Source organism: Brevundimonas sp. SS2672 (assembly GCF_059579685.1).
This window is the reverse complement of the sequence record NZ_CM184201.1, coordinates 389,437-447,107: the sequence shown is the minus strand read 5'-3', so window position 1 is coordinate 447,107 and position 57,671 is coordinate 389,437. Positions and strand designations below refer to the sequence as shown.

Sequence of the window (57,671 nt, the reverse complement as noted above, 5' to 3'; positions counted from 1 at the left end):
CGATCAAGCGCACCTATGGCGCCGTCTCGACAAAATGCGGTCGATTAAATCGCTGTCATGTTTCGATAGCTACCTTGCACGGCAAGATACCTTGCGATACCCCTTGGATACCCGAACGAGGGACGACCGAGAGGGATTTCATGCCCGACACCATCGACATCCAACTGAAGAAAGGCGTGCTGGGATTATGCGTCCTGGCCCTGCTCGCCCGGCGAGACAGCTACGCCTATGAGATCGCCAGCCGCCTGTCCGACGCCATCGGCATGGGGGAAGGCACCATCTATCCGCTGATGCGGCGGATGCAGACCGACGGCCTGGTCGAGACCTATCTGGTCGAATCATCCAGCGGCCCGTCGCGCAAATACTATCGCCTGACCGCCGCGGGCCGCCGCGCCCTGGACGGCCAGACCGGCGAGTGGCGGGCGTTCGCCCGCGCCGTCGAGGCCCTGATAGCAGGCGATGACGACGAAAGCGTCATTGTCGCCGAAGCCCCGGCCGAAACGCCCGCCCTGCTCGATCAGAGCGCCAAGACCGAATCGACCGCCCACGCTGACAGGGGAGAGGACCAATGAACCGCGCGGAATTCCTGGCGCGCCTGCGCCGCGGCCTGGTGGGCCTGCCCGCAACGACCGCCAATGAGATCGTGGCCGACTATGAAGCCCACTTCGCCGACGGCGCCGCCGCCGGGCGCAGCGAGGCCGAGGTGGCCGAGGCCCTGGGCGATCCCGATCGCCTCGCCCGCGAACTGAAGGCCGAGGCCGGCGCCCAGCGCTGGCGTCAGGAGCCGTCAGCCTCATCCGCCGCCGGGGCCGTGTTCGGCATCCTGGGCCTGGGCGCGATCGACATCCTGATCCTCCTGCCCATCGCCCTGCCCGTCTTCGGCACGGTTCTGTCTCTGCTGCTGGGCGGGGTCGGCGTCTTCATCGCCGGCGGCTTCGTCATGGTGGCGGGCGCCTTCATGGGCCTGCCGGGCGGGGCGCTGGCCGCCGCGCTTCTGGGCGTCGGCCTGATGGGCATGGGCATCTTCATGATCGGGACCATGGCCCTGCTGACCAAGTGGCTGATCGACGCCACCGTCTGGTACGCCCGCCTGCATTACCGCGTCATCAAGCCCGCCCTGGAACCCCAGGCCTAAAGCCAGAGAGAGGAGAACACAGTCATGATCCGCAATCTGCTCATCATCTCCGGCGCAGGGCTCATCCTGGCCATCGTCGGCATCGGCGGCGCCTTCGCCGTGGGGGGCCGCGACCTGGCCCGCCACGACTGGACCTGGGTCATCACCGACGACGAGGCCGGCGACAACGGCTTCACCGTCGAGCGCGGTCAGGTTTCACCCGACGCCACGCGCACCATCGAATGGACGGGCGACGAGCGCCTGGCGATCAACATCCCCGCCGACGTCGTCTACGACCAGCATGCTGAGACGCCAGGCATCACCGTCTCGGGCGCCCAGAGCGTGGTTGATCGGGTGCGCTTCTCCAACGGCCGCCTGACGCTGGACGAGGCCCCGCGGGGCGACCGCAGCTATGTCCGCTGGACGCGCACCGGCATTCGCGGCTGGAGCGAGACGGACGCCCTGAAGATCATCATCAAGGCCCCCTCGGTGAAGGCCTTCGATCTGTCGGGTCCGACCGAGCTGAAGATCCGCGGCTACGACCAGCCGTCGCTGGACCTGACGCTGACCGGCTCGTCCGACGTGCGGGTCCAGGGCCGCGCCGAGACCGTGACGGTCGACGTCTCCGGCGCCGGAGACGCCCGCATGGACGAACTGATCGTCGATGACGCCAAGGTGCGCGTCAGCGGCTCGGGCGACGTCCGCGTCGGCCCCAGCGGCAAGGCCGAGGTCGACGTCTCGGGCAGCGGCGAGGTCCGCCTGACCCGCCGCCCCGCCGAACTGCGCCAGTCGGTCAGCGGCTCGGGCGAGGTGTCACAGGACTGATCCACGCCGACCAACTGAACGCCGGATCGGCCCCTTTCGCACGACGAGAGGGGCCGATTGCTTTTGCGGGCCGTGACGGCGGCCCCCGCAACCCCTATCTAGCGTCCATGAGCACCGTCGCCTCCCCCTCCCCCATCCTCGACGCCGCGGGCGTAGCCCCGGACGAGGCCCTGTCGATCCTGCATACCGCGCTGTCGGGCGCCGACGACGGGGAGCTGTTCCTCGAAAAGACAGAGAGCGAATCCCTGGTCTTCGACGACGGGCGGCTGAAGGGCGCCTCCTACGATGCTGTTGAAGGTTTTGGCCTGCGCGTCGTGGCGGGCGAGACGGCCGGTTACGCCCACGCCAATGAAATCTCCGCCGCCGCCATCCGCCGCGCCGCCGACAGCGCCGCCCTGGCCAAGCGCGGCTATGACGGAACCGCCGCCGAGGCGCCGCGCGACACCAACCAGCGCCTCTATGATCCAGTCGATCCGCTTCTGGCCCCGGCCTTCTCGGACAAGATCGCCCTGCTGGCCGAGATCGACGCCTGGGCCCGCGCCCGCGATCCGCGTGTGGTGCAGGTCTCGGCCTCACTGGTCGGCGAGCGCCGCGCCATCGACATCCTGCGCGGGGACGGGCGGCTGCTCAGCGACCTGCGCCCTCTGGTCCGGCTGAACGTCTCCGTCACCGTCGAGAAAGACGGCAAGCGCGAAAGCGCCTCGTCCGGCGCCGGCGGCCGCGCGGGCTTTGAACAATGGGTCGCCCCCGAACGCTGGCAGGCCCAGGTGGACGAGGCCCTGCGCCAGGCCCTGGTCAATCTGGAGGCCGTCGACTGCCCGGCGGGCGAGATGGACGTGGTGTTGGGCGCGGGCTGGCCCGGCGTCCTCCTTCACGAAGCGGTCGGCCACGGCTTCGAAGGCGACTTCCACCGCAAGGGCTCGTCGGTCTTCACCGGCATGATGGGCAAGCGCGTGGCCGCGCCGGGCGTGACGGTCGTGGACGACGGCTCCATCGCTGGGCGTCGCGGCTCGCTGTCGTTCGACGACGAAGGCACCCCGACCTCGCGCACCGTGCTGATCGAGGACGGCATCATGGTCGGTCTGATGCACGACCGGCTGTCGGCGCGTCAGCTGGGGGCCAGGGCCACCGGCAACGGCCGCCGCCAGTCCTTCGCCCACACGCCCATGCCGCGCATGACCAACACCTTCATGGAAGGCGGCAAGGATTCGCAGGCCGAGATGATCGCCTCGACCAGGCGCGGCCTCTACGCCGCCAACTTCGGCGGCGGTCAGGTGGACATCACCAACGGCAAGTTCGTCTTCCAGTGCACCGAGGCCTATCTGATCGAGGACGGCAAGATCACCGCCCCCGTGCGCGGCGCCACCCTGATCGGCGACGGGGCCACGGCCCTGACCCAGATCCAGATGATCGGCGACGACTTCGCCTTCGACCCCGGCGTCGGCACCTGCGGCAAGGCCGGTCAGGGCGTCCCCGTCGGCATCGGCCAACCCAGCCTCAAGATCGGCGGTCTGACGGTCGGCGGCACGGCGGTCTAGTCCACCCTCTCCCGGCGGGAGAGGGCTTGAGCGCACGAGAGCGTCAGCGATCGTTCTTGCGCGAAAGGGTGAGGGGCTTGTCCCGTCAGTCGGCGAAGCCGTGGCGCGACGGCGTGCGCCGACTTATGCCGAGAACCCTCACCCTTTCGCCTTGCCAATCGCTTCGCTCTTGGAGGCTCAAGCCCTCTCCCATTGGGAGAGGGAAGCCGCAATTGCTTCCGCAGCACGGTCCAGATCAGCCTCCGCGCCGCCGTCCATCGTGATCTCGCCCAGATCGCGCGACCCTGCCGAGGCTCGACGATAGGCCGGGTCGTAGTGGTCGCGCATCAGGGCCGTCGCCAGGGCGCGCAGGTCGCCCGCCTGGGACAGGGCGCGCCACTGCGCGATCCGCTCGCGGCTGTGGTGGCTGGGCATCCGCGCCAGCAGAGCGTCGCGCACGGCCGCATCCTCAGTCGTCGCCTGATAGTCGCGCAGCACCCGCTCGACCCGAGCCTCGAACGGGGCCGACAGGCGCAAGGCGGGCGCCGCCTTCATCGCCGCCCACAGCGCGGGCGGCACCGTCAGGCGGCCGATGCGGCTGGCCTCGGCCTCGACCACCACGGGGCGGCTGAGGTCCAGAGCGGACAGGGCGGCGTAGATACGGCTCTCGAACAGCTTCTGCGACGGCTGCTCCGCCTCGGTGCGTCCGAACAGGGAGCCGCGATGCGCCGCCAGCCCCTCCAGGTCCAGGCTCTGGGCGCCGTGGTCGGCCAGCCGGGCCAGCACCTCGGTCTTGCCGCTGCCGGTCAGACCATCCAGCAGGACCAGCTTCAGCGCTGGCGCCGTCTCCAGATCATGCAGGGCGGCGGCCACCGTCCGCCGCCAGGTCTGATAGCCGCCCTCCAGCCGCGTGACGGGCCAGCCGACCTGATCCATCACCGTGGTCATGGCCGTCGAGCGCTGCCCCCCGCGCCAGCAATAGACCAGGGGCTGGAAGCTTCCGTCGCGGTCGCCCAGCGCCCCTTCCAGATGCGCGGCGATATTGCGCGCCACCAGGGCCGCGCCCAGACGGCGGGCCAGGAATTTCGAGTTCTGGACGTAGAGGGTTCCCACCTCGGCCCGCTGGGCGTCGTCCAGCACCGGCAGATTGATCGCGCCGGGCAGATGATCCTCGGCGAACTCGCCGGGGCTGCGCACGTCGATGACGGCGTCGTAGCGGGCCAGGGCCGCAAGCGACACATCCGCCGTCAGCCGCGCCATCAGGCCCCCGCCTTCACGACCACAGCCGGCTCGCCCTCGCGCACCCGGCCGACGCGGCGCGCCGAGGCGAAGCCCATGTCCTGAACCAGCGCCATCACCGCTTCGGCCGCCTTGGGCGCGACGGCGATCAGCAGGCCGCCCGAGGTCTGGGGATCGGTCAGCAGGTCGCGCCGCCATTCCGGCAGGTCGGCGCCCAGCGTCACCGCCCCGCCATAGGCCGCCCAGTTGCGCACCGAAGCGCCGGTCCGCACCCCCGCCTGGGCCAGGGCGGGCGCCCCGTCGAGGAAGACGGGCGCGTCGGCGTCGATCTCGACCGTCATCCCCGCGCCGCGCGCCATCTCCAGCGCGTGGCCCAGCAGGCCGAAGCCGGTCACGTCCGTCACGGCGTGGACGCCGTCCGTCGCCGCCAGCTTCGGTCCCGGCGTGTTCAGCCTGGTGGTCGAGCCGATCAGGGCTTCATAGCCGCCCGTCTCCAGCCGCCCCTGCTTATAAGCGGCGCTCAGCACGCCGACGCCCAGCGCCTTGGTCAGGATCAGCACGTCGCCCGCCCGCGCCCCGCGATTGGTCAACACCCGGTCGGGATGCGTCAGGCCCAGGGCGACCAGACCGTAGATCGGCTCCAGGCTGTCGATGGAGTGACCGCCCGCCACGAGCACGCCCGCCTCGGCGCAGACCGCCGCCCCGCCTTCCAGCACCCGGCCGATGGTCTGGGGCGACAGCTTGCCGACCGGCATGCCGACGATGGCCAGGGCGAAGATCGGCGTCGCCCCCATGGCGTAGACGTCGGACAGGGCGTTGGCCGCCGCGATCCGGCCGAAGTCGAACGGATCGTCCACCATCGGCATGAAGAAGTCGGTCGTCGCCACCAGGGCCTGCCGGTCGTTCAGCCGCCAGACCGCCGCGTCGTCCGAGGTCTCGGTCCCCACCATCAGATCGGCGAAGGCCGCCGTGCGCGGCGTCGAGGCCAGGATGGATTGCAGGACGTCAGGCGCGATCTTGCAGCCGCAGCCGCCGCCATGGGCCAGGGACGTGAGTCTGGGTTCGGTCTCGCTCATGCCCCCGGCGTCGGCCTTCGCACGCCGGACGTCAACCGCCTTCGTGCGTGGCGGAGGCGGCCGCGCGCCATTCCGGGCCGTCCACCTCGAAGCCCTGGGCCTCCAGCGCATCCAGCACGCCGTCCGGCTCGGCCAGGCGGCGCAGCGGCGCGACCGCCATGGTCAGGCCGGGCTGGGTCAGCGCCTCGGCGACCGCCTCGGTCCATTCCGTGCGCAACTGCCGCCCGATCTGCGGATCGCCCCACGGCCAGCAGCGGTCCACCGCCTGATCCACCGGCGAGGCCAGCACCTCGGCCACCCGCAGCCCGCGCCACGCCTCGGCCCGCAGACGCACGGCGTCCGGTCCCAGCTCAGCCGCGGACAGGGCCGCGCGCAGGCATTCCCGGTGCGTCTCGGGCGGGGCCGTGATCAGGCTTTCCACCAGGTCGGCGCCGCGCACCACCCCGATGGAGCGGACCGGCACGCGCGCCTTGCGGGCGGCGCGACGCACGGCGTCGTCGGCGCCGACCGGCCGCGATCCCTTTTCGCCCGCCCTGTCCTGAATCAGGCCGATGGCGAGCAGCAGCAGGCTTTCGCGCCTCCACTGATCGTTCTTCTCGGTCGCCATCACGGCTTCCAGCCGCGCTTGGTCCTCAGGCGAGAGATAGTCGGCGGTCGTCGCGCCTTCCGGCAGCCAGCCGATCGTGCGGATGCGCCACATCAGGCGCAGGACGTCTGCGGGCGAGGCGCGGCCGCGCTGCGGGAACAGGATGCGGTCGGAACGCGCGGCGGCCTCCTCCAGCGCCTGCGCCCGCCATTCGAAGCCGCGCGGCGCCTCCTCGATGGCGCCGACCAGGATCATCACCCCCTCGCCGTCGCGCCGCACCGTCCACATGGGCGCGCCCGCCCGTCGCGCGCTGACGACCACCTCGTCCACCCGCGTCGCCGCATCCGTCTGGGCCTGGCCGGCGCGGGCCGCGATCGGAACCGCGGACACGGCCAGAAGAGCGGCCAGCAGAGCGGGAAGGGCGATCGGCGCGAGGCGAGCTTTCATGCCCCTATACTAAGGTCTCGCCAATCCGCCGCACGTGACTATTCCGTAATGCTGTCAGCGATTTAATCCACCTGTCCCGCTTGTAACTGGAGATCGGGCGTCGCCGCCGTCACACCTCTGCCGACACCGAGGGAGAGGAAAGATGAACACCAAGAGCGCCCTGCTGGCGACCACCGCCCTGCTGCTGGCTGCAGCTCCCGCCGCGGCCCTGGCCGCCGAGAAGACGGACGCGCCCGCCCGCCAGACGGCCGTGCCCAGCGATCAGGCCGTCCTGATCTTCACCCCCGACTTCTTCGCCGACGCCCGTCCCAACACCGCGCTGGACATGGTCAACCGGGTGCCCGGCTTCTCGGTCAACGACGGCGACGGCGCGCGCGGCTTCGAAGGCGCGGTCGGCAACGTCCTGATCAACGGCTCGCGCCCGGCGTCGAAGAACGACACCGGTTCCAACGTCCTGGGCCGCACCGTCGCCGCCCAGGTCGAACGCATCGAACTGATCCGCGGCGGCGCGCCGGGCATCGAGATGCAGGGCTATTCCGTCGTCGCCAACGTCATCCTGAAGAACACCGTCAGCCGCGAGCACATCCTGACCGGCAACGCCTTCCTGTTCGAGGGTGGCCAGGACCTGTTCGGCGGCTCCTATCAGTTCACCGAGCGCAAGGGCGACCGCACCTGGGGGGTGACCTTGAGCGACGGCATCTCCAACAGCGACTCCAACGGCGCCGGTCCCCTGCGCCGCGTCGGCCCGAACGGCGAACTGCTGCGCGCCGAGGACTACTACAACGACGGCTACGGCGGCGGGAACTCGATCCGGGGCACCTACGCCGGCCCGCTGATGGGCGGCAGGATCGACCTGACGGCGCGTTACGGCATCAACGACTGGCACGGCGTCTATCGCCAGACCGCGCCGGACGTGCTGCGCGAAAGCCTGTCCGACGAAGACTCCAAGAGCGGCGAGGTCGGCGTCGTCTACACCCGCCCCCTGTCGGAGCGGCTGAAGCTGGAGACGCGCTTCATCCACGAGTTCGAGGAATTCGACAACGTCGCCACCGCCCTGAACCGCGAAGCCGGGGTCGAAGAGCCGATCGAACGGTTCGCCGCCAACGGCGACTCCTCCGAGACCATCCTGCGCGGCCTGCTGCGCTTCGAGCGGTCCGCCGCCCTGGAGTTCGAAGGCGGCGGCGAGATCGCCTACAACATGCTGGAGATCGATCAGACCTATTCGGTCGGCGGGGTGAACAAGCCCCTGCCCTCGGCCTCGGTCAAGGTCGAGGAGACGCGCGGCGAACTGTTCGGCAAGGCCACTTGGCGCATCAATCCCAAATGGACGCTCGAGGGCGGCCTGCGGCTGGAATCCTCGACCATCAGCCAGTCGGGCGACGCCGAGCAGGAGAAGAGCTTCTTCTACGCCAAGCCCCGCCTGCTGACGACCTGGACGCCGACGGCCTCCACCCAGGTGCGCCTGCGCATCGAGCGCACGGTCGGCCAGCTCGACTTCGGCGACTTCGCCGCCTCGGCCGATCTGGAGGACGAGAATGTCTTCGGCGGCAACGTCAATCTGGAGCCCGAATCCCGCTGGGTCGGCGAGCTGACCTTCGAGAAGCGCTTCTGGGGCGAAGGGATCGTCAGCGTCGGTCTGCGCCACGACGAAATCTCGAACGCCATCGACGTCATCCCCCTGGAGGGCGGCTACGCCGCCGTGGGCAACATCGGCGACGGCACGCTGGATCAGTTGGTGCTGAACGTCACCGTCCCGACCGACAAGCTCGGCCTCTCGGGCGGCAAGTTCGGCTTCAGAAACACCTGGAACCACACCGAGGTCACCGACCCGACGACCGGCGAGATCCGCCCCATCTCGGGCATCCGTCCCAGCCAGGCGACCATCACCTTCCAGCAGGACATCACCAGCTGGAAGCTGCAATGGGGCGGCGCCTGGATCCCGCTGCTGGGCCAGAAGACCTTCCGTCCCGACGAAATCAACGGCTGGCGCGGCCACGACTATTACGAGCTGTGGGCCGAATACAAGCCGACCCCGACCCTGTCGATCCGCGGCCAGGTCAACCTCTGGGACGACTTCAACGTCGAGCGGACCGTCTTCGGCGACCGCGAGACCCGGCCGATCGCCTTCGTCGAGAACCGCTTCATCGATCCGCGGACCTTCTATCAGATCCGCCTGCGCAAGACGTTCTGAGCCACAAGAAGAGGACCCGTCGGCGTCGCTTCGTCTCCCCAACGCGAAGCGGCCCAGGCGGGCGACCCGCACCAACTGAAAAGGGCGGCGCCTCCTGCGAGACGCCGCCCCTTCCTTGTCGCAAACCGATCAGGCGATCAGTGAACGCCCGCCATGCCCTTCTTGAGAAGAGGCGACAGGGCCAGCAGCACGACGCCGACGCCCACGCCGGTCCAGCCGATGGTCCCGAAGATGGAGCCATAGGTCTGCAACGCCAGCTGCGGGTTGGTGACGACGCCGGCCACGGTGTCCGTGGCGGTGGCGGCCGCGATCCAGCCGGCGACGATGTGGGCCACCGACGACGACAGGAACCACACGCCCATCATCAGGCCGACCACGCGCGCCACCGACAGCTTGGTGATCATCGACAGGCCGACCGGCGACAGGCACAGCTCGCCGATGGTGTGGAAGGCGTAGGTCAGGAACAGGATCATCAACGGCACGCGGAAGGATTCGTTGAAGTTGTTCGCCGCCGCCCACGACAGCAGCAGGAAGCCCGCGCCGACCAGGACCAGGGCGACCGAGAACTTGACCGGGGTCGAAGGTTCGCGGTTGCGCTTGCCCAGCCAGACCCACAGGGCCGCCATGATCGGCCCGCCGATGACGATGATGCCGGGGTTGAACATCTGGGTGTAGCCGGCGTTGAACCAGCTCGGCATCTGGGTCGACTGGTCGGCGAACAGGGTCAGGGACGAACCCGCCTGTTCGAACAGGGCCCAGAACAGCACCGAGAAGAAGATCAACACCTGGGCGACCAGCATCCGTGACCGCTCGGCGCCCTTCAGGCGGAAGACGGTGTAGCCGACCACCGAGACGAAGGTGATCAGGGCGATGGGGATCAGGATCGTCTGCACGATCTCGTGACGCTGCATCAGCATCCAGACCGGGAAGACGGCGACGATGCCCGCGATCCAGAAGAAGGCCTCGACCGGCACCCCGAAGATGGAGCGCCCCTTCAGCGGGACCGGCGGTCCGCCGCGGCCTTCCAGCCAGGGCGCGCCGATCAGGAAGGTCAGCAGCCCCAACAGCATGCCGAAGCCCGCCAGACCGAAGCCGTAGGCCCAGCCGTAGGTGAAGCCCAGGTAGGAGCAGGCGGCCGTGGCCAGCAGGGACCCCAGGTTGATGCCGACGTAGAAGATGGTGAAGCCGCCGTCGCGACGCGGATCGTTCTCTTCATAGAGGGCGCCCACCACGGTCGAGATGTTGGCCTTCAGGAAGCCCACCCCCATGATGATCAGCGACAGGGCCAGGAACAGGACCGGCTCGCCGAAGGCGGTGTCGCGCTTGGTCTCGACCTTGTAGCCGCCTGCGGGCGTGAAGGCGGGGAAGCCCTCGCTGACCGCCACGACCGCCGCAGCGTCGGCGGCCTGGGCCGCCGCCGGCTCGGCGCCGACCTTGGACACGCCTTCCGGGGTGATGGAGATCTGGACCCGCTCGTCGCCGCTGACGGCGAACATGGTGCGGTTCTGATCGCGGCCGACGACCTCGATCTGATAGGCGCGCTCGCCGATGGTCAGGCTTTCCTTACCGCCCGAGCCTTCGAACGCCATGGTGAAGTGGCCCGCCACCAGTAGCACGGCGCCGATGACCACGGCCTTGCGCGCGCCCAGGTATCTGTCGGCGATCATGCCGCCCAGAACCGGCATCAGGTAAACCAGCGCGGCGTAGGCGGCGTAGATGCCCTGCGCCTCGGCCGGTCCGAACAGGAAGTGCTGGGTCAGATACATGACCAGCAGCGCCCGCATGCCGTAATAGGAGAAGCGTTCCCACATCTCCGTGAAGAACAGGATCACCAGCCCCCGCGGGTGACCCAGAAAGGTCTTGCGTGGCGCTTCGAGCGCGCCCCCTGCGTCCGTCGTGCTCAACGGCAAGCTCCATCTCTTGCGCCCCCGACGGGCGCGGAAGCGTGCAGAAACAGCACGGTCACGGATTGCAAACAAGCGTTAACGGCGAAATCCGGCCTACATGACGTCGCAGCGGCGGCGTTTCTTCGCCCTATGCGTGTCATTAGCCGAATGGACACTCTTTTACGGCCAAGTAGCCTCAATATGTTCGCCCATGGAGACGCGCTGGATGTCGATCCGCCCGGTTCGCCAATCGGATCTCGAGGCCGTGAACGCCCTGTACCGCAGCGTATGGTGGCCGCAACGCTCGTCCGAAGGATGGGCGTGGCTATGGTCGAACCCTGCGGCGGCGGGACGAAACACGCCCCATGGCTGGGTCATTGACGCTGGCGACGGCCCTTGCGCCTGCGCCGGAAACTTCATCCAGCGCTTCTGGAGAGGCGATCAGGCGCTGTATGGCGCGACCGGCTACTCCATCGTGGTGCCCCGCGAACACAGAGGCCGCAGCCGGGATCTGGTCCGCGCCTTCGTGGAGCAACCCGACTGCTTCGCGCGATACACGCTGAACGCGAATGCACGCTCCAGCCCCCTTTATAGGCGTCACGGCATGATTCCGTGGCCGCCGCTCACCCACGACGTCAAACTATCCTGGCTGGTGGACCCGCTGGCCTGTCTTTATGGCCGTGGTCTGCGCCGCATCGTCGATCAAGCGCCGCAGGTGGCGCGCCTGCTGGGCGAGCAATTGTCGCCCCTGCCCCGGCTGCTTGGAGGTCGGATGCAGCGCGCACAGGATCGCCTGCCCTCAGCCGTGAGTCTGTTGGACGATCTGACGGACGATTCGGACTACAGCCGCTTCTGGGACGCTCTGCGGGGAGAAGGTCGGCTGATCGCCGACCGCAGCCCCGCCATCATGCGTTGGCGCCTGTCCGACCCCGACCTGACGGTGCCGCCGCTGACCCTGGCGTATCGCGCGAACGGGCGCATCACGGGGTTCGCCGTCGCCATGCTGAACAAGCAGACGCCGCTGGAGCCGCCGATCCTGGAGATCATCGATCTGATCGCCCTCGAGACCGAGGCTGACGCTCTCCAGTCCCTTTTGGAAGGGCTGCGCACCCTCGCGCCGGCCTTGGGCGCGGCCAAGGTGCGATTGCAGACGACCTCGCCCGAATTGCTGCAGGCGCTCGGCCCGCTCGTCGACAAGGCCCACCGCGAAGGCGGCTGGGGCCACTGTCACGTCGCCTTCGACGCGGGGATGCAGGACGCCGGCTGGCGGCCCACCCCCTATGACGGCGACTATTCCTTCTGTCTGCGGCCGCTGCCCGCGCGGGCCAGCGCCGCCCTGCGGCTGGCGCCGTCGGCCGCACCTCGTCGCGCGATGGAGGCGCGGGCCTGAAGCGGCGCTCGCAGACGGCCCCTTAGACCATTATCGGTTCGGATTGAATCAATCCGAACTCAGATCAATGGTCCAGCATCAATCCCTTGAGCGAATATCTGGGTTCACATGCGATCGCATGTGAACCGATTTCGCTCTAGGGGCGCGCCTTCAGTTCGTCGCGGATTTCAGCCAGCAGGGCTTCAGTCGGCGTCGGGCCGGCCGCTTCCGGCTCGGCCGGCTGTTCGCGGCGCATCTTGTTGATCGCCTTGACCGCCAGGAAGACCACGAAGGCCACGATCAGGAACTGGATCAGGGTGTTGATGAAGGCGCCGTACTGGATGGCCACCTTCTCGACCGCCTCAGTCGCCGGGTTCTCGGGCACCAGGACCCATTCCAGCTTGGAGAAGTCGACCTTGCCCAGCAGCAGGCCGATCGGCGGCATCACCACCTGATCCACCAGGCTGGTGACGATCTTGCCGAACGAAGCGCCGATGATGACGCCGACCGCGAGGTCGACGACGTTGCCGCGCGCGGCGAATTCCCGAAACTCGGTCAGCAGGCTCATGGGATCTTCAGTCTTTCGATTAGGGATCAGGCGTCGCCGGAAGCGTTCAGGCGCTCGCGCAGTTCCTTGCCGCTCTTGAAAAAGGGCACGGCCTTGGCCGGCACCTCGACCGTCTCGCCGGTGCGGGGATTGCGTCCCGTCCGCGCCGGGCGGCTGCGCACCGAGAAGGCGCCGAAGCCGCGAAGCTCGACCCGGCCGCCGTCCGAGAGGGTCTCGGTCATGCGGCCCAGGATCACGTTCACGACCCGCTCAACCTCCGCATGGGTGAGATGCAGGTTCTCAGCCGCCAGTTTCTCGATCAGTTCAGACTTGATCATTCAGGCCCCCGCCTTGGCTTCACCGTCCGGGACGACACCCTAACCGTCTGTCGCCACAGGAAGAAAGAGACAAAACGTATCGTCGCGAAGGTTTCTTGCTTTCGAGGCCGACAGCTTTCGTCCCGCCAGCGGCTCCGAAAGGGAGAAAAAGCCGATCTGCGCTGAGAGCGATTCCCAGAACGGCTCAGCCCGGCCGCCGCCCGCCGGCGCCCACGCTCCAAGAAAAAGGGCGGCCGGATCGCTCCGGCCGCCCCGTTTTCCCGTCGGGAAGGAAGCTTATTCCTTGCCCGCGTTCTTGAGCGCGGCGCCCAGGATGTCGCCCAGCGAGGCGCCCGAGTCCGACGACCCGAACTGTTCGATGGCTTCCTGTTCGTCCTTCATCTCGAGGGCCTTGATCGAGACCGAGACGCGGCGCGTGGCCTTGTCGACGGCGGTGATCATGGCGTCGACGCGGTCGCCCACGGCGAAGCGCTCGGTGCGCTGCTCGTTGCGGTCGCGCGACAGGTCCGACTTGCGGACGAAGGCCGTGACCGGCGCGTCGTCTTCACCGAACTTCACCTCGATGCCGCCGGTCTCGATCGCCGTCACGGTGACGGTGATCTGCTGGCCGCGCTTGTAGGTGTCGCCTTCCATCGGGTCGCCGCCGAGCTGCTTGACGCCCAGGGAGACGCGCTCCTTCTCGATGTCGACGTCCAGCACCTTGGCCTTGATGACCTCGCCCTTGCGGTAGCGCTGGATGGCTTCTTCGCCCGACACGTTCCAGTCCAGGTCCGACAGGTGGACCATGCCGTCGATGTCGTTGTCCAGGCCGACGAACAGGCCGAACTCGGTGGCGTTCTTGACTTCGCCCTCGACGGTCGAACCGACCGGGTGAGCCTCCAGGAAGGCCTCCCACGGGTTGTTCTGAGCCTGCTTCAGGCCCAGCGAGATACGACGCTTGGCGCTGTCGACGTCCAGGACGATGACGTCCACTTCCTGCGAGGTGGAGACGATCTTGCCCGGGTGGACGTTCTTCTTGGTCCAGGACATTTCCGACACGTGGACCAGGCCCTCAACGCCCGGCTCCAGCTCCACGAAGGCGCCGTAGTCGGTGATGTTGGTGACGCGGCCGGTGTACTTGGCGTTGACCGGGTACTTGGCTTCGACGCCGTCCCACGGATCCGACTGCAGCTGCTTCATGCCGAGCGAGATGCGCTGGGTGTCCGGGTTGATCTTGACGATCTGGACCTTGACGGTGTCGCCGACGGCCAGGACCTGCGACGGGTGCGACACGCGCTTCCACGACATGTCGGTGACGTGCAGCAGGCCGTCGATGCCGCCCAGGTCGACGAACGCGCCGTAGTCGGTGATGTTCTTGACGACGCCTTCGCGGACTTCGCCCTCTTGCAGCTGGCCGACCAGCTCCGTGCGCTGTTCAGCGCGGGCTTCTTCCAGGATGGCGCGACGCGAGACGACGATGTTGCCGCGCGGACGGTCCATCTTCAGGATGGCGAAGGGCTGTTCCTTGCCCATCAGCGGGCCGACGTCGCGGACCGGACGGATGTCGACCTGCGAGCCCGGCAGGAAGGCCGAGGCGCCGCCCAGATCGACGGTGAAGCCGCCCTTGACGCGGCCGACGATGGCGCCGTTGACCGGGTGGCCTTCGGCGAACACGGCTTCCAGGCGGGTCCAGGCTTCTTCGCGGCGAGCCTTGTCGCGGCTGATGACGGCCTCGCCCATCGCGTTCTCGACGCGCTCCAGGTAGACCTCGACGTTGTCGCCGACCTTGGGCAGGACGGCGCCTTCGCCCTGGCCGAACTCGCGCATGGCGATGCGGCCTTCGGTCTTCAGACCGACGTCGATGATGACGATGTCTTTTTCAATGCCGACGACGCGGCCGTGAACGACCTGGCCTTCGCCGAGATCGCGGCCTTGCAGCTGTTCGTCGAGGAGCGCGGCGAAATCGTCGCGGGTGGGGTTGAGGGTTTCAGTCATGGAAACTCTTGAGGTTGATGAAAGGCGAAACGCGCACGACCGAACGGACATGCGCGAATGGGGTGTAAAAGGGGAAGTCAGGTCGTCACGAGGCGAGGCGACACACGCTCGAAAAGCGCGAAACAAAAGCCAGAACGCCCGCGGCCGTCGAGGAGATCGGAGCGTTGGATTCGCCCGGCGGGATCAGATCCCGGCCCTGGCTCGCGCCGCCTCGACGATACGGCGGGCCGCATCGAAGGCGGCCTCTATACCCAGATCGGTCGTATCCAGCAAGACGGCGTCGTCGGCCTGGACCATCGGGGCGTCGTCGCGGCCGGCGTCGCGGGCGTCGCGGCGACGGATATCCTCCAGCATGTCCTCGAAGGCGATGACCTCGCCGCGCGCGGTCAACTGCTTCCAGCGGCGCTCGGCGCGCACCTCGGGGCTGGCGGCGATATAGAGTTTGGCCGGGGCGTCCGGCGCGATCACCGTGCCGATGTCGCGCCCGTCCAGCACCGCCCCGCCCGCCTGGGCCGCGAAGTCCTGCTGCAGCTTCAGAAGGGCCGCGCGCACGCCCGGATGGCTGGCCACGCGGCTGGCCGCCTCGCCCGCGCCGCGATCGGTCAGGCGGGGATTGTCGCTCAGGCTCGCCAGATCCAGCGCCCGCGCGGCCTGCGCCGCCGCCTCGGCGTCGCCCAGGTCACCGCCCGCATCCAGCACGGCCAGCCCCACGGCGCGATACAGCAGGCCGGTGTCCAGATACGGCAGGCCGTAATGAGCGGCCAGGCGCGCGGCGATGGTGCCCTTGCCCGAGGCGGCGGGGCCGTCGACGGCGATGACGAGGTTCACGCTGCATCCCCTTGGACAATCTTCCCGCCCAGCCCCTTCATCATCTCCACGAAGCCGGGGAAGCTGGTGGCGATCATCTCGGGGTCGCGGACCGAGACGGGCTGTTCGGCGGCCAGGCCCAGCACCAGATGGCTCATGGCGATGCGGTGGTCATGGGCGGTGTCGACGGTCGCGCCGCCCTTCACCGGGCCGACCCCGACGGCGCCAGTGACGATGAAGCCCTCCGGCTCCTCCTGCACCTGAACGCCGCAGGCCGACAGGCCCGCGACCATCAGGGCGATACGGTCGCTTTCCTTGACGCGCATCTCGCCGATGCCGCGCATGACGGTGCGGCCCTCTGCGAAGGCGGCCGTGGCGGCCAGGATCGGATATTCGTCGATCATCGAGGCGGCGCGGTCTTCGGGAACCACGACGCCCTTCAGCGCCGAATGACGCGCGGTGACGTCGCCGACCTCTTCGCCCCCGGCCATGCGGCGGTTGGCGATGGTCAGGTCCGCGCCCATGTCGAGCCAGGTCTGGAACAGGCCGGTGCGCAGGGGGTTGAGCATCACCCCCTCGACCGTCACCTCGGAGCCCGGAACCACCAGCGCCGCCGCCAGAGGGAAGGCCGCCGAGGACGGATCGCCCGGCACGGCGACGTGGGTTCCCTTGAGCGTCTGTCCGCCCGACAGGCGGATGCGCCAGCCGGCGCCCTCTTCGGTCACCTCGACCTCGGCGCCGAAGGCGCGCAGCATCCGCTCGGTGTGGTCGCGGCTCTTTTCCGGCTCGACCACGACGGTCTCGCCGTCCGCGTTCAGCCCGGCCAGCAGGATGGCCGACTTGATCTGGGCCGAGGCGACGCTCTGGACGAAGGTCACGCCCTTCAGCCCGCCCCCATGCAGGGTCAGCGGCACCCGGTCCTCGGCCGCGTTCCAGTCGAACCGCGCGCCCATGTCGGCCAGCGGCCCGGTGACCCGCTTCATCGGCCGCTTGCGCAGGGAGGCGTCGCCGTCGAACGTCGCCGTCAGCGCATAGCCCGCGGCCGCCCCCATCAGCAGGCGCACCCCCGTTCCGGCGTTGCCGCAGTCGATGACCGCCTCGGGCGAACGCAGGGCGCCGCGCCCCTCGACCCGCCAGCGCCCCTCGCCGATCCGCTCCACCCCAGCCCCGAACGCCTGCATGGCCCGGCCTGTGGCCAGGATGTCGTCGCCCTCCAGCAGACCCTCGATTTCGGTCACGCCCTCGGCCATGCCGCCGAAGATCAGGGCGCGGTGCGACATCGACTTGTCGCCCGGTGCGCGAACCACGCCCCGAAGGCCGGAATCGAGACTGGAAACGCGGGACGCGATGAAGGTCTGGGGAGTGCTCACCCTGATGCAGGCTCCGAATGTCAGGAAGGCCGCGCAGGCGCGGAAAAGAAGGCTTTTGACAGCGGCCCCCGCCGGTGGCAAGGGAGCCGCCCTATTTCCGATTTCTCCCTTAAACCCGCCGAAGGTCTAATCACGTGGCCAATCCCGAACTGGGCCAAAAGCAGGTCTGCCCGAACTGCCAGGCCAAATTCTACGATCTGAACCGTCGCCCGGCCCACTGCCCCAAGTGCGACACCGAGTTCGATCCGATGGAAGAAGCCGTCCGCAGCCGCCGTGCGCGGCGCGGCGCCGGCTTCGCCGCTGACGACGCGGAGGCCGAAGATCAGGTCGCCGACAAGTCGGTCGAGAGCGACGAGGATGAAGAGGACGCCGAAGGCTCCACCCCGGAAATCGACCAGGAAGGCCATGAGCCGATCCTGACGCCGGACGACGACGACGGCGAGCCGGGCGGCGACGACGCCGGCATGGGCTCGACCGACGGCGACGATGACGACGACGTCCTGGACGATGACGACGACGATTCCGTGCCCTTCATCGAGGACGAGGACGACGACGACCTCGACGAAGAGCTGGCCAAGCCGTCTCGTGACGACGACTAAGGCCCAAGAGTCGGAAAAATAAGCGGAAAAAAATGTGTCAGACCCGCTTGATCTTCAAAACGGCCTGACCTAGTTTCCGCGCCTCGCCGGGGGGCGACAGCTTCCCCGGCGGGACCGACCGAAAGGTTCGGGGCTATAGCTCAGTTGGTAGAGCGCTTGAATGGCATTCAAGAGGTCAGCGGTTCGACTCCGCTTAGCTCCACCATCGAAGGCCTCGCGGAACGCCCGCGGGGCCTTCGTCCTTTCCGGGCGCTTCAGCCTGACACGGTCGACGACATGACCAAGCCGATACGGCCTGGGGCTATAGCTCAGTTGGTAGAGCGCTTGAATGGCATTCAAGAGGTCAGCGGTTCGACTCCGCTTAGCTCCACCATCGAAGGCCTCGCGGAGCCCCCGCGAGGCCTTCGTCCTATCTGAGCGCCCTTTTCCCGAGTTTCAGGCGGGCATGGCCCGTTCCAGCACCGCCCGCTGATCCACCTCGACCTCATAGGCGCCATAGGCCATGCCGCGCGGGCGCAGACGAAGGGCGATGAAGGCTTCAGCCGAGGGGCTGTCCATCTCCAGCAGGGCCGCCGCCTGGGCCGCCAGCGCCAGCCGCTCGACCGCCAGCCGCGCCCCCGCCTCGTTCGCCGTCACGCCCAGCCCGGCGATGAAACGGTCGTAGTCGGCGGACTTCCCGGCCTGCGACCCCAGCCAGTCGCGCAGGGCCTCGACGGCCTCCGGCTCGCGCCCCGCCGCGCGCAGCACGTCCAGGGCGATGACGTTGCCCGAACCTTCCCAGATGGCGTTCAGCGGCGACTGGCGGAACAGGCGCGGCATCGGTCCCGTCTCGACGTAGCCGGCGCCGCCCAGCGCCTCCATCGCCTCATAAATCAGGTTCGGCGCGCGCTTGCAGACCCAGTATTTGGCGACCGGCGTCAGCAGACGCCCCACGGCGTCGTCCGTATCGAAGGTGGCCGCCAGCCGCATCGACAGGGCCGTCGCCGCCTCGCTCTCGACCGCCAGATCGGTCAGGACGGCGGCCATCATCGGCTGGTCGATCAGCCGCTTCTGGAAGGCGGTGCGGTGGGCGGCGTGCCACACCGCCTGCGCCAGCGCCCCGCGCATCTGCAGCGCCGATCCGACCACGCAGTCCAGCCGCGTATGCTGGACCATGCGGATGATGGTGGCGACGCCGCGCCCCTCGTCCCCCAACCGCTGGGCCAGGGCGCCGTGATACTCGACCTCGGACGAGGCGTTGGAGCGGTCGCCCATCTTGTCCTTCAGCCGCATGACGCGGAAGCCCGCATTGCGCGTCCCGTCCGGCAGCCAGCGCGGCAGGATGAAGCAGGTCAGCCCGCCCGGCGCATAGGCCAGCGTCAGGAAGGCGTCGCACATCGGCGCCGAACAGAACCACTTGTGCCCGGTCAGACTATACCAGCCGTCCTCGCCGACCGGCTCCGCGCGGGTGGTGTTGGCGCGCACGTCCGAGCCGCCCTGCTTCTCGGTCATGGCCATGCCGAGCGTCACGCCCGCCTTGTCCCCCGCCGGGCGCACGGCCGGATCATAGCGGCCCGACAGCGCGCCCCTGATCCACGGCTGGCCCGTCGCCGGATCGGCCTGAAGCGCCGCGACCGAGGCGTAGGTCATGGTCATGGGGCAACTGGTCCCCGAATCCGCCTGTCCGGTCAGGAACAGGATGGCCGCGTGCAGCAGATGCCCGTTCGGCGTCCCGTCCCAGGCGCCGGCGGCGATCCCTGCGCCCAGCCCCAGCTCCATCAGCTGATGATAGGCCGGATGAAAGGTCACCTCGTCGATCCGGCGGCCATAGCGGTCGTGGGTGTCCAGCACGGGCGTCACCCGATTGGCCTGCACGCCCCAGTCGATCACCTCGGCCGAGCCGCAGCGGCGGCCCAGATCGGTCAGCCGCTCGACATGCCCGGCCCCGCCCCAATGGCGCACGGCGTCGTGCAGCGCCCTGTCGCCCGCGAACAGGTCGACGTCCTCCAGCGGCGGAACCTGATTGGACACCTCATGAGTGTCGAGGCGCTCGACGGGACGAAAGGCGGACATGGGCGGGCCTCCGTATTCAGCGAAGGAAGGAGGATGGCATGGGCGGGCGCCGACCGCGACCCTCTCCGGGCTTGACCCGAGGATGACGGCAGAGAAGGAGGGGAGAGGGAGCGCCTATTAACCTTTCTGCGCCGCCCCCACATGCGCCACGCCTCGGGCGCGGGCGATCTCCATCTGCTTCTGGCGTTCGGCGTAACCCTCGCGCTGGGTCGCGTCGCGGTCGTCCCAGCAGCGGTCGCAGGACACGCCCTCGACATAACGCGGCGAACGGCGCCCCTCGGGGCTGACCGGCATCCGGCAGCCCCGGCACAAGGCGTGCTCGCCCTCGACCAGCCCATGCCCCACGGACACCCGCTCATCGAAGACGAAGCACTCGCCGCGCCACAGGCTTTCCGGCTCCGGCACGGTCTCCAGATATTTCAGGATGCCGCCTTCCAGGTGATGCACGTCGCGCACGCCCTCGGCCTTCAGGAAGGCGGTGGCCTTTTCGCAGCGGATGCCGCCGGTGCAGTACATCGCCACCTTCGGCGGGGTCGGACGGTCCAGCAGGGCGCGCCCCTCGGTGTGGAACCAGTCGGCGAACTCGCGGAAGGTGCGGGTGTTGGGCTGGACCGCGCCCGCAAAGGCGCCGATCTCGCCCTCATAGTCGTTGCGGGTGTCGATGACGACGGTGTCGGGGTCGGCGATCAGGGCGTTCCAGTCCTGGGGCGAGACGTAGGTCCCAACGCCCTCGACCGGGTCGATGTCGGGCTGGCCCATGGTGACGATCTCGGCCTTCACCCGCACCTTCATGCGGTGGAAGGGCATGGCCTGCGCCGTCGAATATTTCAGCTCCAGCCGCTCGAAGCCCGGCAGGGCGCGCACGCCGTCGATGACGCGGGCGATGTCGGCTTCGGGGCCGGCGATGGTGCCGTTGATCCCCTCATGCGCCACCAGAAGCGTGCCGCGCACCTGCGTCCCGCACAGGTCCAGCAGATGCATCCGCAACGCCGCCGGATCGGCCACGGGCGCGAAACGATACAGGGCGGCCACGGTGAAGGGGGCCGAAGGCGACTGGGAGGGAACGGCTGGGACGGTCACGGCCTTCCTATAGCGTCCCGCCGCCGCCCTCGCGACGCCAATAATCCGGAACCCAGAGTGACCGCTTCCTGCCTTGCTTCCCCCGCCGAAGCCGTGTGGATTGCCCGCATGATCGTCGTCGGTTCACGTCTGCTGCGTATCGTCCACCCCCGTGTCGTCCATGCGAGGAGCCGCCCCGCATGAGTTCGACCGCCGACGCCGCTGCTTCTGGGCCGCCGTCCGTCCCGCCGGAGCGTCCCTCGGCCCTGGCGCCGCTGCGACACCCGATCTTCCGGGCGGTGTGGATCACCAGCCTGGTCACCAATTTCGGCGGCCTGATCCAGTCGGTGGGCGCGGCGTGGATGATGACCTCCATCGCCTCGGCGCAGATGGTCGCCCTGGTGCAGGCGTCGATCACCCTGCCGATCATGTTGCTGTCGCTGGCGGCCGGAGCCCTGGCCGACACGGTGGACCGACGCAGGATCATGCTGGCGGCCCAGACCTTCATGCTGCTGGTCTCGGCGGGGCTGGCGGCCATGACCTGGATGGGCTGGATCACGCCGTGGGTGCTGCTGACCTTCACCTTCCTGATCGGCTGCGGCACGGCCTTCAACGGCCCGGCGTGGCAGGCGTCGGTCGGCGACATGGTCCCGCGTGAGGATCTGGCCGGAGCCGTGACCCTGAACTCCATGGGCTTCAACATGGCGCGCAGCGTCGGCCCCGCGCTGGGCGGCCTGATCGTGGCGGCGGCGGGCGCCGCGGCGGCCTTCGCCGTCAACGCCTTCAGCTATCTGGGCCTGCTGATCGTCCTGTTCCGCTGGAAGCCCGAGCGGCCCAAGCAGACCCTGCCGCGCGAGCGGCTGCTGGCGGCCATGGCCGGCGGGGTGCGCTACGCCTTCCTGTCGCCGCGTGTGACGGCGGTGCTGCTGCGCGCCCTGGTGTTCGGCGTCGGCGCCAGCGCGATCCAGGCCCTGATGCCCGTGGTCGCGCGCGAGAGCGGCGGCGGCCCGCTGGTCTTCGGCCTGCTGCTCGGGTCATTCGGCGTCGGCGCCGTGGGCGGCGCCCTGTTCGTGGGCCGACTTCGCGCGAAACATGAGACGGAGACCATCGTCCGCGTCGCCGCCCTGGCCTTTGCGGCGGCGGCCCTGGGCCTGGCCTATGCGCCCTGGCTGGTCGTGACGCTTCCGGCCCTGATGATCGCCGGAGCGGGCTGGGTGCTGGTGCTGTCCAGCTTCAACGTCACCGTGCAGATGTCGGTGCCCCGCTGGGTCGTGGCGCGAGCCTTGGCGCTGTATCAGATGGCGGCCTTCGGCGGCATGGCGGGCGGCAGCTGGCTGTGGGGCAGTCTGGCCCAGACCTATGGCGTCGAGACGGCGCTGGCCGTCTCGGCGGGCGTGCTGACGCTGTGCGTGCTGATCGGCCTCAGGGTCCCCCTGCCCTCGACCGCCAATCTGAACATGGACCTGCTGCGGCGCTGGACCGAGCCGCAGACCGCCCTGGCCATCGAGCCGCGCAGCGGGCCGGTGATCGTCTCCATCGCCTATCGCATCCGCGAGGAGGACATCGACGCCTTCCTGGCCCTGATGGACGAGCGGCGTCGCATCCGCCGCCGCGACGGCGCGCGTCAGTGGCGCCTGATGCGCGACCTGGCCGAACCCGAGATCTGGGTCGAGAAGTATCAGACGCCGACCTGGCTGGACTACATCCGCCACAACCAGCGCATCACCCACGCCGACGCCTCGATCAACGAGGGCATCCGCGCCCTGCACCAGGGGCCGGACAAGCCGGTCGTCCATCGCATGATCGAGCGCACCACCGCGCCCCTGGCCGCCAATCTGCATGGCGATCGCCACTACGGCGAGCCTCTGACCGACCCGACCCGATCCTCCTAGGCCAAGCTTGTCGCGCCTGACCGATATAGCGAGCAAATAATCAACCGTGATAGGCCGAACACAGGCAGTCCTTATCAACGTCGTCGATATTGCGGCGCACACAAACTCCGACTTGCGCGACCGGCGCAAAATCTGGTCTAGGAGGCCACGCGTCTGGTTCGCGTAAGGTCAAGTCCTATGAAGATCGCAATCCTCGGCGCCGGCGTCATCGGCGTGACCACCGCCCACTACCTGGCCCGTCAGGGGCACGAGGTCACCGTCATCGACCGCCAGAGCGGCCCGGCGCTGGAGACCAGCTTCGCCAATGCGGGCGAGATCTCGCCCGGCTACTCCTCGCCCTGGGCGGCGCCCGGCATCCCGGCCAAGGCGGTCAAGTGGCTGTTCATGCGCCACGCCCCGCTGATCCTGCATCCGCATCTGAACGTGGTGACCGTGCGCTGGCTGCTGGCCCTGCTGCGCAACTGCACCTCCAGCCGCTATGCGCTGAACAAGGCGCGGATGGTGCGTCTGGCCGAATACAGCCAGGTGGTGCAGACGGCGCTGAACGAGGAACTCGGCCTTCGGTACGACCACCGCACCCAGGGCACGCTGCAGCTGTTCCGCACCCAGAAACAGCTCGACGGCATCTACAAGGACACCGAGGTCCTGCGCGAAGGCGGCGTCCCGTTCGAGGTTCTGGACCAGGACGGCTGCATCCGCGCCGAGCCGGGCCTGAAGGCCACCCGCGACCTGTTCGTCGGCGGCCTGCGCCTGCCGCGCGACGAGACCGGCGACTGCTTCAAATTCACCAACGCCCTGGCCGACCACGCGGCGGCGACGCAGGGCGTGACCTTCCAGTACGGCACGACGATTCAGGCTCTGATCGCCGAGGGCGGCCGCATCACCGGGGTCAAGACCGACAAGGGCGTGGTGACGGCCGACGCCTATGTGCTGGCGCTGGGCTCCTACTCGCCGCAGATGGTCAAGCCGCTGGGCATGACCCTGCCGGTCTATCCGGTGAAGGGCTATTCGATCACCGCCCCGATCATCGACGAGCCCGCCGCCCCCGTCTCGACCATCATGGATGAGAGCTACAAGGTGGCGATCACCCGCCTGGGCGACCGCATCCGCGTCGGCGGCATGGCCGAGATCTCGGGCTACAACAACGTCCTGCCGGAACAGCGCCGCAACACGCTGGAGCATTCGGTCGGCTCGCTGTTCCCCGGCGCGGGCGATCTGAAGGCGGCCAGCTACTGGTCCGGCCTGCGTCCGATGACGCCGGACGGCACCCCGGTCATCGGCAAGACCAGGCTGGACAACCTGTTCCTGAACACCGGCCACGGCACGCTGGGCTGGACCATGGCCTGCGGCTCGGCCCGCGTCATCGCCGACCTGATCAGCGGCCGGACGCCGGACATCGAAACCGCCGACCTGGGCATCGCCAGATACGGCTAACGGCTTCCTTCTCCCACAAGGGGAGAAGGGCCTAGGCGCCCGTCTTCCCCGCGACGGCCTTGAGGCCCGCCAGCAGATGATCCGTCGCCGCGTTGCGCTCGCAGCCCGCGTTGAGGATCAGCCGCAGCGCCTGGACGTGCACCTGAACCGGCGGCCACTCCCAGGCGTCGGCCGCCGCCATGCGGTCCGCCATGTCGGCCAGGCTGTAGCCCGCGTCGAACAAGGACCCGGTCTCGAAGAACCCCGCCAGGTCCAGCACCCGCGTCGCCAAGCGATAGATCTCCCCCGCCGGCGCCTCCGGCTGCGCGACGCACAGCCCTTCCAGCCCCGCGACGGCGGCCTCGACCTCGACCATGACCTCGGCCTTGTGCCGGCCCAGGCGTTCGTTGGCGCGGCGCTCGACGTCGGCCAGGGTCCGGCCACCCGGCTGGGCCATCTGTTGCGCCAGGGAGGTCTGGATCCTGGTGGTCACGGCCTCGGTCACAGGGACACCCTTTGCGGCTTCAGCAGCATGTCGATATCGGCCTGGTCCATATTGGCCTCTACGGCGTGGCCGACATGGGCCGACAGATCGCCCTTGCGGCGCCCCGCCATGCCCACGGGCGGGCCGAAGTTGCGGACGCGACGATCGGGCCCGACGTAGGTTTCGCATTCCACGAACTCGCGCTCGTCGGCCCCCAACCACAGGATGCGCTTGAGCAGCACGGCGGGCGTCAGGGGCTTGGCGATGACGAAGCTGACGCCGCAGTCGCGGCCTTCCTGCACCTTGGACTGGGCGGCGTGGCCGGTCACCAGGATGACGGGGGTGTAGCGCAGGGGCGCGGGCGTCTCGCGTCGCAGCCAGCGGGTGAAGGCGTAGCCGTCCATCTCCGGGTCGCCGCAGTCGATGACGATCAGATCGACCGAGCGCTGCTGCACGACCTTCACCGCCTCGACGGCCGAGGGGCATTTGATCTGCTCCTTGACGCCGAAGCCCTGGAAGATCGAGCTCAGCATGTCGAGCGCCTGCGGCGTGTCGTCCACCAGCAGGACCGTCGACTGCTCCAGATTGATGCGGTCCTCGCTCATGGGCTCAGAAGAGTTGCAGCACGCCCGAGGCCGGGACGCGTTCGTCTTCGGCGCTCTCCTCGGCGGGGGCCGCTCCCGGCCGGGCGCGGTGGGTGGTCTCCTGCATCCGCTCGGCCATCTCGGCCAGGGGCAGCGCCGCCAGGGCGGTGTCCATCGGCTGGTCTTCGGCCACGGCCTGGGCCAGGCCGGCCAGGGCCTCGATCCGCTGAGAGAGCACGTCGAAGGTCTGGCTGCGCGTCAGATACCCCAGCCGGGCCTCGGCCGGCAGCTGGCGCAGGACCTCGGACACCAGACCGCCCGCCGCCTCGATCTCGACGCGGATGTCCGCCAGCTCCGCCGCCATGGCGGCCAACAGGTCGCGATTGTCTGTCTCCGCCATCAGAACAGCTCCAGATCTCCGGTTGCGACGGGCGGCGACGGGATCGCGGGCGGCAGGATCGCGCCGTCCGTCACCACGCGCTGACGCGCCCGACCGCTGACCGGCCAATAGTGTATGCGGCGCCCGCCCGCGCCTCTCAGACTGCGGCTGACGACGGGAATCCCTTCGTCGGCCAGGAATTTCTCGGCGAAGTCGGCGTTGGCGGCGCCCACGTCGCTGAGACTGTCGAACATGCGTCCGCCGCCGAACAGCTTGGCCTCCAGCCGCTCGCGGCGTCCGCCCGCCTTCAGCACGTCGTTGATCAGCACTTCCATCAGATAGGCGCCGTAGCGACGGCCGGCGTCCGTTCCGGAGCCCGAGCCTTCGGGCAGAAGGAAGTGGTTCATGCCCCCGACCCCCGCCGCCGGATCACGCAGGCACAAGGCCACGCAGCTGCCCAGGACGGTGGTCAGCACCACGTCGGGATCGGACGACACGAAGTGATCGCCCTGCCCTACGTGCACGCGCCGCTCGACCGGCTCCTGAGCGGCCGCGCCGATCACGTCAGCGGGCCGAACACCGCTTCCAGCTTCTCTTTCAGCTGGGCGGTGGTGAAGGGTTTGACCAGGTAGTTGTTCACGCCGAACTGCACGGCGCGCTGAACCAGCTCGCGATCGGCCCGACCGGTCAGCATGATGAAGGCCGTCTTGGACAGGGGCGGGTGCGCCCGGATGGCGCGCAGCAGGCTGAGGCCGTCCAGATTCGGCATGTTGAAGTCCGAGATCACCAGATGGACCGGTTGCGCCAGCAGGGACCGCAGGGCCGCCTCGCCGTCCGGCGCCTCCTCGATGTCGCGCATCCCGATCTGCTGCAGACTGGCGCGGACAAGAGAGCGCATCGTCAGCTGGTCGTCGACGACAAGGGTGCGAATGGCGGAAGCGGCGGGCATGAACGTCCTTACGCGACAGTCTGGGGCGCGGCCGAACGGGCGGCGCAGGATTCGAGAATGGCCGGGGCCATGCGGGACAGGGGCAGCTGGCGCTCGACGGCGCCCAGTTCGAAGGCCGCGCGCGGCATCCCATAGACGACGCAGGACGCCTCGTCCTGGCCCAGGGTGCGGGCGCCGGCCTGGCGCATGGCCAGCAGGCCCCGGGCCCCGTCCTTGCCCATGCCGGTCAGGATGACGCCCGTCATCGGGCGGCCCAGTTGGGCGACCGAGCCGAACAGCACGTCGACCGAGGGGCGATGGCCGTTGACCGGATCGGCGGCGACCAGGCGGCAACGCCCGCCCGACACGGCCAGATGGGCCTCGCCGCCCGGCGCGATGTAGACGTGGCCCGGCTTCAGCGGCGCGCCGTCCTCGGCCTCGCTGACCGTGGCGGCCGAGACCTTGTTCAGGCGAGCGGCGAAGCTCCTGGTGAAGCTGGCGGGCATGTGCTGGGTGACGACCGTCGCCGGACAGTCCGCCGGAAAGGCCGACAGGATGGTCAGCAGAGCCTCGACCCCGCCGGTGGACGAGCCGATCGCCAGCACATGGTCGGGGTCCGCGTGATAGGCGCCCTCGTGGCCCTTGACCGCGCGATCCTCCAGCGGACGAACGCGAGACCGCGCGGCGATCTTCACCTTCTCGGCCAGGTCACCGAAGGCCTCGGCGGCGGGCACGCCCGGCGCGGGCTTGGCCACGGCGTCGACGGCCCCGACCTCCAGCGCGGCCAGGGTCACGTCGGTCCCCGCCTGGGTCAGGGTCGAAACCATGACCACCGGCATGGGCCGCAGCCGCATGATCTTCTCCAGGAACTCCAGCCCGTTCATATTGGGCATCTCGACGTCCAGGGTGATGACGTCGGGGTTCAGCGCCTTGATCTTCGTGCGCGCCTCCAGCGGATCAGCGGCCGTGCCGACCACGTTGATCTCCGGATCGCGGCGCAGGACGGCGCTGATCAGGCTGCGCATGGTGGCGCTGTCGTCCACCACCAGGACCGTGACCGCGCTCATGCCCCCGCTCCCTTGACGTAGGTGGTCAGGCCGGCGGGCTGCAGCACATGGGCCGCCGGGCCCGTCACCCGCTCGGAATGGCCGATGTAGAGGACGCCGCCGGGGTTCAGGATCGGCGTGAACCGGCCCCAGACCCGCTCCTGGGTCGCGTCGTCGAAATAGATGACCACGTTGCGGCAGAAGATGACGTCGAAGCGGCCGCGCATCGGCCAGTCGCCGATCAGGTTCAGTTCCTTGAACGTCACCAGACGCCGCAGGGCTGCATCGGCGCTGAACCGGCCCGGCGCGCCCGCGACCGGCTCGAAACGCCTGCGCGACGCCGCCGGGACCGGGGCCAGCAGGTCGTCGGAATAGACGCCCGCTGCACCCTCGGCGACCATGTTGGGGTCGATGTCGGTGGCCAGGATGCGCACGTCCAGTTCGGCCGCTTCCGGCAGAACGTCCAGCACCGTCATCGCCATCGAATAGGGCTCCTGCCCGTTCGAACAGGCGGCGGACCACAGGCGCACCCGCCCGCCCGCGCGCGCCTTGGCGGCCAGTTCCGGCATCACCTTGTCGCGCAGGTGATCGAAGTGGTGCGGCTCGCGGTAGAAGCGGGTGACGTTGGTGGTCAGGGCCGCCATCATCGCCTGGCGCTCGTCCACGCCCTCCGCGCCGTCGATCAGGGCGCAGTAGTCACGGAAGCTGCGCAGCCCCAGCACGCGCAGCCGCTTGGCCAGACGCGAATAGACCAGCGCCGCCTTGCCCTCGCTGAGGGCGATCCCCGCGTGAGCGTGCAGGGTGTGGGCGATGTGGCGGAAATCCTCGGCCGTGAAGACGAACTCGCCTTCGACCAGGGCTTCCCGCCCGGCGACGGTCGTCATGCCGCTTCGGCCTCGCTTTCCGGCAGAACGTGGTCCAGGTCGATCAGGCTGATCATGCGGCCGCCCTCGACGGCGAAGATGCCCTTCACGAAGGACTTCACCTGGTCGCTGGCCACGTCGGGCGTCGGCTGGATGGCCGCGTCCGACAGTTGCACGATGTCCGACACCGCATCGACCAGCAGGCCGACCAGGCGCGAGCCGACATGGGCCACCATGATGACGTGACGCTCGGTCGGCTCGGTCGTGGCCAGGCCGAAACGCGCGCCCAGGTCGATGATCGGCAGCACCACGCCGCGCAGATTTATGACGCCCTTCATATAGGCGGGCGAGCGCGGCAGCGGCGTGGCCGGGGTCCAGCCGCGGATCTCGCGCACGCTCATGATGTCGACGCAGAATTCCTGTTCGCCGATGCGGAAGGCGATCAGTTCGCGGTCGGTCCCGGCGACATTGGGGGTCAGGGTCTGGTGTTCAGTCGGGGTCATGGTCTCAGCTCGCCATTTGCAGGTCGGAACGCGACGGGGTTCGGGAACGCTTGGCGGTCACTAGGGCGTCGATGTCGAGGATCAGGGCCACGCGGCCGTCGCCCAGGATGGTGGCGGCGGCCACGCCCTCGACGTGGCGATAGTGGGTTTCCAGGCTCTTGATGACGACCTGGCGCTGGCCGTGAATGGCGTCGACCAGCAGGGCCGCGCGCTGGCGGCTTTCGGTCTCGACGATCATCACCACCCCGCCCTTCAGCTCGGTCGGGGCGTCGCGGAAACCCATCACCAGACCGACGTCCACCAGCGGTACGAAGGCCTCACGGAAGCGCAGCACGGGATCGACGCCGCCGACGTAATGGATGTCGGCCGCGTTCGGGGTCAGGCTCTCGACGATGGCGGCCAGGGGCGCGACCAGGGTCTGCTCGGCGGCCCCGACCACCATGCCGTCCAGCACCGCCAGCGTCAGCGGCAGGCTGAGGGTGAAGGTCGAGCCCTTGCCGGGCACGGAGCTGATCGAGATGCGCCCGCCCAGCGACTGGATCGAGCGGCGCACCACGTCCATGCCGACGCCTCGGCCCGACAGGTCGGACACCTCGGCCGCGGTCGAGAAGCCCGGCAGGAAGATCAGGTTGTCGATCTCGTCGTCCGACAGCACCGCGTCCTCGGCGATCAGGCCGCGCTCGACGGCGATGCCCTTCACGCGCGGTCGGTTGATGCCCTTGCCGTCGTCGGCGATCTCGATGACGATCCGGCCCGAGCGGTGCAGGGCCGCCAGGCGCACCGTGCCCTCGGCCGGCTTGCCCGCCGCCAGACGGTCCTCGGGGCTTTCCAGCCCGTGGTCGATGGCGTTGCGCAGCATGTGGGTGATCGGCTCGGCCAGGCGCTCGACCACGGTCTTGTCGACCTCGGTGTCCTCGCCGGAGGCGACCAGCTTGACCTTCTTGCCCGTAGCCTCGGCGGCCTCGCGCACCAGGCGCGGCATCCGCTGGAACACCGACTTCACCGGCTGGGCGCGGATGGCCATGACGCTGTCCTGGATCTCGCGCGTCAGCAGTTCGAGGTCTTCCAGACCCAGGCCGATGTCGGACGAACGGGCCAGGCCGCTTTCGGTCACGCGCTGGGCCAGCATGGCCTGCTGGATGACCAGTTCGCCGACCGCATTGATCAGGCGGTCCACCCGCTCCAGATCGACGCGGATGGTCACCGGCGCCGCAGCGGCGGGGGCGGCCGCCTGCGCGGGACCCGGTGCGGCCGGCGGGGGCGCTGGCTTGACCGGCGGCGGCGCGACCGGCGCGGCAGGCGGAGGGGTCACGGGCGCGACGGCGACAGGCGCGGGCGCCTCCGTCGGCGCGGCGCCGACCGAGGCCAGCAGGGCGGCGATGTCCAGTTCCGACGATGCCGCGCGGGCCAGGGCCGAGGCGTCGTCGCCGAGGTCAGGGGCGGCCTCGACCGAAGCCGCATCGCCCAGCGGCGTGATGCTCAGATCGCAGTCCATCTCCACGAAGTCGAAGACCTCGCGCACCTCGTCCTCGCTGGCGTCGCCCTCCAGTTCGATGGTCCAGATCAGGTGGCTGTCGGTCGGCTCCAGCGCGTCCAGCAACGGCACGCCGCTGTCGTCCATCTGCACCCGCATCGGGCCCAGTCGGCCCAGTTCGCGCAGCAGAAGCCCGGTCTCATTGGCGCTGGCGTAGAGGCGCGGATGGGGACGGAAGACGATCTTCCAGCCGCCTGCAGCGGCAAGGGCCGACAGGTCAGGCAAGGGCGCCAAAGCCGCCAGATCCGGCAACGGCGGCAGGTCGGGCAGACCCGCCGGGGCGTCGAACGCCCCAAGGTCCATGGCGACGGGCGTGAAGCCGAAGTCGTCCTCTGCCGGCTCGGCCGTCGCGATCGGCGCGGCCCCGCCATAGGTCAGGGTCTCCAGCTCGGCGACCAGACCGGCCGAACGCGCCGGATCGACGGCGGCGCCCGCGCCGCGCGCGGCGGCGACGTGATCGGCCAGCACGTCCGAGGCGCGCAGCAGCGTCTTCACCGTCAGCTCGTCGCACGGCTTCCGGCCCGAGCGCAGCTCGTCCATCAGCGTCTCGAAGACGTGGGCGAAGCGCACCAGGTCCTCCAGCCCGAAAGCCCCCGCCCCGCCCTTCACCGAATGGACGGCGCGGAACACGGCGTTGATGACCTCGATGTCCGTCGAGCCGGACTCCAGCGTCAGCAGATTGCCTTCCAGATCGGCGAGCAGCTCCTCGCATTCCTGGAAGAAGGTCGCCTTGATCGCCTCGAACGGATCGTCGCTCATCGCCCCGTCTCTCTCTCGCCTAGGCCGCCACGCGGCGCACGGCGTCGACCAGGCGCACGGGGTCGAACGGCTTGACGATCCAGCCGGTGGCCCCGGCCTCACGCGCGCGCTGCTTCTTGGCGGCGTCGCTCTCGGTCGTCAGGACCAGCACGGGAACGGCGCTGAACGCCGGGTCCGCCCTCATCCCCTCGATGAAGCCGAAGCCGTCCATGCGCGGCATGTTGATGTCGGTGATGACGATGTCCGGGCTTTCGGCCTGAAGCACCTCCAGGCCGTGGACGCCGTCCTCGGCCTGAACCACGCGATAGCCCGCGTCCTTGAGCGCCAGCATCAGCATGTCGCGCATGGTGCGCGAGTCGTCGACGGTCAGAACGGTCTTGGTCATTGAATTTCGTCCTGTGCGGAAAGATCGGAAGGCGAAGCGCCGAAGGCGCTCCATTGGGTCGTCAGCGCCTCGGACGCATTGATGAAGGTCAAGGCCTGGCCGTCGGCGCGCCAGGTGCGGATCGCCGACAACAGCAGTTGAAGGCACAGCCCGCCCAGCCGCTCGACGGCCGAACCGTCCAGCGTCAGGGCCTGACCGCGCGCCGCCATCAGCTCGCCCTTCAGCGGCTCGGCCGCGCGCAGGTCCAGAACCGGGGCCAGAACGACCACAGCCGTCATCAGAACTCCTCCCAGCCGTCTTCCATGACTTCAGACTTCAGGGCGGCGCCGCCGCGTCCCATCGTCTTCAAGGCGGCTACCGTTTCGGCCACCGGCTGCGGCGTGCGGGCCGGCGCAGCGTCCGCAGCGACCGGCGCCGGCTGGGCCCTGAACGCCGGCTGGGCTTGAGACGCGGGCGCTGAAACACGCGCCGGAGTCGCGCCCACACTCGCATCCTGGGCCACCTTGAAGCGGGCCACCGAGGCGGCCAGGACGTCGGCTTCCTGGGCCAGCGAATGGCTGGCGGCGGTCGATTCCTCGACCATCGCAGCATTCTGTTGCGTGACCTGATCCATCTGGTTCACGGCCATGTTGACCTGTTGCAGGCCGGTCGCCTGCTCCTGGGCCGAGGCCGAGATTTCCGACATCAGCCCGTCGATCTCGGCCACCCCGGCGACGATGCGGCCCAGGGCCTCGCCCGTCTGGCCGACCAGGCTGACGCCCTGCTCCACCTGACGCCCCGAGGCGGTGATCAGGGTCTTGATCTCCTTGGCGGCCTCGGCCGAGCGCTGGGCCAGGGCTCGCACTTCGGAGGCGACCACGGCGAAGCCGCGACCGGCGTCGCCCGCCCGCGCCGCCTCGACGCCCGCATTCAGCGCCAGCAGATTGGTCTGGAAGGCGATCTCGTCGATCACGCCGATGATGGCGCCGATCTGGTTGGACGACTGTTCGATGGCGGTCATGGCGGCGACGGCGTCGCTGACCACGGCGCCCGAGGCCTCGGCCTCGTTGCGAGCGGTCTGCACGACGTGCGACGCCTGACGCGCGCCGTCGGCCGTCTTGTTCACCGTGGCGGTGATCTCATCCAGGGCGGCGGCGGTCTCTTCGAGGCTGGCGGCCTGTTGCTCGGTGCGGCGGGACAGATCGTCGGAGGCCTGGCTGATCTCGCCAGAGCCCGACCGGATCGCGGCGACATTGGAAATCACGGCCGCCACCGCCTGCTCCAGCTGCGAGATGGCGGCGTTGAAGTCGGCCTTCAGCTGCTCGGCCTTGGGCGCGACGGCCGCCGTCATCCGATGGGTCAGGTCGCCGTTCGCCATGGCGCCCAGCCCCTGGGCCAGGGCCGTGATGGCGACGCGGTCTTCCTCGGCCGCCTGAGCCTTCTCGGCCTCGACCCGGACGCGCTCGTCCTCGGCCGCCTGGCGCTGGGCGGCGGCCTCGGCCTCCAGACGATCCTTGGCGATCGCGGCGTCCTTGAAGGTCTGGACGGCGGCGGCCATCTGGCCGACCTCGTCCTTGCGGCCGGCGGCCGGCACGGCCACCGAGGTGTCGCCCGACGCCAGACGACGCATGGCCGACGTCATCGCCGTCAACGGCCTGGCCAGGACATTGGTCAGCATCACGGCCATGCCGCCGGCCAGGGCCAGGGCCAGGACCAGGCCGCCGATCAGGATCATCCGCGCCGTCTTGGCCGTCGAAACCTGGACTTCGCCGTAAACGCGGCTTTCCTGCGCCTTCTTGTCCACCAGGGCGTTCAGGGTGGTCTCGACCGGGTCGATGAACTTGTCCGCTTCGCCGTTGCGGCCGACCATGGCGATGGCCTGCATCCAGCCGGCCTGATCCGTGACCAGGGCCTGGCCCCGCTGAACCACCTGCTTGTGCCATTCGTCGGCGGCGGCTCGCGCGGTCCGCACCTGGGGCGCGCTGGTCCTGTCGAGCTGGGTCACGCGATCCAGGCTCTTGTTGAAGCTCTGGCGATGCTCTTCCAGTCGCTGGAGATAATAGGCGTCACGCGACACGAGGAAGCCGCGATAGCTCGCCTCCTGGCGCGCCAGATAGAATTGCGCGGTCTCGGCCTCGCGCTGCACGGCGGAGGCGCGAACCCGGTCCAGGCGGGCGCCTTCCAGAGCATTGATCTGGAGGAAGACCATCGCGCCCATGGCGACGATGGCCAGAATGACGACCGCAAAGGCCGCCATCAGTTTCTTTTCGATCTTCAGGTCGCTCAACATGGCGTCCATCTAACTCTTCCCCCGTGAAGATTCTCTTGAGAGCCGAACCGGCTTTCGATCAGAAGTTGAAGCTCAGCGCGCCGACCAGGCGCCCGTCGTAGTTGTCGCCGAGATCGTGGCTGTCCGTGTCGTACCAGCGGACGTCCGCGGCCCACCGCTCGGTCAGGTTGTATTTCACGCCCAGATTCCAGGCGTTGTAGTCGGCCCCGCCGTCCGCCGAGCGCACCCCGAAGGCCGCCGAGGCCCTGGCCCGCGCCCCCAGCGCCGTCGCAGCCTGGGCCTCGATCCACCAGGCTTCCCTGGTCGCGGCGAAACCGTCCGGCGTATAGTTGACCCGCAACCGTCCCGAGACGCGCCCGAACTTGCGCGACGCGTCAGCCTGATATTCCCAATAGTTGGCGTCGACGCCCGATCGCGTGCCGGGCAGGTCGCGGTTCATCACCGAGAGATCAAAGGCCACCCCCGCCGCCCTGGGCCGCCAGCCCAGGGCCGTGATGATCTCGGCGTCCGATCCCTGGGACAGCTTGGCCGTCGAGGCGAAGACGCTGCCGTAGAAGGCGCCGTAGGACGCCTCCAGATTGGCGTTCAGGCTCGGGTCGCCGGCGCTCTTGCCCAGTCCCTTGCCGACATATTCGCTGGCGACGCCGACTTGGGCGTCGAGGGATTGAGCCTGCGCAGGCGTCGCCAGGACGATCGGCAGCGCCGCCGACAGGGCGATGAGAAGCCCGCCGGACAGCGGGGGATGAAACGCGCGGCCGCCATTCTGGCGCCGGGCGAGGAATTCGAAGGGCATTCAGACCTCTTTGAGACTGAGGCCTTTCTGAGCGGGACAACGGTAGCAATCGTAAACTCGACCGTACGTAGAAACCCGCAATTGCGCGCCTTTCTCATGCACAGCTTTTGCCGCACACAACCTTCAGCATAACTATTAACGATTAAGTAACCACGAACTCAGATTGCGTATATATCGACGTTATCGCAGAAATATTCATTTCTGACGCCCTCGAACAAATACAGTCGGCAATTGCGCGTCGAGCGAGACCTATCTAATAAGTCATCCTCGCCCGCCTCATGACGATGACGACACAGAAGGGCCCGGCTCCTGAATTATTGGAGACGAGGACTAGCTCGATTTACTCAGTATTGGACCGCCGCCTGCCTGACGTCATGCCCGCCCGGCCCCCTTTGGCGACGGCGATCGCCTTGTCGTGCGTCCTGGCCGCCGCCGCAGCCCTGACAGGGGCGCTCGCCGCGCCGTCGTCGGCGCGCGGCCTCGTCCCCCTCGCCCTGCTCCTGTCGCTGGCGGCTTCGGCGGCCCTGGTCCTGGTCTGGCGTCAGGCCTCCAGCCTCAGCGGCGCCCTGGCGGCGCGCGACGCCCTGCTGAACGTGGCCTTCCTGTCGACGGCGGCCCTGATGCTGACGCGTGACGGCAGGATCTCGCGCCTCAACGAGGCCGCCTGCGCCATGTTCAGAGTCAGAAAGGATGACGCCCTCGGGCGCCCTTTCGCCGATCTGGCGCCGGGGTTCGACATGGCCCTTCTGGCCGCTTCCGGATCATCGAACGGCCTGCTGGAGAACGACTCCGGCTCCTGGACCGGTCGACGATCGGACGGATCGGCCTTTCCGGTCGGCGTCCAGTTCGCCCTGACGCCCGGCGGTTCGGACCAGGACTATGTCGCCCTGAGTCTGGCCGACCTGACGCTGCGCCACGCCGCCGAAGCCCAGGCCCGCGAACTGCACGCCCAGTTGAACACCGTCTGGCGTCTGAACTCCCTCGGCGAGATGGCCGCCACCCTGGCCCATGAGCTGAACCAGCCGCTGAGCGCGGCCGGCGGCTATCTGCACGCCAGCCGGGCGGACATGGAGAAGGCCGGCTCCCTGGGCGACAGCGCCTGCCGCACCCTGGACCTGGCCCAGGCCCAGCTCCTGCGCGCGGGTCAGATCATCCGCCGCATCCGCGCCTTCCTGACCCAGGAGACCGGCGCCCTGGCGCAGGAACGCGCCTCGGTCATGGTCGAGAACATGAAGCAGATCCTGACCCGCATCGGCCAGGACAGGGGCGTCTCCATCCACATCGACATGGCCGGGTTCTCCGATCGGGTGCAAGCCGACCGCATCCAGTTCCAGCAGGCCGTGGTCAATCTGGTCCGCAACGGCGTCGAGGCGGCGGCGGGCCGCGACGGCGCCGAGGTGCGTATCCTGGGCCGCGCCGAGGTCGACGGCTACCGCATCAGCATCGAGGACAACGGCCCCGGCGTCGCCGACGATCAGCGCGACCGCCTGTTCCAGCCCATGACCAGCACCAAGCCCGGCGGCATGGGACTGGGCCTGTCCGTCACCCGCACCATCGTCGAACGGCACGGCGGCGCCCTGGATCTGCACCGCAGCTCGGCCCTGGGCGGGGCGGCCTTCTTCTTCACCCTGCCCTTGGATCAGGAGGCCGAGGCCGCATGAGCGATCACTCCGTCTTCATCATCGACGACGATCCGGCCGTCCGGGACGCCCTCCTGCGGGTGTTGCGAGGTCGCGGGGTGCGCGCGCGCGGCTTCGCCAGCGGGACCGAATTCTTCGCCGCCCTGCCTGAAGACGCTTCGGCCTGCGTCATCACCGACGTGCGGATGCCGGGCATGGGCGGCGCGGAGATCGTGCGCCGCCTGGCCGACCTGCGCGAGACCTGGCCCGTGATCGTCATCACCGGCCACGCCGACGTCTCCATGGCGGTTGAGATGATGAAGGCCGGCATCGTCGACTTCATCGAAAAGCCGTTCGACCCCGCCCGACTGGTCGAGGTGGTGAAGGGCTGCCTGGCCCAGCTCGGCGATCTGGACGCCCGTCAGCAGGCCCGCCAGCAGACCCGCCAACGCCTGGCCCGCCTGACCCCGCGCGAGCGCCAGGTGTTCGACGCCCTGGTGGCCGGCGCCTCCAACAAGGAGATGGCCCTGAACCTGAAGATCAGCCCGCGCACGGTCGAGGTCTTCCGCGCCAAGGTCATGACCAAGATGGAGGCCGACAGCCTGTCGGCCCTGGTGCGCATGGGCCTGATGCTGACCTAAAGGTTTCCACCGCCTTGCAGCCGCGCCCGCTCCGGCGCGTTATGTCGGCTCCCCCTGTTCCGGTCTTGCGTCCAAGGAGCCGCCCCATGTCCGATCCCGCCCGCCTGCTGCGCCGTCAGGCCTATGTCGAGGGCCGCTGGATCGACGCCGACGGCGGCGGAACCATCGAGGTGACCAATCCCGCCACGGGCGAGGTGCTGGCCACGGTCCCCGACATGGGCGCTGTCGAAACCCGCCGCGCCGTCGCCGCCGCCGAGGCCGCGATGAAGCCCTGGGCCGCGAAGACGGCGGGCGAGCGCGCCCGTATCCTGCGCCGCTGGTTCGATCTGATGATGAGCGAGCAGGACGCCCTGGGCCGCCTGCTGACCCGCGAACAGGGCAAGAGCCTGACCGAGGCCAAGGGCGAGATCGCCTACGCCGCCAGCTTCATCGAATGGTTCGCCGAGGAGGGCAAACGCACCTATGGCGAGGTCATCCCCAGCCATGACGCCTCCAAACGGCTGGCGACGCTGCGCCAGCCGGTCGGGGTGGTGGGGGCCATCACGCCGTGGAACTTCCCCGCCGCCATGATCACCCGCAAGGTCGGCCCGGCCCTGGCCGCCGGCTGCGCCGTCGTGCTGAAGCCCGCCAGCCAGACGCCCCTCTCGGCGCTGGCGTTGGCCGTTCTGGCGGAAGAGGCGGGCCTGCCGCCCGGCCTGTTCAACGTGGTCACCGGCTCGGCCTCGGCCATCGGCGGCGAGCTGACGTCCAATGAGACGGTGCGCAAGATCAGCTTCACCGGCTCGACCGAGATCGGCCGCCTGCTGATGCAGCAGTCGTCGCAGACCATCAAGAAGATGAGTCTGGAGCTGGGCGGCAACGCCCCCTTCCTCGTCTTCGACGACGCCGACGTCGACGCCGCCGTGGCGGGCGCCGTCGCCTCCAAATACCGCAATGCGGGCCAGACCTGCGTCTGCACCAACCGCTTCTATGTGCAGGCCGCCGTCCACGATGAATTCGTCGCCAAGCTGACCAAGGCCACGCAGGCGTTGAAGGTCGGAAACGGCCTGGACGAAGGCGTTCAGATCGGTCCCCTGATCGACGACAAGGCGGCGAAGAAGGTCGAGGAGCACGTCGCTGACGCCCTCGCCAAGGGCGCGACCCTGCTGACCGGCGGCGAACGTCATAAACTGGGCCGCACCTTCTTCCAGCCGACAGTGCTGTCAGGCGTGACCCAGGACATGCAGATGTGCCGCGAGGAGACCTTCGGCCCCGTCTCCGGCGTCGTCCGCTTCGAGACGGAAGAGGAAGGCATCGCCCTGGCCAACGACACCATTTTCGGGCTGGCGGGCTATTTCTACGCCCGCGACCTGAGCCGCGTCTGGCGCGTGGCCGAGGCGCTGGAGACCGGCATGATCGGCATCAACACCGGCCTGATCTCCACCGAAGTCGCGCCCTTCGGCGGGATCAAGCAGTCGGGCCTCGGCCGCGAAGGCTCCAGCCACGGCATCGAGGAGTATCTGGAGATCAAATACCTCTGCATGGGCCTGTAGCACCCTCTCCCGATGGGAGAGGGCTTGAGCCTCCAAGAGCGAAGCGATTGGCGAAGGCGAAAGGGTGAGGGTTCGCGGTGGAAGTCGGCCGAAGGCCGTGGCGCATCCTTTCAACCTCTCTGGCTTGGTGAACTAAGAGGCAATCTGCTGTTGCGCGACGGCTCGCGCCGGCTGACGTCTTAGCCCCTCACCCTTTCGCACCAGAACGATCGCTGCGCTCTCGTGCGCTCAAGCCCTCTCCCGCCGGGAGAGGGAAACATGATTATTCGACCAAGGTCGCTCTCCGCAAATCCTCGTTCCTGCTGTCACTCTCCCTTCCGACGCTCGGCGCAAAGCACGCCGGGCGCGAGGGAAACGCGCCGCGCATTGCGGCCGCACAGGAAGGGACTGCCCATGACCGACCGCACCATGGGTGCGGCGGACGACGGCGAGCACACGGTCGACAAGAACGACCGGCTGGTGATTCTCGCCTCCTCCGTCGGCACCGTCATCGAATGGTACGACTTCTATCTTTACGGCTCGCTGGCCGCGATCATCTCCGCTCAGTTCTTCTCGGGCGTGAACGAGACCACCGGCTTCATCTTCGCCCTGATGGCCTTCGCCGCCGGTTTCGCGGTGCGCCCGTTCGGGGCCATCGTCTTCGGCCGCATGGGCGACCTGTGGGGACGCAAGAACACCTTCCTGGTGACCATGCTGCTGATGGGCATCTCGACCTTCGTGGTCGGCCTGCTGCCGCCCTACGCCGCCATCGGCATCGCCGCCCCGATCATCCTGGTGCTGATGCGCCTGATCCAGGGCCTGGCGCTGGGCGGTGAATACGGCGGCGCCGCCACCTACGTCGCCGAGCACGCCCCCGACGGCAAGCGCGGCTTCTACACCTCCTTCATCCAGATCACCGCCACCGTGGGCCTGCTGCTCAGCCTGGCGGTGATCCTGGGCGTCCGCTTCAGCATCGGCGAAGAGGCCTTCGTCGCCTGGGGCTGGCGCATCCCCTTCCTGGTCTCGATCCTGCTGCTGGGCGTGTCCCTGTGGATCCGCCTGAAGCTGTCGGAAAGCCCGGCGTTCAAGCGCATGAAGGCCGAGGGCAAGGGTTCGACCACCCCGCTGAAGGACAGCTTCATGAAGTGGCCGAACCTGAAGCTGGTGCTGATCGCCCTGTTCGGCCTGGCGGCCGGTCAGGCCGTGGTCTGGTACACGGGTCAGTTCTACGCCTTGTTCTTCCTGGAGAAGACGCTGAGGGTCGATCCGACCCTGGCCAACATCCTGATAGCGGCGGCCCTGGCGCTGGCGACGCCCTTCTTCGTCTTCTTCGGCTGGCTGTCGGACAAGGTGGGACGCAAGCCGATCATCCTGCTGGGCTGTCTGCTGGCCGCCCTGACCTACTTCCCGCTGTTCGGGGCCCTGACGGAGGCGGCCAATCCGCGCCTGGCCGCTGCGGCGGAGTCGTCCCCGGTGACCGTCATCGCCGACCCGGCCGACTGCCACTTCCAGTTCGACCCCGTCGGCAAGACCGTCTTCAACAGCTCGTGCGACGTCGCCAAGACCCATCTGGCCAAGGCGGGCGTCACCTACGTCAATGAGGCCGCTCCCGCCGGAGCCGTGGCCCAGGTGCGCATCGGCGACCAAGTGGTCGACAGCTTCAACGGCAAGACCATGCCCAAGGCCGAGTTCGACGCGCAGAAGAAGACCTGGGACGCCGGTCTGACCGCCGCCCTGACCCAGGCCGGCTATCCGGCCAAGGCCGACAGCGAACTGGTCAACAAGCCGCTGGTGATCGGCATCCTGTTCCTGCTGGTGCTGTATGTGACCATGGTCTACGGCCCGATCGCCGCCGCCCTGGTGGAGATGTTCCCGACCAAGGTGCGCTACACCTCCATGTCGCTGCCCTATCACATCGGCAACGGCTGGTTCGGCGGCTTCCTGCCGACCACGGCCTTCGCCATGGTCGCGGCCACGGGCAATATCTACTACGGCCTGTGGTACCCCATCGCCATCGCCGTGCTGACCCTGATCGTCGGCGTCCTCTTCGTGAAGGAAGGCAAGGACGTGAACATCCACGACTAGGCGCGACGGCTTCCTTCTCCCCTTTTGGGAGAAGGTGGCTCGCGGAGCGAGACGGATGAGGGGTGTCTACGCTTCGGCGTCCGGTTCGGCGCAGTTCTGTCTTCGATGCGTTTCAGAGGCCGCGCCGCCACCCCTCATCCGAGCGCCTCCGGCGCCCACCTTCTCCCACAAGGGGAGAAGGATCACGGGGGCGCTAGCATTTCGCCAACCTGCGGGCGGTCCGGCTTCGGCCTGGCCGCCCTCTTTTCACTTGCCCGCGCGATCGCGCCCGGCCCAGATGACCTCCATGTTCAGCCTCGCCACCCTGGCCCTGACCGCCTTCTACATGGCCGCCCTGTTCGGCGTCGCCTGGTGGTACGAGCGGCCGCAGATCAAGGCGCGGCGCGGAATGCTGGGGCCGTCGCTCTATGCGCTGTCGCTGGCCATCTACTGCACGTCGTGGACCTATTACGGCGCCGTCGGCACGGCGGCGCGCGACGGGTGGGAATATCTGCCCATCTACGCCGGGCCGATCCTGGGGCTGACCCTGCTGCTGCCGCTGTGGCGGCGCATCGCCTCGGCCGCCCGGCGCGAGAACGTCGGCTCGATGGCCGACTTCATCTCGTCCCGCTACGGCAAGAGCCCGGCGCTGGGCGCGGCGGTGGCCGGCGTCGCCATCCTGGGCTCGGTCCCCTACATCGCGCTGCAGCTCAAGTCGCTGTCGATGGCGGGCGAGATGATCACGGTCGGCACCCCCGTCGCCGGGTCCGAGAGCCTGACCGTCCTGGTCATGGCGGCGGTGCTGGCGGGGTTCGCCATCCTGTTCGGCGCACGGAGGCCAGACCTGACCGAGCACAACCGCGGCCTGATCCAGGCCATCGGCATCGAGTCCATCGTCAAGCTGGCCGCCCTGCTGGCCGTCGCCGTTTTCGCCGTCTTCCTGCTGGCCGCCTCGCCGTCGCGACAGGCCGTGGCCGACAGTCTGGGGCAGTTGGGAAGATGGCCGCACATCGACGCCCGCTTCATGGCCATCACCCTGGTGGCGACCCTGGCCATCTTCTGCCTGCCGCGTCAGTTCCACGTCGCCTTCGTCGAGGGCGGCGACCCGGCCCAGGTGCGCCGCGCGCGCTGGATCTTCCCGCTTTATCTGATCCTGACCACGCTGGCCGTCCTGCCGCTGGTGGCGGCGGGCGGGCTGTTCACGCCCCAGACCAATCCCGACCTGCTGGTGCTGGCCCTGCCCCTGGGCGAGCGACAGAGCCTGCTGACCGCCGTGGTCTTCGTCGGCGGCTTCTCGGCCGCCACCGCCATGGTCATCGTCGAGGCCGTGGCCCTGTCGGCCATGGTGTCCAACAACCTGGTCCTGCCGTTGATGGGCGCCGGACGGCGGCGCGGCGCGGCCCCGCCGGACATGGCGCGGACCCTGCTGAACATCCGCCGTCTGGCCATCGTCGCCCTGCTGCTGCTGGCCTGGCTCTATTATCTGGCGATGGACCGCTCCAGCGGCCTGGCGGCGATCGGCCTGGTGTCCTTCGCCGCCCTAGCCCAGTTGGCGCCGTCGCTGTTCGGAGCGGTGCTGTGGCGCGGCGGGCGGGCCAGCGGCGCCCTGGCCGGGCTGGCGGCGGGGATGGCGGTCTGGGCCGTCATGCTGGCCGCGCCGCAGCTGGCGCCCGGCTTCGGCCTGAACGTCCCCGCCATGCTGGGGCTGGAAGACCCGTTCGCGGCGGGCGTCTTCCTGAGCCTGGCGCTGAACCTGGGCGTCTTCGTCCTGGTGTCGCGGGCGCGGCCGCCCCGCCTGATCGACCGGGTCCAGGCCCGCGCCTTCGTCGACCGGCTCGGCCCAGACTGGATGGAGGGGCGCGGCGGCTCGGCCGGGGCCTCGGTCGGCGACCTGCGCGCCCTGGTCGCCCGCTTCATCGGCGACGAGCGGGCCGAGCGCGCCTTCGCCGCCTGGGCGCGCGAAACGGATATCAGGCTGAAGGACGCCGACCCCGCCGACGCGACGCTGGCCCGCGCCGCCGAGCGGATGCTGGCGGGGGCCGTCGGCGCCGCCGCCGCCCGCCGGGTTCTGGCCGCCGCCCTCGCCGCCGGAGGCCGCGCGCCCGAGGACGTGGTGCGGATGCTCGACGAGGCGTCGCAGGCGGTCCAGTTCAACCGCGACCTGCTGCAGACCACGCTGGACAACATCGACCAGGGCGTCAGCGTGGTGGACGAGGACCTGCGCCTGACCGCCTGGAATCGTCGCTATGTCGAGATGTTCGACCTGCCCGCCGGCTTCGTCCACGTCGGCCTGCCCGTCGCCGCCGTCTATCGCCTGAACGCCGAACGCGGCGAGGCAGGCGTGCCGGATCACGAGATCGACGCCTGGGTCGAGCGGCGGCTGGAGGCCCTGGCCCGCCGCATCCCCCACGACCATGAGCGCGAACAGCCCGACGGCCGCATCCTGCGCTCGTCCGGGGCGCCCATCCCCGGCGGCGGCTACGCCACCAGCTACACCGACATCACCGCCCTGCGCCGTGCCGCGCGCGAGTTGGAGGAGGCCAACGAACGGCTGGAGGCCCGCGTCGCCGACCGCACCGAACGGCTAGAGGAGGCCCGCCGCACGGCCGAGGACGCCACCGCCTCCAAGACCCGCTTCCTGGCCGCCGCCAGTCATGATCTGCTGCAACCGCTGCACGCCGCCCGCCTGTTCATCGCCGCCCTGAGGGAGGACGCCGATCTGGCCGGATCGCCCGCGCGCGGCCTGGCGACCAACGCCGACCGCGCCATCGACAGCGCCCACCGTTTGCTGACCGCCCTGCTGAACCTGTCCAAGCTGGAGGCGGGCGGGGTCCAGCCCGCCGTGGCGCCGCTGTCCCTGGGCGGTCTGTTCGACGAACTGGCGCGCGAGTTCACGCCCCTGGCCCGCGCCAAGGGCCTGACCCTGACGGCGGCGCCGTCCAGCCTGTGGATCGCCTCGGACCGCGACCTGCTGCGCTCCATGCTGCAGAACCTGATCGCCAACGCCATCCGCTACACCGACCGAGGCCGTGTGCTGATCGGCGCCCGGCGCGACGGCGAGCGGGTGCAGATCCTGGTCAGCGACACGGGGCGCGGCATCGCAGAGGCCGACCGCCAGGCCGTCTTCGGCGAGTTCGTCCGCCTGCCCGGCGCCCCGGTGGACGAGCCGGGCGCGGGCCTGGGTCTGGCCATCGTCCAGAAGCTGTCGGACCTGCTGGGCCACCCGCTGTCGCTGGCCTCGCACGTCGGGCGCGGCACGACCTTCCGCGTCGCCGTTCCCCGCGCCGCCGCCCGGCCTGAGCCCGAGATCGTCGTCGATGATCGTCGCCTGCCGCTGGCGGGCCTGCGGGTGCTGTGCGTGGACAACGAACCCGCCATCCTCGACGCCCTGACGGCCCTGCTCGACCGCTGGGGCGCGCAGGCCGTGACCGCCCGTTCAGTCGCCGAAGCGCGCACGGCCGTCGGCCCGTTCGACGCGGCCCTGGTCGACCTTCACCTGGGCGACGACGAGCCGGACGGACTGACCGCCGTGGATGAGCTGCGCGCGCAGGGGGTCAGGCGCATCGCCCTGGTCACCGCCGACACCCGCGACGGGTTGAAGGAGAAGGCGGCGACGGCCGGCGCCGTGCTGCTGCCGAAGCCGGTCAAACCGGCGGCGCTGAAGGCGTTTCTGAGAAGCTGATCAACGGATAACCGGGTTCCCCTCTCCCGGCGGGAGAGGGCTTGAGCGCACGAGAGCGCAGCGATCGTTCTTGCGCGAAAGGGTGAGGGGCTTGTCCTGTCCGTCGGCGTAAGCCGTCACGCGACGGCCTTCGGCCGACTTAAGCCGCGAACCCTCACCCTTTCGCCTGTCCCAATCGCTTCGCTCTTGGAGGCTCAAGCCCTCTCCCATCGGGAGAGGGTTTTCATTTGGACCGCGCCCTAAATATCCAGCGACTGCGCCAGGATCACCGCCTGGGTCCGGTTCTGCACGCCCAGCTTGCGAAAGACGCTCGTCAGGTGCGCCTTGATCGTCGCCTCGGTGACGCCCAGGTCGAAGGCGATCTGCTTGTTCAGCCGCCCGACCTTCAGCCCCTCCAGAATCCGCAGCTGCGACGGCGTCAGACTGGCGATGCGGGCTTGCAGGTCGGCCTCTTCCTCGCTCGCCGCCTCAACCTCGGGCGCCCAGGTCTCGCCTTCGAGAATGGCCCGGATCGCCTCGACCATTTCGGGCAGGGCGGCCGATTTGGGGATGAAGCCCGCCGCCCCCAGCGCCAGGGCCCGGCGGATGGTCGGCGCCTCCTCGCTGGCCGAGACCACGGCGACCGGCACGGCCGGATGATCGGCGCGGATCAGGGTCAGGCCCGTCATGCCGTCCACGTCCGACAGCTTCAGGTCCAGCAGCAGCAGGTCCGTCGGCGCCGCGCCCAGCGCGGCCTGCGCCTCGGCCAGGCTGGCGCATTCGACGATCTGCGCGCCTTCGGACGCCTTTTCGACGGCCGAGGTCAGGGCCGCACGAAACAGGGGGTGGTCGTCGGCGACGACGATGCGGTCCATGGACGTCCTTCCCGCGCGCGGTTCTTGTTCATCGGCCGCGTCGCGACGACACCATGCCGCGCCTCGACTTTGGTCGAAACTAGACGAATGGCTAATGGCCGCAAACCCTGACCGAGCGGAATGCTGCCGTCCTGAGGCCTGCGACAGACAGGCCCGGAACAACGGTCTGGGAGGACCTCGCATGGGAAGCTGCCGTCTGTTCGGCGGCGCGGCTGCGGCCGCGTTGCTGCTTGTCCCCGGCGCCGCACTGGCTCAAGAGGCCAGCGCCGCCCTGGAAGCCCGCATCGCCCAGCTCGAAGCCGAGCTGAACAGCCTGAAGTCCGAAGTCGCCGCCTCTCGCACCCAGCAGGCGTCGCAGGCCCAGGACATCATCCGTCTGGAGACGCGTCCAGCGCCGCCTTCGGACGGCTTCCGCATCGGCGACCACACGGTGAAGTTCGGCGGCTTCATCAAGACCGACTTCACGGCGTCGAAATATTCCGGCGGCGACCCCGCCAACGGCGATCCCTTGCGCGACTATCACCTGCCCGGCGCCATCCCCGTCGGCGGCGACAGCGAGGACGTCGCGACCGACTTCAACGCCCGCCAGACCCGGTTCTGGCTGACCACCGACGGCATGGTCGGCGGCCACAAGATCGGCACGCGGCTGGAGATGGACTTCCAGACCCTGCCCGGCTCAGGCGATCAGCGCACGACCAGCGGCTCGAACCCCGCCCTGCGCCGCGCCTTCGTCACCATCGACAACTGGCTGATCGGCCAGGAGTGGACCAACTTCCAGAACACCGCCGTGCTGCCGGAATCGGCGGACTTCGTCGGCGCGGCCGAGGGCACGGTCTTCGCCCGTCAGGCCCAGGTCCGCTACACGCGCGGCCCCTTCTCCATCGCGCTGGAGAACCCCGAGACCACCGTCACCCCCTTCGGCGGCGGCGCGCGGATCATCGCCGACGACAACAGCCTGCCCGACCTGACCGCCCGCTACGTGCTGAGCCGTCCGTGGGGCGCGGTCCAGTTGTCCGGCCTGGTGCGTCAGCTGAAGTATCAGAACCCGGCGACCGACATCGATTCGACCGCCACAGGCTGGGGCCTGTCGGCCTCGGCGCTATTCAAGGTCGGGGCGCAGGACGACATCCGCCTGATGCTGACCGGCGGCGAAGGCATCGGCCGCTATGTCGGGCTGAACTTCTCCAACGACGCCGTGCTGGACGCCTCGGGCGAGTTGGAGGCCATCGGCGTGATCGCAGGCTTCGCCGCCTATCGCCACGTCTGGGTGCCGGGCTGGCGCTCCAGCCTGATCTGGTCCACGCAGAAGGTCGACAACGACGTCGCCCTGACCGGCGCGGCCGCCAACCGCTCGGCCCAGAGCCTTCACGCCAATCTGATCTGGTCGCCGGTTGCGGCGTTTGATGTCGGCGCCGAGGTGATGTTCGCTGATCGCAAGCTGGAGTCAGGGCTGGACGGCGACATGACCCGTCTGATCCTGTTCGCCAAATACGGCTTCTAAGGCCGAAGAAGAAAAAGACCCTGGAGGAAAATCGCGTGTCTGATCCGGAAATCTATCCCGTCCCCGCCGAACTGGCCGCCCGCGCCCACATGGACCGCGCCGGCTATGAAGCGGCCCGGATTCAGGCGCGAGAGACCCCTGACGCCTTCTGGGCTACGCAGGCCGAGCGGCTGGACTGGATGACCTTTCCGACCAAGATCAAGGACGTCTCCTTCAACAAGGCCGACTTCCGCATCCGCTGGTTCGAGGACGGGGTGCTGAACGCCTCGGTCAACTGCATCGACCGCCACCTGCCCGCCCGCCGGGACGAGGTCGCCATCATCTGGGAAGGCGACGAACCGACCGACAGCGAAACCGTCACCTTCGGCCAACTTCATGAGCGTGTGTGCCGCCTGGCCAATGTGCTGAAGGCCAACGGCGTCAAGAAGGGCGACCGCGTCACCATCTATCTGCCGATGATCCCCGAAGCGGCCTACGCCATGCTGGCCTGCGCCCGCATCGGCGCCGTGCATTCGGTCATCTTCGGCGGCTTCTCGCCCGACAGCATCGCCGGGCGGATCGAGGACTGCGAATCTGCGTTCGTCATCACCGCCGACGAAGGCTGCCGCGCCGGCAAGCGCGTGCCGCTGAAGGCCAATGTCGACAAGGCGCTGGAAAAGGTCGCGGGCGTGAAGACCGTGGTGGTCCTGCGCCACACCGGCGCCGACGTGCCCTTCATCGAGGGCCGCGACTTGGACTGGGGCGTCGAGACGGACAAAGCCTCGCCCGACTGCGCGCCCGAGCCGATGAACGCCGAGGATCCGCTGTTCATCCTCTACACCTCGGGCTCGACGGGTAAGCCCAAGGGCGTGCTGCACACCACCGGCGGCTATCTGTTCTGGGCCAGCTATACCCATGAGCTGGTGTTCGATTACCGTCCCGGCGAGGTCTTCTGGTGCACGGCCGATGTGGGCTGGGTCACGGGCCACACCTATGTCGTCTACGGCGCCCTGACCAATGCGGCGACCAGCCTGATGTTCGAGGGCGTGCCCAACTATCCCACCGTCAGCCGCTTCTGGGAAGTCATAGACAAGCATCAGGTTGAGATCTTCTACACCGCCCCCACGGCCCTGCGCGCCCTGATGCGCGAGGGCGACGCCCCGGTGAAGGCGTCCAGCCGCAAGTCCCTGCGCCTGCTGGGCACGGTCGGCGAGCCGATCAACCCCGAGGCCTGGCGCTGGTATCATGAGGTGGTCGGCGAAGGCCGCCTGCCCATCGTCGACACCTGGTGGCAGACCGAGACGGGCGGAGCCCTGATCTCGCCCCTGCCCGGCGCCACGGACCTGAAGCCCGGCTCGGCGACCAGGCCCTGCCCGGCGTCGAGTTGCAGATCGTCGACGCCGACGGCGCGGTTCTGGAGGGCGCGACCGAGGGCAATCTGTGCATCACCGACTCCTGGCCGGGCCAGATGCGCGGCGTGTATGGCGACGACCAGCGCTTCTTCGACACCTATTTCTCGACCTATCCGGGCAAGTATTTCACCGGCGACGGCTGCCGCCGCGACGAAGACGGCTATTACTGGATCACCGGCCGGGTCGACGACGTCATCAACGTCTCGGGCCACCGCATGGGCACGGCCGAGGTTGAGAGCGCGCTGGTCCTGCACGACGACGTGGCCGAGGCCGCCGTCGTCGGCTTCCCCCACGACATCAAGGGTCAGGGCATCTACGCCTATGTCACCCTGAACAAGGGGGTCGAGGCCACCGAAGACCTGCGCAAGGCCTTGATCGCCCAGGTCCGCGAGGAGATCGGCCCCATCGCCGCTCCCGACGTGATCCAGTGGGCGCCGGGCCTGCCCAAGACCCGCTCGGGCAAGATCATGCGGCGCATCCTGCGCAAGATCGCCGAGAACGAACTGGGCGCCCTGGGCGACACCTCGACGCTGGCCGATCCGTCGGTGGTGGACGATCTGGTGAAGAACCGGGCGGCGTAGACATCCAAATCCGCTCATCCCGGCGGACGCCGGGGTGAGCGGTACATCATTCAGCTCCCCCCGAAGAGGCGGTCCCGGACGGCGCAAGCTGGACGGGGCCGCCCGCCTCGGCTTCAGTGCCGGACATGAGCGGAACCCTCGACGGCCTGACCATCATCGAAATCGCCAGCATCGGCCCCGCCCCCTTCTGCGGCATGATGCTGGCCGATCACGGCGCCGAGGTAGTGCTGGTCCACCGCCCCGGCGCCGCGCCCGACCTGCGCGATCCCCTGAACCGCAGCCGCGCCCGCCTGGTCGAGGCCGACCTGAAGACGCCCGAGGGCGCCGCCCTGATCCGCGACCTCATCCGCACCGCCGACGGCCTGATCGAGGGCTTTCGGCCCGGCGTGATGGAGCGCCTCGGCCTCGGCCCCGACACGCTGCTGGCCGACAATCCGCGCCTCGTCTACGGCCGCATGACCGGCTGGGGCCAGGACGGACCGCTGGCCCCGACGCCGGGCCACGACATCGACTACATCGCCGTCTCGGGCGCGCTGCACGCCTTCGGGCGGGCGGGCGAAAAGCCGACCCCGCCGATCAACATGGTCGGCGACTTCGGCGGCGGCGGCATGCTGCTGGCCTTCGGCATGGTCGCCGGTCTGCTCAAGGCCCAGCGCACCGGGCGCGGCGACGTCATCGACTGCGCCATGACCGACGGCTCCGCCCTGCTGATGAGCATGATCTGGGGCTTCCGCCAGAACCTGCCCGCGCCCCTGCCGCCCAGCCTCGCCTGGCGCGACGAGCGCGGCGTCAACCTGCTCGACACCGGCGCGCCGTTTTATGAGGTCTATGAGACGTCAGACGGAAAATTCGTCGCCGTCGGCGCCATCGAACCGGCCTTCTACATCGCCCTGATGCGGCTGACCGGACTGGCGAACGACCCCGACTTCGCCATGCCCTTCGACCCAGAACAATGGCCGAGGCTGAAGGACAAACTGGCCGCCGTCTTCCGCACCCGCACCCGCGACGACTGGTGCAATGACCCCGACGCCCAAGCCGCCTGCGTCGCCCCGGTCCTGTCCATGACCGAAGCCCCCGACCACCCGCACAACCGCGCCCGCGAGGCCTTCGTCACCGCGCAGGGCGTGGTGCAGCCCGCGCCCGCGCCCCGCTTCCGAGACAGTCCGGCGAAGCGGCCGGAATAGAAGGCAGGTCACGAAATCCCCGCTCACCCCGGCGGACGCCCGGGCCCAGTGCTTTGGCCCCACCCGCGCGGCATGAACAACCAGGCCTCGCGCGCGCCGCTCTTGCTGGATCCCGGCGTCCGCCGGGATGAGCGGTAAGAGAGGATTTCACCCTCCGTCCGTCCACACCGTCTTGTAGAGGTCGAACCGCCGGTCGCGCAGGTTCCGCACCGTCCCCTGCGCCTTGGCCCAGGCCAGATCGGACAGGTCCAGATCCGCCACCGTGACCGTCTCCACGTTCTCGCTGGCCTCGGCCGCCACCCCGTCGCGCGCGAAGGGGAAGTCGCACGGCGTCAGGATGCACGACTGCGCATACTGGATGTCCATGTTCTCGACGTTCGGCAGGTTGCCGACATTGCCCGACAGCACGACGTAGCACTGGTTCTCGATGGCCCGCGCCTGCGAGCAGTAGCGCACCCGCAGATACCCCTGCCGGTTGTCGGTGCAGAAGGGGGTGAACAGGATGCGCGCCCCCTCGTCCGCCAGACGCCGCGCCAGTTCCGGGAACTCGGAATCATAGCAGATCATCACCCCGATCGGCCCGCAGTCGGTAGGGATGGCGTGAACGCGGTCGCCGCCCTTGATGTTCCACCAGTGGCGTTCGTTCGGGGTCGGGTGGATCTTCTCCTGCTCATGCACCGAGCCGTCGCGCAGGAAGACGTAGGCGACATTCTGGATCTCGCCGTCCTCAGTCCGCGTCGGGTGCGAGCCGCCGATGATGTTGACGTTGTAGCCGACCGCCAGTTCACGCATCGCCTCGACGAAGCGCGGCGTGTAGCGGGTCAGGGCCTCGATCGATTCCGCAGGCGTCAGCTTCTTCGTCTCCAGCGACAGCAGCTGAAGCGTGAACAGCTCGGGGAAGACCACGAAGTCGGCGCGATAGTCCGACCCCACGTCGACGAAATATTCGACGTTGTCCATGAACTCGCCGAAGCTCTCGACCTTGCGCATCTGCAGCTGGACGGTGGCGACGCGCACCGTCTCCTTGACCGCAAAGGCCGCCCCCTTGCCGGTCGCCTCGACATAGTAGGGGTTGCGCCAGACCCAGCGCGCCGCATGGCCCAGCGACGCCTTGTCCGACGGCAGATAGTTCAGCAGCACCCCCGCCGGCTCGAACCCCGAGCGCTGATGAAAGGCCATGATCGGGTCCTTCACCTTGCGGTCGCGCACCGCCTCGACATAGGCGTTCGGGTCGGGATAGGCGGCGCGGCGGCGCGCCAGCCCCGGCATCCGCCCGCCGAAGACCACGCCCTTCAGGTTCTGCGCCTCGCACAGGTCGCGGCGCGCGTCGTACAGGCGCTGGCCGATGCGCAGGCGGCGCCGGGCGGGGTCGACGCAGACCTCCATGCCGTACAGCCATTCGCCCTCGGGATCGTGCCGCGCGCCATAGCCGCCGCCGGTGATCTGGTCCCAGGTGTGCGGCCCCATGGCCGAAGCCTCGTCGATGCGGAAGCTGGCGGCGTAGCCGACGATCTCGCCCTCGAACTCGACCACGAACTGGCCGTCGGGATAGGTGGCGATCTGGCCGCGCAGCATCCCCGCCGTATAGGGCGGCATATCCTTGTAGACCCGCGCCACCAGGGCGTTGATCCCGGCGACGTCGCCCATGCGGGCGTTGCGGATGGTCAGGACGGCGGGCTTGGCCGGTTCGGCGGTCTGGGTGGTTTGGGCGGTCTGAAGATCAGTCATGCACTCCCTAACGCTCGAGCTTGGCCGTTGGATCATTTCATCGTCTTGGACCGGCATGAGGATAGGCGCACAATGGCGTCATGTCCGGCATGACGCAGGAAATCGAACTGAAATTTCGGCTGGGACCGGGCGCCGCCGCCCGCCTGGCCGCCCACCCGGCCCTGGCGGGCGAGGACAGCGTGCAGTCCCTGCGCTCCGTCTATTTCGACACGCCCGACCAGGTGTTGCGGCGCGCCGGCTGGGGGTTGCGAGTACGCGCCACGGGACGCGGCTTCGTCCAGACCCTGAAGGGCCAGACCGGCGGCGACGTCCTCAACCGCGCCGAATGGGAGACGCCGGTCGCCGGCGAAGCCCTCGACTGGAAAGCGCTGAAGGCGACGCCCGCCGCCGCCCTGCTGAAAGGCCGCCGCCGCGACCTGGCTCCCCGTTTCGCCAGCACGGTGCGCCGCCGCACCCGTCTGGTCGCCTTCGACGGCGCGGTGATCGAGGCCGCCTATGACGAGGGCGAACTGTCGGCGGGCGACCGCGTCGAACCCCTGCGCGAACTCGAACTGGAGCTGAAGGACGGCCCGCCCCAGGCCCTGTTCGCCCTGGCCCGGCGCCTGTCGGCCGACATAGCCCTGATCCCCCTGTTCGAGAGCAAGGCCGAGCGCGGCTGGCGCCTGGCCGAAGGGCTTGAGCGCGCGCCCCGCACCGCCCTCGTCGATCCCCTGCCCCGCGCCCTGAGCGCCGAAGCGGCCCTGCGCCGCACGGCCCTGGCCGCCCTGGGCCAGGTCTCGGCCAACGCCGAACTGCTGCGCCGGGTGCGCCGTCCCGAGGCCCTGCATCAGCTGCGGGTCGGCCTGCGCCGCCTGCGCGCCGCCTTGTCCGTATTCAAACCCCTGCTGGGTCAGGACGCCGCCCCCGTCGTCGCCGAGCTGAAATGGCTGGCGCATGAGACCGACGCCGCCCGCGACCTCGACGTCTTCATCCGCGATGTCTTCCACCCCGCCGCGCTGGAGACGCCCGACCCCGACCTCGCTCCCCTGGGCCTGCGACTGCTGGCGGCCCGCAGCGGCACCTACCGCCGGGCGATGGCGGCGATCGATTCGCCGCGCTACGCCGCCCTGATGTTCGAGGCTCTGGCCTGGATCGAGACCGGCGCCTGGCGCAGCGACCCCGATCCGGTGCGCGCCTGGCGCCGACAGCGGCCTGTCGCCGACTTCGCCGCCGAGGCCCTGCAAAGGCTGAACCGACGCGTACGACGCGGCGGCCGCCGTCTCGACCGACTGGACGCCGCGGGCCGCCACCGTCTGCGCATCCGCGTCAAACGCCTGCGCTATGCCGCCGAGTTCTTCGCCGGCCTGTTCGACCATCCCCGCCGCGAGCGGCGTTTCCTCAAAAGCCTGGAGCAGGTGCAGGACCGCTTCGGCGCCCTCAACGACCTGGCCGTGGCGCGCGACCGCATCCCCGCCGAGGCCCGACTGACCTCGCCCGAGATCGCCTTCGCCGCCGGGCGGCTGATCGGCCGCCGCGAACGGAGCGCCGCCGTCCTGCGCGCCGCCTCAGGCCGCGCCTTCGCCCGCCTGTCCCGCGTCCAACCCTACTGGCGCGGCTGAGAGGTCACGACAAGATCGGTCGCATGGCGATAAATGTTCCCGTTCAGTTCACGAGAACATCTTGCGAACAAGAACAAACCGTGTCCATAGTCCGGCTCACCAAGGGAGCGGGTCCGTGGCGGGTCTCTCCCGAAGTCAGATGGGAATCATGGCAAGGGAGAGAAAACCAATGTCACAGGCGGCACTGAAGCTCGTGGGTAAAGAAGACGGCGACAAACAACGCGCTCTAGAGGCGGCGATCGCGCAGATCGATCGCGCCTTCGGCAAGGGCTCGGTCATGAAACTGGGCAAGGCCGGACAGGTGGCCGAGATCGAGAGCGTCTCGACCGGCTCGCTGGGCCTCGACATGGCGCTCGGCATCGGCGGTCTGCCGGTCGGCCGGGTGATCGAGGTGTTCGGCCCCGAATCCTCGGGCAAGACGACCCTGGCCCTGCACACCGTGGCCGAGGTCCAGAAGAAGGGCGGCGTGGCCGCCTTCGTCGACGCCGAGCACGCGCTGGACCCGGTCTACGCCCAGAAGCTGGGCGTCAACCTGGACGACCTGCTGGTGTCGCAGCCCGACGCCGGCGAGCAGGCGCTGGAGATCGTCGACACCCTGGTGCGCTCGGGCGCCGTGGACATCGTGGTGGTCGACTCCGTCGCCGCCCTGACGCCCCGCGCTGAGATCGAGGGCGAGATGGGCGACAGCCTGCCCGGCCTTCAGGCCCGCCTGATGTCGCAGGCCCTGCGTAAGCTGACGGCCTCGATCTCCAAGTCGAAGTGCATCGTCCTGTTCATCAACCAGATCCGTCACAAGATCGGCGTCATGTACGGCTCGCCGGAAACGACGACGGGCGGCAATGCGCTGAAGTTCTACGCCTCGGTGCGCCTGGACATCCGCCGCACCGGCGCGATCAAGAACCGCGACGAGGTGGTCGGCAACACCACCCGCGTCAAGGTGGTCAAGAACAAGGTCGCCCCGCCGTTCCGCGAGGTCATCTTCGACATCATGTACGGCGAAGGCATCTCCAAGATCGGCGAGATCATCGACCTGGGGGTCAAGGCCAACATCATCGAGAAGTCCGGCTCCTGGTTCTCCTACGACTCCACCCGCATCGGTCAGGGCCGCGAGAACGCCAAGGAGTTCCTGAAGAACAACCCCGACATGGCCCTCGCCATCGAGAAGGCGGTGCGCCAGTCCACGGCCAAGATCGCCGACGACATGCTGGGCGCCCCCGAACCCGACGAGGGCCAGGACCTGGAGGGCTGATCCGTCCCATCATCTGAACGCCATCATCCTCGGGCTTGACCCGAGGATACAGTCGGGAAACGCCCTCTTCCTTCTCCGCCCGGATCGCGCAGGTGGTCCGATCCTCGGGTCAAGCCCGAGGATGATGGCGGAAAGGGCGGGCCTTTCCTGATCGGCCAGAGCTTCTCCGTTCGCCGCTGCGCGACCCGCCTACCGACCCCGCGTGGCCGGTCGGACGGAGATCGGCCCGCCCGACCTGCTTCGGGCGGGCCTCTTTTTTGCCCGCTCAAGACGCCGCCCCCTCTCCCCGCTCATCCCGGCGGACGCCGGGATCCAGTGCTTTGGCTTCCAAGGCGCAGCGGTCAACAGATGGCGAGGCGCGGGGCGTTCTTACTGGATCCCGGCGTCCGCCGGGATGAGCGGAGATTGAGACACGCCGCCAACGCGTTTCTCCGCGCAACGGCCTTGTTCCCCATGGCTCCCAACGGGCAAGCTCTCCACAAAGAACCGGAGCCTCCCCATGACCTTCGCCACCGCCGACCTCTGCGACGCCCACACCGACGTGGTGAAGGTCTGCCAGACGCCTTTCCGCAGCTTCGGCCAGGTCACCGCCTTTTACGGTCCGATCCGCACCCTCAGCGTGCTGGACGACAACGCCCTGGTCCGCCAGACGCTGGAGCGGCCCGGTCAGGGGGCCGTCCTGGTGGTCAACGGCGGCGGTTCGCTGAAGCGCGCCCTGGTCGGCGACAATCTGGCGAAGCTGGCCATCGACAACGGCTGGGCCGGGATCGTCGTCCACGGCGCCGTGCGCGACAGCGCTGTCATCAACACCATGCACGTCGGCGTCAAAGCCCTGGGGACCATCCCTCTGCGCGCCGACCGCGACGCCATCGGCGAGATCGACATCCCCACCGCCTTCGGCGGCGTCATCTTCACCCCCGGCGACTGGCTCTACGCCGACGAGGACGGGGTCATCGTGTCGGCCGAGCGGTTGCACGACTAAGGCTCGCCTCCCCTCCTTCCGTCATCCTCGGGCTTGACCCGAGGATCGCGCGAGGCGGCGCGCGCCTCGGTCGCTATCGTCCCGCAGGCGGAGAGTCCGATCCTCGGGTCAAGCCCGAGGATGACGGTGAGCGCGACGGCCGACATGGTCCTGAACAACGAAAACGCCCGCCCGCGCCGCCCGCATCACGCCTCAGTGATGCGTTCGGCGCAAAATCCCTATATGACGCCGGTTCCGATATTTCCTCCCGCGCGCCCGAGTTCCAGAGCGATACGCCCATGACCAGCCTGAAGCAGATCCGTTCCACCTTCCTCGACTACTTCGCCGCCGACGGCCACGAGAAGGTGCAGTCGGCTCCGCTCGTGCCGCAGAACGACCCGACCCTGCTGTTCGTCAACGCGGGCATGGTGCCGTTCAAGGACTATTTCACCGGCGCGGCGACCGCGCCCTACAACCGCGCCACCAGCTCGCAGAAATGCGTGCGCGCCGGGGGCAAGCACAACGATCTGGACAACGTCGGCTACACCGCGCGTCACCACACCTTCTTTGAAATGCTGGGCAATTTCTCGTTCGGCGACTACTTCAAGGACCACGCGATCGAGCGCGCCTGGACCCTGCTGACCAAGGAGTTCGGTCTCGATCCCGCCCGCCTGCTGGTCACCGTCTATCATACCGACGACGAAGCCTTCGACATCTGGAAGAAGGTCACGGGCTTTGCGGACGAGAAGATCATCCGCATCCCCACCAACGACAACTTCTGGGCCATGGGCGACAGCGGCCCGTGCGGCCCCTGCACCGAAATCTTCTACGACCACGGCGACCACATCTTCGGCGGCCCCCCCGGTTCGCCGGACGAGGACGGCGACCGCTTCGTCGAGATCTGGAACAACGTCTTCATGCAGTTCGAGAAGGAGAACGACGAGATCGTTCGCGAACTGCCCAAGAAGTCGGTCGACACCGGCATGGGTCTGGAGCGCATCGCCGCCGTGCTCCAGGGCGTCCACTCCAACTATGAAGTGGACCTGTTCCGCAATCTGATCGCGGCCTCGGAAGAGCTGACCCACACCAAGGCCGAGGGCGAGCGCGCCCCGTCGCACCGGGTCATCGCCGACCACCTGCGTTCGACCGCCTTCCTGATCGCCGACGGCGTGACCCCCTCGAACGAGGGTCGGGGCTATGTCCTGCGCCGCATCATGCGCCGCGCCATGCGCCACGCCCACCTGCTGGGCGCGCAGGACCCGCTGATGCACCGTCTGGTGCCGACCCTGGTCGAGGAGATGGGCGAGGCCTATCCCGAACTGGGCCGCGCCCAGGCCTTCATCGAGGACACGCTGAAGCAGGAAGAGATCCGCTTCCGCACCACGCTCGGCCGCGGCATGAACCTGTTCGATCAGGCGACGGCCGACTTCAAGGCGGGCGACATGCTGGACGGCCAGACGGCCTTCACCCTGTACGACACCTACGGCTTCCCGCTGGACCTGACGCAGGACGAGGCCCGCCGTCGCGGCTTCAGCGTCAACGTCGACGGCTTCGAATCCGCCATGGCCGAGCAGCGCGACCGCTCGCGCGAGCACTGGAAGGGCTCGGGCCAGACGGCCTCGGCCGGCGCCTGGCTGGCCCTGCGCGACCAGCACGGCGGCACCGAATTCACCGGCTATGAGTCCGAGACCGGCGAAGGCAAGGTCATCGCCATCGTCAAGGACGGCGCCGAGGCTGCGTCCGCCGCGACCGGCGAGACCGTCGAGGTGTTGCTGGACAAGACCCCCTTCTACGGCGAAGGCGGCGGCCAGGCGGGCGACAAGGGTGCCTTCGTCTGGAGCGGCGGCGAGGGCCGCGTCCTGGACACCAAGAAGCACGGCGGCGACCTGCACGTTCACACCCTCGAAGTGACCCAGGGCTCGCTGGCCACCGGCGCGGTCGTAACCGCCACGGTCGAGGAAGGCTCGCGCCCGACCACCCGCGCCAACCACTCGGCCGCTCACCTGTTCCACGCCGCCGTCAAGAACGTGCTGGGCGCCCACGTCGCCCAGAAGGGCCAGATGGTCGACGCCGAGCGTATGCGCTTCGACTTCAGCCACAACGCCCCGATGACGGACGAGGAGATCGCCCGCGTCGAGGACGAGGTGAACGCCGTCATCCGCCAGAACGTCCCGGTCACCACCGAACTGATGACGCCCGACGCCGCCATCGCGGCGGGCGCCGTGGCCCTGTTCGGCGAAAAGTACGGCGACGAGGTCCGCGTCCTGACCATCGGCCGC

Annotated in this window: 45 protein-coding genes, 2 tRNA genes and 2 pseudogenes (1 of these 49 running past the window's edge); 23 read left to right on the top strand and 26 right to left on the bottom strand. The window is 68.9% G+C overall.

The genetic code is table 11. The annotated features are described in order from the left end of the window. Positions 1 to 140: 140 nt before the first annotated feature. The 4 genes and pseudogenes from AC52GN_RS02175 to tldD all read left to right on the top strand — a co-directional run. A pseudogene (locus AC52GN_RS02175) lies at positions 141 to 452 on the top strand (PadR family transcriptional regulator); the annotation flags it as partial. Between the two features lie 116 nt (positions 453 to 568). Then, the gene (locus AC52GN_RS02170; protein ID WP_291779624.1) at positions 569 to 1,135 is read left to right on the top strand and encodes a DUF1700 domain-containing protein; all 567 of its coding nucleotides are present in this window, start codon (positions 569 to 571) and stop codon (positions 1,133 to 1,135) included. A 24-nt stretch (positions 1,136 to 1,159) separates the two neighbouring features. Next, a complete protein-coding gene (locus AC52GN_RS02165) occupies positions 1,160 to 1,939 on the top strand; it encodes a GIN domain-containing protein (RefSeq protein WP_496528028.1) in 780 nt (259 codons plus the stop codon). A 107-nt stretch (positions 1,940 to 2,046) separates the two neighbouring features. After that, positions 2,047 to 3,477, top strand: coding sequence for a metalloprotease TldD (gene tldD, locus AC52GN_RS02160; protein WP_496528027.1), 1,431 nt, complete (start codon positions 2,047 to 2,049; stop codon positions 3,475 to 3,477). Between the two features lie 177 nt (positions 3,478 to 3,654). Here the strand turns inward: tldD and mnmH are convergent, their stop codons facing one another. From mnmH to AC52GN_RS02145, 3 genes are read right to left on the bottom strand one after another with little or no spacing between them, the layout of a single operon-like run. Next, positions 3,655 to 4,716: a tRNA 2-selenouridine(34) synthase MnmH gene (gene mnmH / locus AC52GN_RS02155; RefSeq protein ID WP_496528026.1), complete on the bottom strand. Its 1,062-nt coding sequence runs from the start codon at positions 4,714 to 4,716 to the stop codon at positions 3,655 to 3,657. Further along, complete coding sequence (gene selD / locus AC52GN_RS02150) at positions 4,716 to 5,771, bottom strand: selenide, water dikinase SelD (RefSeq protein ID WP_496528025.1); 1,056 nt, start codon at positions 5,769 to 5,771, stop codon at positions 4,716 to 4,718. Before selD ends, mnmH begins: the two co-directional genes overlap by 1 nt. A 31-nt stretch (positions 5,772 to 5,802) precedes the next feature. Next, complete coding sequence (locus AC52GN_RS02145) at positions 5,803 to 6,804, bottom strand: TraB/GumN family protein (protein WP_496528024.1); 1,002 nt, start codon at positions 6,802 to 6,804, stop codon at positions 5,803 to 5,805. A gap of 142 nt (positions 6,805 to 6,946) precedes the next feature. On the opposite strand from AC52GN_RS02145, the gene AC52GN_RS02140 reads away from it, so the two are divergent. Further along, positions 6,947 to 8,995, top strand: coding sequence for a TonB-dependent receptor plug domain-containing protein (locus tag AC52GN_RS02140; protein ID WP_346484787.1), 2,049 nt, complete (start codon positions 6,947 to 6,949; stop codon positions 8,993 to 8,995). 137 nt (positions 8,996 to 9,132) lie between these two features. Here AC52GN_RS02140 and AC52GN_RS02135 read toward each other — a convergent pair whose 3' ends face one another. Continuing rightward, a complete protein-coding gene (locus AC52GN_RS02135) occupies positions 9,133 to 10,899 on the bottom strand; it encodes a peptide MFS transporter (RefSeq protein WP_496528023.1) in 1,767 nt (588 codons plus the stop codon). 208 nt (positions 10,900 to 11,107) lie between these two features. Between AC52GN_RS02135 and AC52GN_RS02130 the strand changes: the two genes are divergently transcribed. Then, positions 11,108 to 12,271, top strand: a complete 1,164-nt coding sequence (locus tag AC52GN_RS02130; RefSeq protein ID WP_343828574.1) for an N-acetyltransferase — start codon at positions 11,108 to 11,110, stop codon at positions 12,269 to 12,271. A gap of 136 nt (positions 12,272 to 12,407) precedes the next feature. Here the strand turns inward: AC52GN_RS02130 and mscL are convergent, their stop codons facing one another. The 5 genes from mscL to aroA form a co-directional block, all read right to left on the bottom strand. Next, entirely contained in the window at positions 12,408 to 12,818 is a 411-nt protein-coding gene (mscL, locus tag AC52GN_RS02125; RefSeq protein WP_087141720.1) for a large-conductance mechanosensitive channel protein MscL, read from the bottom strand. Positions 12,819 to 12,844: 26 nt separating this feature from the next. After that, complete coding sequence (locus tag AC52GN_RS02120; RefSeq protein ID WP_003165992.1) at positions 12,845 to 13,135, bottom strand: integration host factor subunit beta; 291 nt, start codon at positions 13,133 to 13,135, stop codon at positions 12,845 to 12,847. A 276-nt stretch (positions 13,136 to 13,411) separates the two neighbouring features. Further along, the gene (gene rpsA, locus AC52GN_RS02115) at positions 13,412 to 15,109 is read right to left on the bottom strand and encodes a 30S ribosomal protein S1 (protein ID WP_291779584.1); all 1,698 of its coding nucleotides are present in this window, start codon (positions 15,107 to 15,109) and stop codon (positions 13,412 to 13,414) included. A gap of 183 nt (positions 15,110 to 15,292) precedes the next feature. After that, the gene (gene cmk / locus AC52GN_RS02110; protein ID WP_452112102.1) at positions 15,293 to 15,937 is read right to left on the bottom strand and encodes a (d)CMP kinase; all 645 of its coding nucleotides are present in this window, start codon (positions 15,935 to 15,937) and stop codon (positions 15,293 to 15,295) included. Then, a complete protein-coding gene (gene aroA / locus AC52GN_RS02105; protein WP_496528836.1) occupies positions 15,934 to 17,265 on the bottom strand; it encodes a 3-phosphoshikimate 1-carboxyvinyltransferase in 1,332 nt (443 codons plus the stop codon). Before aroA ends, cmk begins: the two co-directional genes overlap by 4 nt. Positions 17,266 to 17,420: 155 nt before the next feature. On the opposite strand from aroA, the gene AC52GN_RS02100 reads away from it, so the two are divergent. From AC52GN_RS02100 to AC52GN_RS02090, 3 genes are all read left to right on the top strand, one after another. Next, positions 17,421 to 17,885 (top strand): TIGR02300 family protein, encoded by a 465-nt coding sequence (locus AC52GN_RS02100; RefSeq protein WP_291779575.1) that lies wholly within the window; start codon positions 17,421 to 17,423, stop codon positions 17,883 to 17,885. Between the two features lie 129 nt (positions 17,886 to 18,014). Then, a tRNA-Ala gene (locus AC52GN_RS02095) sits at positions 18,015 to 18,090 on the top strand. A gap of 92 nt (positions 18,091 to 18,182) precedes the next feature. Next, positions 18,183 to 18,258: transfer RNA gene (locus AC52GN_RS02090), tRNA-Ala, on the top strand. A 62-nt stretch (positions 18,259 to 18,320) separates the two neighbouring features. On the opposite strand, the gene AC52GN_RS02085 is transcribed toward AC52GN_RS02090, so the two are convergent. Together AC52GN_RS02085 and trhO are read right to left on the bottom strand one after the other, a co-directional pair. After that, positions 18,321 to 19,937 carry an acyl-CoA dehydrogenase family protein gene (locus tag AC52GN_RS02085; protein ID WP_496528022.1) on the bottom strand — a complete coding sequence of 539 codons (1,617 nt, stop codon included), beginning with the start codon at positions 19,935 to 19,937 and terminating at the stop codon, positions 18,321 to 18,323. 117 nt (positions 19,938 to 20,054) lie between these two features. Further along, positions 20,055 to 21,017, bottom strand: coding sequence for an oxygen-dependent tRNA uridine(34) hydroxylase TrhO (gene trhO, locus AC52GN_RS02080; protein WP_496528021.1), 963 nt, complete (start codon positions 21,015 to 21,017; stop codon positions 20,055 to 20,057). A 179-nt stretch (positions 21,018 to 21,196) separates the two neighbouring features. On the opposite strand from trhO, the gene AC52GN_RS02075 reads away from it, so the two are divergent. Continuing rightward, positions 21,197 to 22,888 carry an MFS transporter gene (locus tag AC52GN_RS02075; protein ID WP_496528020.1) on the top strand — a complete coding sequence of 564 codons (1,692 nt, stop codon included), beginning with the start codon at positions 21,197 to 21,199 and terminating at the stop codon, positions 22,886 to 22,888. Positions 22,889 to 23,041: 153 nt separating this feature from the next. After that, entirely contained in the window at positions 23,042 to 24,322 is a 1,281-nt protein-coding gene (locus tag AC52GN_RS02070; protein ID WP_496528835.1) for a D-amino acid dehydrogenase, read from the top strand. A gap of 31 nt (positions 24,323 to 24,353) precedes the next feature. On the opposite strand, the gene AC52GN_RS02065 is transcribed toward AC52GN_RS02070, so the two are convergent. From AC52GN_RS02065 to AC52GN_RS02005, 13 genes are read right to left on the bottom strand one after another with little or no spacing between them, the layout of a single operon-like run. Beyond that, positions 24,354 to 24,794 (bottom strand): chemotaxis protein CheE, encoded by a 441-nt coding sequence (locus tag AC52GN_RS02065; RefSeq protein WP_496528019.1) that lies wholly within the window; start codon positions 24,792 to 24,794, stop codon positions 24,354 to 24,356. An 8-nt stretch (positions 24,795 to 24,802) separates the two neighbouring features. Further along, on the bottom strand, positions 24,803 to 25,390 hold the full coding sequence (locus AC52GN_RS02060; RefSeq protein WP_312219826.1) for a response regulator: 588 nt from the start codon (positions 25,388 to 25,390) through the stop codon (positions 24,803 to 24,805). A gap of 4 nt (positions 25,391 to 25,394) precedes the next feature. Then, positions 25,395 to 25,769, bottom strand: coding sequence for a DUF8776 family protein (locus AC52GN_RS02055; protein WP_496528018.1), 375 nt, complete (start codon positions 25,767 to 25,769; stop codon positions 25,395 to 25,397). Continuing rightward, a complete protein-coding gene (locus tag AC52GN_RS02050; RefSeq protein ID WP_346484806.1) occupies positions 25,769 to 26,311 on the bottom strand; it encodes a chemotaxis protein CheD in 543 nt (180 codons plus the stop codon). Before AC52GN_RS02050 ends, AC52GN_RS02055 begins: the two co-directional genes overlap by 1 nt. Continuing rightward, entirely contained in the window at positions 26,308 to 26,697 is a 390-nt protein-coding gene (locus tag AC52GN_RS02045; RefSeq protein WP_291779547.1) for a response regulator, read from the bottom strand. Before AC52GN_RS02045 ends, AC52GN_RS02050 begins: the two co-directional genes overlap by 4 nt. Before the next feature lie 8 nt (positions 26,698 to 26,705). Continuing rightward, positions 26,706 to 27,743, bottom strand: a complete 1,038-nt coding sequence (locus AC52GN_RS02040) for a protein-glutamate methylesterase/protein-glutamine glutaminase (RefSeq protein WP_343828564.1) — start codon at positions 27,741 to 27,743, stop codon at positions 26,706 to 26,708. Beyond that, positions 27,740 to 28,606 (bottom strand): CheR family methyltransferase, encoded by an 867-nt coding sequence (locus AC52GN_RS02035; protein ID WP_496528017.1) that lies wholly within the window; start codon positions 28,604 to 28,606, stop codon positions 27,740 to 27,742. The genes AC52GN_RS02040 and AC52GN_RS02035 overlap by 4 nt, the downstream gene beginning before the upstream one ends. Then, on the bottom strand, positions 28,603 to 29,088 hold the full coding sequence (locus AC52GN_RS02030) for a chemotaxis protein CheW (protein ID WP_291779539.1): 486 nt from the start codon (positions 29,086 to 29,088) through the stop codon (positions 28,603 to 28,605). Before AC52GN_RS02030 ends, AC52GN_RS02035 begins: the two co-directional genes overlap by 4 nt. Before the next feature lie 4 nt (positions 29,089 to 29,092). After that, positions 29,093 to 31,381 (bottom strand): chemotaxis protein CheA, encoded by a 2,289-nt coding sequence (locus AC52GN_RS02025; protein ID WP_496528016.1) that lies wholly within the window; start codon positions 31,379 to 31,381, stop codon positions 29,093 to 29,095. A gap of 19 nt (positions 31,382 to 31,400) precedes the next feature. Next, positions 31,401 to 31,766, bottom strand: a complete 366-nt coding sequence (locus AC52GN_RS02020; RefSeq protein ID WP_003169188.1) for a response regulator — start codon at positions 31,764 to 31,766, stop codon at positions 31,401 to 31,403. Beyond that, the gene (locus AC52GN_RS02015; protein WP_291779526.1) at positions 31,763 to 32,044 is read right to left on the bottom strand and encodes an STAS domain-containing protein; all 282 of its coding nucleotides are present in this window, start codon (positions 32,042 to 32,044) and stop codon (positions 31,763 to 31,765) included. The genes AC52GN_RS02020 and AC52GN_RS02015 overlap by 4 nt, the downstream gene beginning before the upstream one ends. After that, positions 32,044 to 34,044 carry a methyl-accepting chemotaxis protein gene (locus AC52GN_RS02010; protein WP_496528015.1) on the bottom strand — a complete coding sequence of 667 codons (2,001 nt, stop codon included), beginning with the start codon at positions 34,042 to 34,044 and terminating at the stop codon, positions 32,044 to 32,046. The genes AC52GN_RS02015 and AC52GN_RS02010 overlap by 1 nt, the downstream gene beginning before the upstream one ends. Positions 34,045 to 34,093: 49 nt before the next feature. Next, complete coding sequence (locus AC52GN_RS02005) at positions 34,094 to 34,828, bottom strand: TorF family putative porin (protein ID WP_496528014.1); 735 nt, start codon at positions 34,826 to 34,828, stop codon at positions 34,094 to 34,096. A gap of 374 nt (positions 34,829 to 35,202) precedes the next feature. On the opposite strand from AC52GN_RS02005, the gene AC52GN_RS02000 reads away from it, so the two are divergent. The 5 genes from AC52GN_RS02000 to AC52GN_RS01980 all read left to right on the top strand — a co-directional run bounded on the left by AC52GN_RS02000 (position 35,203) and on the right by AC52GN_RS01980 (position 44,345). Next, positions 35,203 to 36,489: a two-component system sensor histidine kinase NtrB gene (locus AC52GN_RS02000; RefSeq protein ID WP_496528013.1), complete on the top strand. Its 1,287-nt coding sequence runs from the start codon at positions 35,203 to 35,205 to the stop codon at positions 36,487 to 36,489. Beyond that, positions 36,486 to 37,088: a response regulator transcription factor gene (locus AC52GN_RS01995; protein WP_291779514.1), complete on the top strand. Its 603-nt coding sequence runs from the start codon at positions 36,486 to 36,488 to the stop codon at positions 37,086 to 37,088. Before AC52GN_RS02000 ends, AC52GN_RS01995 begins: the two co-directional genes overlap by 4 nt. 86 nt (positions 37,089 to 37,174) lie before the next feature. Continuing rightward, positions 37,175 to 38,620, top strand: a complete 1,446-nt coding sequence (locus AC52GN_RS01990) for an NAD-dependent succinate-semialdehyde dehydrogenase (protein ID WP_496528012.1) — start codon at positions 37,175 to 37,177, stop codon at positions 38,618 to 38,620. Between the two features lie 393 nt (positions 38,621 to 39,013). Further along, complete coding sequence (locus AC52GN_RS01985) at positions 39,014 to 40,684, top strand: MFS transporter (RefSeq protein WP_496528011.1); 1,671 nt, start codon at positions 39,014 to 39,016, stop codon at positions 40,682 to 40,684. A 286-nt stretch (positions 40,685 to 40,970) separates the two neighbouring features. Then, complete coding sequence (locus AC52GN_RS01980) at positions 40,971 to 44,345, top strand: hybrid sensor histidine kinase/response regulator (protein ID WP_496528010.1); 3,375 nt, start codon at positions 40,971 to 40,973, stop codon at positions 44,343 to 44,345. Between the two features lie 239 nt (positions 44,346 to 44,584). Here AC52GN_RS01980 and AC52GN_RS01975 read toward each other — a convergent pair whose 3' ends face one another. Then, on the bottom strand, positions 44,585 to 45,199 hold the full coding sequence (locus AC52GN_RS01975) for a response regulator (protein WP_338578000.1): 615 nt from the start codon (positions 45,197 to 45,199) through the stop codon (positions 44,585 to 44,587). Positions 45,200 to 45,380: 181 nt separating this feature from the next. Between AC52GN_RS01975 and AC52GN_RS01970 the strand changes: the two genes are divergently transcribed. The 3 genes and pseudogenes from AC52GN_RS01970 to AC52GN_RS01960 all read left to right on the top strand — a co-directional run bounded on the left by AC52GN_RS01970 (position 45,381) and on the right by AC52GN_RS01960 (position 49,856). Further along, positions 45,381 to 46,700, top strand: coding sequence for a DcaP family trimeric outer membrane transporter (locus AC52GN_RS01970; protein WP_496528009.1), 1,320 nt, complete (start codon positions 45,381 to 45,383; stop codon positions 46,698 to 46,700). Positions 46,701 to 46,789: 89 nt separating this feature from the next. Beyond that, a pseudogene (gene acs, locus AC52GN_RS01965) lies at positions 46,790 to 48,672 on the top strand (acetate--CoA ligase). Between the two features lie 125 nt (positions 48,673 to 48,797). Then, on the top strand, positions 48,798 to 49,856 hold the full coding sequence (locus AC52GN_RS01960) for a CaiB/BaiF CoA transferase family protein (protein WP_496528008.1): 1,059 nt from the start codon (positions 48,798 to 48,800) through the stop codon (positions 49,854 to 49,856). Between the two features lie 147 nt (positions 49,857 to 50,003). On the opposite strand, the gene AC52GN_RS01955 is transcribed toward AC52GN_RS01960, so the two are convergent. Further along, entirely contained in the window at positions 50,004 to 51,584 is a 1,581-nt protein-coding gene (locus AC52GN_RS01955; RefSeq protein ID WP_291779489.1) for a bifunctional GNAT family N-acetyltransferase/carbon-nitrogen hydrolase family protein, read from the bottom strand. An 89-nt stretch (positions 51,585 to 51,673) separates the two neighbouring features. On the opposite strand from AC52GN_RS01955, the gene AC52GN_RS01950 reads away from it, so the two are divergent. From AC52GN_RS01950 to alaS, 4 genes are all read left to right on the top strand, one after another. Then, complete coding sequence (locus tag AC52GN_RS01950) at positions 51,674 to 53,182, top strand: CYTH and CHAD domain-containing protein (protein WP_496528007.1); 1,509 nt, start codon at positions 51,674 to 51,676, stop codon at positions 53,180 to 53,182. A 169-nt stretch (positions 53,183 to 53,351) separates the two neighbouring features. Further along, complete coding sequence (recA, locus tag AC52GN_RS01945) at positions 53,352 to 54,431, top strand: recombinase RecA (protein ID WP_040346130.1); 1,080 nt, start codon at positions 53,352 to 53,354, stop codon at positions 54,429 to 54,431. Positions 54,432 to 54,930: 499 nt separating this feature from the next. Continuing rightward, positions 54,931 to 55,413 carry a ribonuclease E activity regulator RraA gene (rraA, locus tag AC52GN_RS01940; protein WP_496528006.1) on the top strand — a complete coding sequence of 161 codons (483 nt, stop codon included), beginning with the start codon at positions 54,931 to 54,933 and terminating at the stop codon, positions 55,411 to 55,413. Positions 55,414 to 55,691: 278 nt separating this feature from the next. After that, positions 55,692 to 57,671: the 5' portion of an alanine--tRNA ligase gene (gene alaS / locus AC52GN_RS01935; RefSeq protein ID WP_496528005.1), read on the top strand. It continues 666 nt past the right edge of the window; 1,980 of the gene's 2,646 nt are visible here — the first part of the coding sequence; its start codon is at positions 55,692 to 55,694; its stop codon lies beyond the right edge, outside the window.

Coding starts and splice junctions, on each gene's coding strand:
- AC52GN_RS02170 (WP_291779624.1), top strand. CDS start 569: ATGAACCGCGCGGAATTCCTGGCGCGCCTGCGCCGCGGCCTGGTGGGC.
- AC52GN_RS02165 (WP_496528028.1), top strand. CDS start 1,160: ATGATCCGCAATCTGCTCATCATCTCCGGCGCAGGGCTCATCCTGGCC.
- tldD (WP_496528027.1), top strand. CDS start 2,047: ATGAGCACCGTCGCCTCCCCCTCCCCCATCCTCGACGCCGCGGGCGTA.
- mnmH (WP_496528026.1), bottom strand. CDS start 4,716: ATGGCGCGGCTGACGGCGGATGTGTCGCTTGCGGCCCTGGCCCGCTAC.
- selD (WP_496528025.1), bottom strand. CDS start 5,771: ATGAGCGAGACCGAACCCAGACTCACGTCCCTGGCCCATGGCGGCGGC.
- AC52GN_RS02145 (WP_496528024.1), bottom strand. CDS start 6,804: ATGAAAGCTCGCCTCGCGCCGATCGCCCTTCCCGCTCTGCTGGCCGCT.
- AC52GN_RS02140 (WP_346484787.1), top strand. CDS start 6,947: ATGAACACCAAGAGCGCCCTGCTGGCGACCACCGCCCTGCTGCTGGCT.
- AC52GN_RS02130 (WP_343828574.1), top strand. CDS start 11,108: ATGTCGATCCGCCCGGTTCGCCAATCGGATCTCGAGGCCGTGAACGCC.
- mscL (WP_087141720.1), bottom strand. CDS start 12,818: ATGAGCCTGCTGACCGAGTTTCGGGAATTCGCCGCGCGCGGCAACGTC.
- AC52GN_RS02120 (WP_003165992.1), bottom strand. CDS start 13,135: ATGATCAAGTCTGAACTGATCGAGAAACTGGCGGCTGAGAACCTGCAT.
- rpsA (WP_291779584.1), bottom strand. CDS start 15,109: ATGACTGAAACCCTCAACCCCACCCGCGACGATTTCGCCGCGCTCCTC.
- AC52GN_RS02085 (WP_496528022.1), bottom strand. CDS start 19,937: ATGTCCGCCTTTCGTCCCGTCGAGCGCCTCGACACTCATGAGGTGTCC.
- AC52GN_RS02075 (WP_496528020.1), top strand. CDS start 21,197: ATGAGTTCGACCGCCGACGCCGCTGCTTCTGGGCCGCCGTCCGTCCCG.
- AC52GN_RS02060 (WP_312219826.1), bottom strand. CDS start 25,390: ATGAGCGAGGACCGCATCAATCTGGAGCAGTCGACGGTCCTGCTGGTG.
- AC52GN_RS02055 (WP_496528018.1), bottom strand. CDS start 25,769: ATGGCGGAGACAGACAATCGCGACCTGTTGGCCGCCATGGCGGCGGAG.
- AC52GN_RS02045 (WP_291779547.1), bottom strand. CDS start 26,697: ATGCCCGCCGCTTCCGCCATTCGCACCCTTGTCGTCGACGACCAGCTG.
- AC52GN_RS02040 (WP_343828564.1), bottom strand. CDS start 27,743: ATGAGCGCGGTCACGGTCCTGGTGGTGGACGACAGCGCCACCATGCGC.
- AC52GN_RS02035 (WP_496528017.1), bottom strand. CDS start 28,606: ATGACGACCGTCGCCGGGCGGGAAGCCCTGGTCGAAGGCGAGTTCGTC.
- AC52GN_RS02030 (WP_291779539.1), bottom strand. CDS start 29,088: ATGACCCCGACTGAACACCAGACCCTGACCCCCAATGTCGCCGGGACC.
- AC52GN_RS02025 (WP_496528016.1), bottom strand. CDS start 31,381: ATGAGCGACGATCCGTTCGAGGCGATCAAGGCGACCTTCTTCCAGGAA.
- AC52GN_RS02020 (WP_003169188.1), bottom strand. CDS start 31,766: ATGACCAAGACCGTTCTGACCGTCGACGACTCGCGCACCATGCGCGAC.
- AC52GN_RS02015 (WP_291779526.1), bottom strand. CDS start 32,044: ATGACGGCTGTGGTCGTTCTGGCCCCGGTTCTGGACCTGCGCGCGGCC.
- AC52GN_RS02010 (WP_496528015.1), bottom strand. CDS start 34,044: ATGGACGCCATGTTGAGCGACCTGAAGATCGAAAAGAAACTGATGGCG.
- AC52GN_RS02005 (WP_496528014.1), bottom strand. CDS start 34,828: ATGCCCTTCGAATTCCTCGCCCGGCGCCAGAATGGCGGCCGCGCGTTT.
- AC52GN_RS02000 (WP_496528013.1), top strand. CDS start 35,203: ATGCCCGCCCGGCCCCCTTTGGCGACGGCGATCGCCTTGTCGTGCGTC.
- AC52GN_RS01995 (WP_291779514.1), top strand. CDS start 36,486: ATGAGCGATCACTCCGTCTTCATCATCGACGACGATCCGGCCGTCCGG.
- AC52GN_RS01990 (WP_496528012.1), top strand. CDS start 37,175: ATGTCCGATCCCGCCCGCCTGCTGCGCCGTCAGGCCTATGTCGAGGGC.
- AC52GN_RS01985 (WP_496528011.1), top strand. CDS start 39,014: ATGACCGACCGCACCATGGGTGCGGCGGACGACGGCGAGCACACGGTC.
- AC52GN_RS01980 (WP_496528010.1), top strand. CDS start 40,971: ATGTTCAGCCTCGCCACCCTGGCCCTGACCGCCTTCTACATGGCCGCC.
- AC52GN_RS01975 (WP_338578000.1), bottom strand. CDS start 45,199: ATGGACCGCATCGTCGTCGCCGACGACCACCCCCTGTTTCGTGCGGCC.
- AC52GN_RS01970 (WP_496528009.1), top strand. CDS start 45,381: ATGGGAAGCTGCCGTCTGTTCGGCGGCGCGGCTGCGGCCGCGTTGCTG.
- AC52GN_RS01960 (WP_496528008.1), top strand. CDS start 48,798: ATGAGCGGAACCCTCGACGGCCTGACCATCATCGAAATCGCCAGCATC.
- AC52GN_RS01955 (WP_291779489.1), bottom strand. CDS start 51,584: ATGACTGATCTTCAGACCGCCCAAACCACCCAGACCGCCGAACCGGCC.
- AC52GN_RS01950 (WP_496528007.1), top strand. CDS start 51,674: ATGACGCAGGAAATCGAACTGAAATTTCGGCTGGGACCGGGCGCCGCC.
- recA (WP_040346130.1), top strand. CDS start 53,352: ATGTCACAGGCGGCACTGAAGCTCGTGGGTAAAGAAGACGGCGACAAA.
- rraA (WP_496528006.1), top strand. CDS start 54,931: ATGACCTTCGCCACCGCCGACCTCTGCGACGCCCACACCGACGTGGTG.